Raw genomic sequence first — 55,979 nt, 5'->3', positions numbered from 1 at the left:
AAAGGCGATAGGCTGGTGGCAGCAAAACGGCAACTTCTTTTCAGCCCTCGCCCTTGAAAAGCGCGCTCTTTTTATCGTGCTGATGCTCATTATTTTGGTGGCGTCGCTAAACATCATAAGCTCGCTTCTCATGACCGTGATGAACCGCCGTCAAGAGATCGCATTGTTACTTGCACTAGGAGCCAGTAAAAACGAGATAAAACAAAGCTTTTTTTATCAAGGGCTCGTTATTGGCGGAAGCGGTATAGTTTTTGGCCTGATCCTGGGCTTTGTTGGTATGTGGCTACTTGGGAATTTTAATATCATAAATCTACCTGCCGATGTTTACGGCACGTCAAAGCTTCCTATGGAGCTAAGCCTGCTTGATTTTGCCATGATCGTTGCCGGAGCCGTGCTTATAGTGGCGGTATCGTCGTATTATCCGGCTAAAAAGGCAACGCAAATAGACGTACTTCAAACGCTTAGAAACGAATAGCTAAAATTTTACGACATTTCAGCGAAGCTAAATTTACGGGGTGCTCTATCGCCATTTTTTGTTTTAGCTGTGTTTGGCGCTATATAGGCAACCAAGCACCGCTTTAAGCCAAAAGATATAAAATTTCACCTACCGATGTCCTTATCTATCTTGCATTGTAGGGCTTCATGCACCAAAGACCTAGCGATAGAGCGCTCTTCGCTGATAAGGTGAAAGCTGCTGCCCAGGTCGCGGAAAAGCTCCTTCTCCTCGCGCCCGTTGAATCTTATGATCGTTTGGATATCTGCTCCGTAGTCTTTTATCTTTTTGGCAATCAGCTCAAGGCGTTGTTCGTTATCGACGGTTATTATGACCGCTGCAGCATTTTGCAAGCAAGCGTTTTCAAGAGTTTGGGTTTGCAGTGCGTTTCCTAAAAATACATTTTCGCCGCGGCTCCTGCCAAGCTCGACGAGGCTTATATCGTTTTCAAGCACGAGATATAAGATCTTTTGCTCTTTTAGGCGTAGCACGACCTCTTGTCCGAGCTGCCCGTAGCCAAAGACTACGATATGGTTTTTTATCTTTTGCGGTTTTATCATCTCGTTTGGCTCTATCGCGATCTCTTTTTCGATAAAATCTGCCAAGCGGTTTAAATTTTTAAGTATGAAAGGCGTTATGAACATTGACACTACCGATGTCGCGATGAAAATTTGAGCTATTTTGGGCTCTAGTAGGTCTCTTGTGCTCATTAGGCCAAAAACCGCGAGTGCGAATTCTCCGACCTGACAAATGCTAAGAGCCGTCTTTGCCGCTACTCTACGACTTAGATATACCTTCAATATACCAAAAACTACGAGGGCTTTTATCGCCATCACGGCGATCACTAATGCAGCGATGACTAGGATATTTTGCATGACGACGCCAAAATTTATCTGCATGCCGATCATGATGAAAAACATTCCGAGCAAAATATCTCTAAACGGGATGAGGTCGGCTTCGATTTGGTGTTTATACTGCGTCTCAGCCATCATCATGCCCGCCAAAAACGCCCCCAATGAGTATGAAAAGCCAAATTTGTGCGCCAGCTCGCTACCGCCCACGACTAGCAGCATTATCGTAGTGATGAAAACCTCTTGCGAATTGGTCTGCACGACCTTGTAAAATATCCAGTTGATGACGTATTTGCCTATGACGTAAAGCACGACGATCAAAATAAGCGCGCTCACCAAGGTTTTTAGCAAAAGCTCGTTTATAGAGCTTCCTTGTTGGCTAAAGATATCCACCATCAAAAGGATAGGGATGACCGCGATGTCTTGAAAAAGCAAAATTCCAAGCGCCTTGCGACCGAAATTTTGCGAGATGTCTCCGCTATCGTTTAGCGTCTTTAGCACTATGGCTGTCGATGAGAGCGCAAAGGCCAGACCTGCTATGAGCGAGGATCTATCGGGTATCTTCATCACGTAAAAAAGCAAAATTCCGATCGCAAAGCCGCTTATGCAAACCTGCAAAGTACCGTTTAAAAAGACTTCTTTTTTCATCGCCATCAGGTGTTTGAAGCTAAATTCAAGACCTATTGTAAACATCAAAAACACTATGCCAAATTCTGCTATATGTGCGACGTCATCGGTGCTTTTAAAGTCCAGCACCTCCGAGATCAAAACGCCTGTTACGATGTAGCCGATGATGGTCGGTACGGAAAATTTGTTAAATATTACGTTTAACGCGACGGATATGGCTATCGTGATCAAAAGCCCGAGCAAGAAGTCCATTTGTTTATTTTTTTCCTTCGTAGAATATCAGATCGAAACTATTTTTATGTTTGACGAGCGATTTTTTAGCAGGTATCGCACTTTGCTTGCTTTTGTTTAGCTGCTCTTTGAGCTCGTCTATCGTAGCTTCAAATTCGTCCATTTTTTCCTTTAGCTGAAGTATGACGTCTACGCCGGCTAAATTCACGCCAAGATCACGCGTTAGACGCAGTATCATCTTGACACGATCGACATCTTTTTGCGAGTAAAGCCGCATGCGCCCGTCCGTGCGAGAAGGCTCGATGAGGCCTTCGCGTTCGTATTGGCGCAGGGTTTGAGGGTGTATGCTAAGCACCTTTGCCACAACGCTGATGAGATATACTGGTTCTTCATAGTTTTGCATCGTTTCACTCCGGTAGTTTTTCTCTTAAAATTTCGACTAATTTCGGGTCTAGCTCGTGTATATCCGGTAGTTTTATGCGCGCTTTTAGATAAAGGTCTCCGTAAATTCCGCTCTTTCTGTTTTGCACGCCGTATCCTTTGAGCCTGATCTTTGTGCCGGTCTTAGAATTTTCAGCTATCTTTATCGTTACGTCTTTTTTAAACGTATGTATGGCTACCTTGCCGCCAAACATCATCGTTTTTAACGGGATCTCGACATCTTTGTAAAGATCGTCGCCATCACGTTCGTATTCGTCGCTAGGCTCGATACTGACGCTTAGGATGAGGTCTCCCGTCCTGCCGCCCGCGCTATTTCCTTTGCCTTTTATGCGAAGCTTTTCGCCGTCGTTTATACCGCTTGGGATCTTGATCTTCAGGCTCTCGCCGTTAAAATTTATCCTATGTTCGCCGCCTGTTATCGCTACGTCAAAAGGTATGCTGACTTTGGCGTTTATATCAAGATCCATCGCGCCAAACCCGCCAAATCCCGCACTGCTAAAGCCTTCGAACCCTCTGCCAAAGCCGCTGCTAAATTTCGCTCCGCCGCCGCCAAAGCCACCTGAAAATATATTACGTAAAATCTCGTTTAGATCACCCATGTCCGCCGAGCCTTGAGCAAAATCATGGAAATTTTGTCCGCCGAACATACTATCGCCGTATTGATCGTATTGCGCGCGCTTTTTTTCGTCGCTTAAGATTTCGTAGGCTGCGTTTATCTCTTTAAATTTATCTTCGGCGCCCGGGTCTTTGTTTATATCAGGGTGGTATTTTCTGGCTAGTCTTCTGTATGCTTTTTTTATTTCATCGCTTGTCGCGCCTTTTGAGACGCCCAAGGTCTCGTATAAGCTCTCACTCATATATTCTCCTTTTATCTATTTTTTGATGCGTATTGTAGCATAAAACTTTAGTCTAAGTCAATCAAGTTTATAGTCGTTTACTTAGCACGAAATTTATTAAAACTTTATTATGATGATGGTCTTATAATCACTGCGAAATTTTTAAACCAGAGGTTCCAAAAATGAAAAAAGTTATGCTTATTTCAGTTGTTGCCGCAAGCCTTCTTTTTGCGGCCGATATAAATTTTAACGAGGCGAATTCGGACATTACTCGCGTTTCACCCGCTCAAAATGATAAAAACGTGATACTTTCATATCATAGCTCGATCTCCGAGGCCAAAAAATCGGTAGTAAATATCTCCACCACAAAGACCATAAACACCCAAGGCGTGGATCAGATGTTTAACGATCCTTTTTTCAAAGAATTTTTTGGCTTTAACTTTGGAGTGCCAAAAGAGCGTGAAAAGAGCACATCGCTTGGCTCCGGCGTCATCGCCTCAAAGGACGGATACATCATCACAAATAACCACGTCATCGAGGATAGCGATCAGATATTAGTCACCTTGGCAAAGGGCGGCAAAGAGTATAAAGCCAAAGTCATCGGAAGCGATCCTAAAACCGATCTGGCCGTCATAAAAATAGAAGCGAACGATCTTGACGCGATAACTTTCGCCGACTCTTCAAAGCTGCTTGACGGCGATGTCGTATTTGCTATCGGCAACCCATTTGGCGTGGGCGAGAGTGTGACTCAAGGCATCGTCTCCGGGCTAAATAAAGACAACATCGGTCTAAATCAATACGAGAATTTCATCCAGACCGACGCCTCTATAAATCCCGGAAATTCAGGAGGTGCGCTGGTAGATAGCAGAGGATATTTGGTGGGTATAAATTCTGCCATACTTTCACGCAGTGGTGATAACAACGGCATCGGCTTTGCCATACCTTCAAGCATGGTAAAAGATATCGCTAAAAGGCTGATATCTGACGGCAAGATAGAGCGCGGATATATCGGCGTCACGATAGCAAATTTAACTGACGAGCAAAAAGAACTTTATACAAACAAAGAGGGTGCGCTCATCAGTAGCGTAGAGAAGGGCTTGCCTGCTGATGAAGCCGGGCTAAAACGCGGCGATTTGGTCATATCGGCAAACGACAAACCTATAAAAAATGCAAACGATCTTAAGAATTTCATAGGCTCCTTGTCACCAAACAGTAGCGTAGACCTCACTTACGAGCGCTCCGGCAAGATCATGAATGCTAAATTTAAACTCGCAAATATGGAAACGAGCGCAAAAGCCAGTAAAGAAAGCGCCATAATCGACGGGCTAAGTGTCACGACATTGACTGACGATACTCGCTTTAAATTTAAGCTAAATCCCGATACCGTAGGCGTCTTAGTCACTGATGTAAAGACCGGCTCAAAGGCCGAGGATTTTGGCTTTGAGCGTGGAGATATCATCGTCCAAGTAGGCGAAGAGATCGTCAAAGATGTGCAAAGCTTTTCAAAAATGATAAAACAATCAAACGGCAAAAAGACCCTAGTCTGGGTCAATCGCAGAGGCATAATGCAAGGTCTTGTCGTAAAATAAAATTTGACGGGCAGCTTCGCCCGTCTTTAAATCCTGCTTGGTTAGTTTTTTGAATAATCTTGGTGTTGATTTGCTACGTAGCCATAAAACAGAAGTGAAGCTTTTAAATTTTCATTAGCATTTTATCATTTAAATTTTGAGTGTTATTTCGATACGCTAAATTTAGCGTTCGTATTTCGTCTTTTTCTTGGCTAAATTTAAAAGAGATGATATAATTTTTCAAATAATTTTTTAGGACGAGCTATGATAAAAATTTTAATGATAGAAGACGATATGGAGCTAGCCGAAATTTTGACCGAATATCTCGAAAACTACGATATCAAAGTAACTACCGCAGAGGAGCCTTATATCGGGCTATCCACGCTAAATACAGGAGAATTTGACCTTGTGATACTTGATCTCACGCTACCGGGGATCGATGGGCTCGAGGTTTGCAAAGAGATAAGAAAAAATCACAACATCCCTATTATCATATCAAGCGCCAGACACGATATAACCGATAAAGTAAATGCACTTGACAACGGAGCGGACGACTATTTGCCAAAGCCTTATGACCCGCAGGAGCTCTTGGCCCGTATCAAAAGCCATTTGCGCCGTCAAAGCGTGAGCGCGAGCGATGAGAGCGTGCAAAATCAGCAAAAAGACATCGTCTTAAAAGACTACGAACATGAGATATATTTCAAGGGTGCACCGCTAAATTTAACGGCTGCCGAGTATGATATACTAAAATATCTCTTACAAAAAGAAAGTGGCGCCGTCACGCGCGAGGAGCTCATCTATAACTGCGAGAGCATAAACGAGGACAGCTCGAACAAAAGTATCGACGTCATTATCGGTAGGATCCGCTCAAAACTCGGGGAAAACCCAAAAGAGCCGCGTTACATCCACGCTATACGCGGCATCGGCTATAAGTTAGTATTATAATGCCGCGCTCATCAGTATTCATCACGATAACCTTTATCTTTGCTTTGGCGCTGGTTTCGATATTTTTGGCGTTTTTGTGGCTGATGGGATACGACAAACAAAACTACACCAGAGAGCTTAATACAAAGTATTCCAACGTCGCACGGACAAATCTTTTTTACATGGGTGGCATAATCGACAAAGACGAATACGACAGGCAGCTTAAAAATATCGATATGCCTGAAATTTCAAACGAAGCCAAAAAAGATGAAATTTTAGCCAAGGCCAGCGTCATAGAGGAGGTCTCGGACGACATAGGCTCGAGCGCGATACTGCTTTATAACAAGCATCATTATCTCAAGATCCAGCATCTTGACGAGATCAAGCTGCTTATGGATAAGGAATTCCAGCCTTATCGCTATGAGGTCATAAAGGCCGTATTTATCGTAGTTGCGATCATCTTACTGGGCGCGTATATATTTGTGATCTATAAGATAAAGCCGCTTCGCAGGCTAAAGCGCCAGATAGATAAATTTGCAAACGGAGAGCTTGATGCGGTGAGGAACGTGAGTCGAGGAAACGATGAAATTTCAGAGGTCTCGCAGGCATTTTATGACGCTGTTTCGCAGATAAAGGCGCTCAATGACTCGCGTCATCTTTTCTTGCGAAATATCATGCACGAGCTAAAAACGCCTATCACAAAGGGCCTCATCGCCGCGCAGATGATAGAGCGGGGCAAGAACCAGGAGCGGCTCATATCGGTATTTCACAAGCTAGAAAGCCTGATAAACGAGCTCGCGGCTATCGAGCAGACTACATCCAAGATCGCTCTTAACAACAAAACCTCTTGCCTGGTGCAAGACCTCATAGACGAAGCGCTTGATATAGCGATGATAGAAAAAGGTCAGGTAAATGTGAGTGAGATCGACGAGGTCAAGCTGATGGTTGATTTTAAACTTTTTGCTATCGCGATAAAAAATATGATAGATAACGGCATCAAATACTCTACCGACAAGCACGTAAATATCGTCGTTTCAAACGAGCATATAAAATTTATCACAAACGGTGAACGACTAAAAAACGACCTTAGCTTTTATATCCAGCCGTTCATCAAAGGCGAGAACGCTCAAAAGAGCTTTGGGCTTGGACTTTATATCGTCAGCAACATCCTCGAATCGCACGGACTAAAGCTAGGATACGAATACAAAAACGGGCTTAATATATTTATGTTTGAGAATTTAAAAGATATAATAGTTACACAAAATCACGATGCAAAAAGGGAACAAAATGGCGGCTAAAATTTTTTCACAGGCGGATATTTTGCCGCTTTTAGAGCTTGAAATTTCTATGATCGAGCGTTTTGGCGGCGATAAAAGCGGCGCGAAAAGCATCTCTTTAATATATTTTTGCCTCCCAAATAGCAACGAATACGGCGAAATTTTCGAGAAAATTTTAAGACAAACCGATGTCGTGATAAGAGAAGGCGAGCATTACATCGCCGTGCTTTACGGCACCGATAAAGAGGGTGCGTCGGTGCTTTTAGGCGGGATACAGGAGTTTTTGGGCGCCAAACCGATCGATCTTGTGGTGAGCTATCCGCAAGATGCAAAGGACGCTAGGGCGCTTCTTACGAGGTTTCAAGACGAGATCAAAGATAGCTACGAAATTTTACTCGACACCTTGCTTGCAAACGATAAATTCGAGGCGTTCGAGGACATTATTTGAAAATTTTAGACTCTGTTCTAACAAAGTATTGTTTTAACTTTCATAAAAGCGAAGTCAAACCTTGCTAGCGAGCTTATCGCCGCCGATTTTTACTTCGCGCTACGCACTCGTAACGAGACTTAGCTACGAGGACAGTGAAGCAGTAGCTGACCGCGTAAATCGTGCTATATGTTTGGCGCTTTGCGGAGTGAGCAGGGTTTTTGCTTCACTTCGTTTGCAACTGCATAGCAGAAGCGAAGCAGATATCAATACTTATAAGATGCTCTCAAAAGTTTAAGTCCTTTACTATAACAGAGCCAAATTTTATAGACACAAAAGGGAGGGCGGATGGAAAATTTTCTTTTATTCTTTGCGATCTTGCTGATAACTAGCATCTTGCTAAGTAAAATTTCCGATAAATTCGGTGTCCCTTCTCTCATAGTATTTCTCGGCGTTGGTATGCTGGCAGGCTCTGACGGGCTGCTTGGCGTAAATTTCGACAATCAATTCATCGCTCAAAACGTCGGTATGATAGCACTTATTTTTATCCTTTACGCGGGCGGATTGGATACTGACTTTGCCGCGATAAAGCCGATATTTGGGCGAGGACTCTTGCTGGCTACTGTGGGCGTGGTGCTCACTGCACTGGCTATCGCACCGATAGCTAAAATTTTACTCGGATTTAGCTGGCTGGAGGCGCTTTTGCTAGGTGCGATCATCTCGTCGACCGACGCAGCAGCGGTGTTTGCCATACTTCGTGCAAAGAAAATTTCGCTTAAAAACAATATCGCTCCGCTTTTGGAGCTGGAGTCCGGCTCGAACGACCCTATGGCGATCTTTTTAACGATGAGTATCATCCAAATGATCTCGCTAAGCACGGTCCCGTCGGCTTATGAGTGGTTTAGCTCGCTTATAATGCAGTTTGGGGTGGGTATCGCTATGGGTTATGTTTTTGGCGTGATGCTGCCGGCTATCTTTAACAGGCTCAGGCTAAAGAGCTGGGGTTTGTATCCGGTCTTTTCCATGGCTTGGATACTACTTTTATACACGCTTTGTTTCAAGATCGGCGGTAACGGCTACTTGGCCGTGTATATAGCGGGAATTTTCATCAATAAAAAAGAATTCGTGCATAAAAAGAATCTGATCGGCTTTCACGACGGTATAGCGTGGGCGATGCAAATAGTCGTATTTTTGACGCTTGGACTGCTGGTTTTCCCGTCGCAGCTGCCTAGTATAGCGCTCATGGCTTTCGTGCTCGCACTTTGGCTGATGTTTATAGCAAGGCCTCTTGGCGTGTTCGCATCCTTGATTTTTTCTAAATTTAGCCTAAGCGACAAGCTTTTCATCTCGTGGGTCGGGCTTCGAGGAGTCGTACCTATCGTGCTTGCGACCTATACTTATGTAGATCAGATCCCAAATGCAAACATTATTTTCAACATCGTGTTTTTCATGGTCATGATCTCTATTTTCACGCAGGGCATGTCGCTTATCTATGCGGCGGATAAATTTAAAGTCAAGGACGAGGAGGAGGCCCAGGAGCCGGCAAAGGTGGAAAATTCCCCGATACTCACGTATGCTTTACGTCAGCACACCATTCATTTTGGCTCGAAGCTCATAGGTAAAAACCTGGCCGAGCTGGAGCTACCGGCTGATTTTTTGATACTTCTTGTAAAACGCAAAAACGAATACATCAAGCCGACCGGCTCTACCGTGTTTGACGACGGAGATCTGCTGCTCGTGCAATGTGAAAATCACGCCTTGTATCAAGAGACGATAAAAAGCTTCATGGCGTAGGCGGAATGGGTGAAATTTAGGGAGCGTCGCCCCCTAAATTTCACTCCTTTAAGGCTTGAGCTAGATCGGCTATGAGATCCTCCGCGTCCTCGAGCCCGACGCTGATTCTGATCAGCTCCTTGCTGATACCGGCCTTTTTTAGCTCCTCGGCTGTGAGCTGATGGTGAGTAGTGCTGGCTGGATGCGTGATAAGCGACTTCGTATCGCCTATGTTCACGACGATCTTAAATAATTTCACCTTGCTTAGTAGCTTTTGGGCGCGCTCGAAGCTGTCGGTCTCAAAGCAAAACAGCCCGCTTGACATGGCGTTTTTGAAGTATTTTTGCGCCTTTTTATGATCTACGTTGCTTGGCAGTCCGGGATACGCCACGCTTTTTATAAATTTATGCGAATCTAAAAATTTAGCGACCTCAAGGGCGTTTTGCGAGTGCTTTTGCATGCGTATGCTAAGCGTCTCGAGCCCTTGTATGAGCTGCCATGAGTTAAAAGGCGATATCACCGCGCCGATGTCTCTGACGACTGCGAGCCTCATCCTTAGCGTGTAGATATCAAATTTATCCGCCATATCAGTGTAAAGGATATCGTGGTAGCTGGGATCGGGGACGTTAAAATGCTCATATCTGGCGTTGCCTTTTATCTTGTCGTTTAGGTGTTTGGCTGCGACCACGACGCCGCCTAGACTTAGTCCCTGACCGCTCATATACTTGCTCGCGCTATGCACTACGACGTCTACGCCGTGCTTAAAAGGCTGTATGAGTATCGGCGTTGGCACTGTGTTGTCGGCTATCGTTATGACACCGTGCTTGTCGGCTATGGAGACGATCTTTTCGATATTTGGGATGGAAATTTGCGGATTTGAGAGCGTCTCGAAAAATATCGCCCTCGTGTGCTCATTTATCAAATTTTCAAGATCGTCCGCCGTATCGCTGTCAAATATTTTAGCCTCTATGCCAAAGCGCTTTAGACTGTGAGTAAAAAGCACCGTCGTGCCGCCGTAAATTTTCTTTGCGATGATGATGTTATCGCCCGCACTGGCGATATTTACGATACTGTAAAAAAGTGCCGCCTGACCGCTGGCAGTAGCGATCGCCGCCGCCCCGTCCTCAAGGGCCGCCACGCGAGTTTCAAACACATCGGTCGTCGGATTGCCAAGCCTTGTGTAGATGTGACCGCTATCTGTTAGATTAAACCTCGCCGCGGCAGTCTGCGCGCTGCCAAAGTCGTAAGCCGTGCTCTGAAATATCGGCACGGCCATCGTGCCAAAGCCTGAATTCGTATCGTATCCCGCGTGGATCGCCAGCGTCTCTTGCTTCATTTTCGCTCCTTATGAAATTTGATAATGCGAATTATACATTTAAAATTTTGAAATTTGATATAATTTCACAAAAAATGGAGCTAAAATGAGCGTAGCGGACGATAAATTTAAGCGCGTGAGATATTTAAGGGCGCTTGAAAAATTTGCAAAATCAGCCATAAACGGCCTAAAGCGCGATGATTTTGACGAGGCGGCGTTTGCGGATAGGGTGGCTAAAAACGCCCTGATCATCGCAAAGATAGAGCCCGTGTATCTTGATCAGCCATATACCAAAGCGCTTGAAAATTTTATAAATTTACTGATCGCAAATACGCCGCGAGAGGAGCTTTTGCGCAGTGCAAACGCCCTTGACAAGCTTAAAAATTCTAAAAACTACAAAAAAGAAAAGCATAAAAATAAATGGCTCTGTTAAAATATTTCATTGATTTTCAGATTTCAAAGCGAAGTCAAACCTTGTGAAGCGACGCTATCACCGCCGATTTTCAGAGAAGCCATAGGCTGAACGCGAAAATCGTGCTATATGTTCGGTGCTTTGCGGAGTGAGCAAGGTTTGCGAAGCAAGCATAAATGATTTATTATAATAGAGCCAAATAAATTTAAGGACGAGCATTGAAAACGATAATCTTTGACATGGACGGCACGATCATAAATAGTGGCGTCGCGATAGAAAAAACGGTGAACGACATCAGGGCAAATATGGGCCTAGAGCCGCTACAGACGGACTTTATAGTAAAAGCGATAAACGAGCCCGGTAGGAATTTATCGCTTGATTTTTATAATATCGACAAGCCCTTTGCTGGGCTAAAAGAGGGCTTTGAGGAGAAATTTAAGGCTTATTACGATCTTTATGCCGTTTGCTACGATGGTGTGAGCGAGCTTTTGGGCCGATGTAAAGATGAAAATTTCATGGTCGTTCTAGCCAGCAACGCTCCACAAAATACGCTCGAAGCCATTTTAAGGAAAAATGAAATTTTGCATTTTTTCGATGAGGTCATCGGAGCCGGCAAAGATATCCCGCAAAAGCCCGATCCTACGATGCTTCATATCGCTTGTGAGCGCACGAACGCCAAAAAAGCGATATTCGTAGGCGATAGTATGAAAGATGAGCTTGCCGCAAAAAATGCCAAAATGGCGTATCTGCAGGTAAGCTGGGGCTTTGGAAAGCCAAGCCAGAGTGCGACTTTCAACGCGCAGGATATGAAGCGAGCGTGGGAGATAATCTCGAAATTTTAGCCCGTAGGGATTAAATTTTATTTAGCTTTATTTAGTTATAATTAAAAAATTTTGTATAAGGCGGCCGAATGGACGGGATTTTCGAGGGAAGCGCAAGGGATAAATTTTACGATATTTTATTTCATGCAAATAGAGCGGTCGTGTCAAACGAGCTTGATAAAATTTTTGAGATTTTCGTCGCTATGCGTGAGATTTGCGATGAAAACGGCTTTGATGAGGCTTATTTACAAAATTTTATGGCTAGAGAAGCGGATAAAATTTATAACGGACTAAATGACGTCTATATCGGGCTTAGCGGGGAAATTTTGAGCCAAAATGAGTAAAATTTTAGCTATTTTTTTTCTTTTTGCGGCTTTGGCTTTCGGGGCGGCGCCAAATTTCGATCCAAGCCAAACTCATACATTCGAGCTTAAAAAAGATGAGTGGGGCAGGGTCTTTATAACCGAAAGGGCTACGCAAAAAAGAGATGTTTTCGACTTTCGCTGGACGCTGTTTGACAGCACGAATATCACGGTACAAAGCTTTTTCAGGCGCTATCCAAGACAAATGGTGATGTCGTTAAGACATGGGCAAGATACCTATATGCAGCGCGTTTTGCCTGATTTTACGATGCCGCCTAATGAAAACGTGACGCTTTATCTCTCGTTTGTGAAATTTGAAAACCGTACGGCATTTTTTAGCGTGAATATCCTTGACGAAAGCAAGCGTATAGACGTGGAATTCGTAGATCCGAAAAAATAGATGAGGTAAGATATGGACAAGATAGATGAAATAATGATGGAATTTATAAAAGAGCTTGGCTATGAGCCGGCTTTAAAGATGTTTTTAAACGTAAATTCCGGTAAAAAGCTACGCTCGAAGTTGCTTTTAAAGATAGCCGGCACCAGTGACGAGACGCTCAGGCTTTGTGCGATCATCGAGCTCATACACCTTGCTAGTTTGCTGCATGATGACGTGATAGACGATGCTGACACGAGACGCGGCAAGCCTAGCATAAACGCGCTTTTTGGCACTAAAAATTCCATCATGCTAGGAGATATCTTTTACTCCAAGGGCTTTTTTGAGCTTGCAAAATTCCCGCCTAATATCGCGCGTCTAGTCTCTGAAGCCGTTAGTAAGCTAAGCATAGGCGAGCTGATGGATGTGAATCTAAGCGAAAATTTCAACGACGATAAACAAAAATATATGGATATGATCTACTATAAAACAGCCGTTTTGATCGAGGCGACCGCTGCTTGCGGCGCTGTTTTAGTAGGGCTAGACGAGATGAAATTTAGAATTTACGGTAAAAATTTAGGCCTTGCCTTTCAGATAATAGACGATGTGCTAGATATCACGCAAAGCGCCGATACGCTTGGAAAGCCCGCTATGAACGACTTTAAAGAGGGCAAGACCACGCTTCCTTATATCTATCTTTATGAAGCTTTGGACGAGAAGGGCAAAAAGTGTCTAAGATCGCTTCATGCAAGGGAGGTGAGTGAGGAGCAAAGCTCGTGGCTGACGCGAAATTTCGCTAAATTTAACTGCGTGCAAAGATCTATAAACGAGGCCAAAGCTCTTTGCGAGGATGCCCTCGTCGCGATAAAAGGATACAAAAACAAAGAGCTTGAAGAGATCATAAAAAGCATGATAGACAGGGAATTTTGATGCATTATTTAAATATCAGCTTTACTTATAAAAATACCGATATTTCCGTTCGTGAGAAGCTCGCCTTTGATAGCGACGAGAAAAAAGATCAGATATTAAGACTGCTAAAATCAAGTAAAAATATCATAGAGTGCATGGTGCTTAGCACTTGTAACCGTGTCGAGGTGCTGGCATATACGGACGATATAAAAAGCGCGATGACGCACATCATAAGGTGTCTGACGGTGTATTCTGGCGTTTTTGAGGACGAGCTTTTCGAGCGCGCGGACATCTACGAGGATAGCGGTGCGGTGCATCACCTTTTTGCGGTGGCTAGCTCGCTTGATAGCTTGGTCGTGGGCGAGACGCAGATCGTAGGACAGCTAAAGAACGCATTTAAATTTGCCTTTGACAACGCTTCAAGCGGCGAGCATATCAGCCGCTTGGTGCATTACGCTTGTAAATGCGCGGCCAGAGTGCGAAACGAAACGCAAATTTCAAAAAATCCTATCTCCGTTTCAAGCGTCGCGGTCGCGAAGGCAAAGGAAATTTTCGGCACTCTTGAAAACAAGACCGCCGTCGTCATAGGCGCTGGTGAGATGGGCGAGCTGGCTGCAAAGCACCTCATAGCAAGCGGCGCTAACGTCATCATCATCAATAGAAGTAGCGACCACGTCGAGGAGTTGGTCGAAAATTTAGGCGACAAGGCCAGCTGGGACAGTATCCTAAAACTAAAAGAATACATCAATAAATACGACCTCATATTTTCCAGCACCTCCGCGCCGCACGCGATCATCACGGGCGAGCTCATAGAGCCACAGGAATTTCGCCGTTATTTTTTTGACATCGCCGTGCCTAGGGACATAGATCTCGTAAACACCGATAAGATCAGTGTTTACTCGGTCGATAGCCTGGAAGAAATGGTGCGCAGGAACCTCGCCCTTAGAGAGGAGCAGGCGCAGACGGCATACTCGATCGTAGGGCAAAGCACGAATGAATTTTTAAAATTTTTAAAAGACAACATCAGCATACCGCTCATAAAAACGATACGCAAAAAGGCTGAAATTTGCGCCGAGGCGGAGCTAGAAAAGGCGCTTAAAAAGGGGTATTTGAAACACAGCGACAAAGAAGAAGCCGCAAAGCTCATACATCAAGTTTTCAAGGCGTTCTTGCACTCGCCGACGATAAATTTAAAGAGCCTCGCGAGCAAGAACGACGCTGAGCAGATCGCCGGCGGGATAAAATTTTTATTTGATATAAAAGAGGAAAATTTAGAAAATTTAACGAAGGATATAGATGAGATTTAGCAAATTTTACGCACCGACGACCAAGGAAGCTCCCAAAGACGCGAGCCTGCCAAGCCATATATTTTTAGTGCGCGGCGGCTTTGTGGAGCAGATCGGCTCGGGGCTTTACAACTTCTTGCCGCTTGGCAAGATGATGCTTGATAAGATAACAAAGGTCGTAAAAGAGGAGATGGACGCGGCCGGAGCGCTTGAGGTGAGCTTTAGTGTGGTGACTTCGGGCGAGCTTTGGAAGCAAAGCGGACGCTTTAACGTCTTTGGTAAGGAGCTTTTGCGTTTTAAAGACAGAAAAGAAAACGACTTTGTGCTAAGCCCGACGAACGAAGAGGCCGCAGTCGCGCTCGTGCGGGGCAAGGTCACTAGCTACAAGCAGCTTCCGCTAAATATCTATCAGATAAATACGAAATTTAGAGATGAGGCCAGGCCGCGCTTCGGGCTGCTTAGAGGGCGCGAATTTACGATGAAAGACGCATATAGCTTTCATGCGAACGAAGCTGATATGAAGCGAGAATTCGACCTGATGGAGGCGACGTATTCTAAAATTTTCACTCGTTTGGGGCTAAATTTTAGAGCCGTCGAGGCTGACAGTGGAGCGATCGGTGGCAGCGGGAGTAAGGAATTTATGGTGCTTGCCAAAAACGGCGAGGACGATATACTTTGCTGCGATAGCTGTAAATACGCCGCAAATGTCGAGGCTGCAAAACGTGCGAAAAAGACTAGCGACGCTCCTGCGCCTCAAGCCGACGCGGCTAAATTTTACACACCAAACGCCAAAACGATAAAGGCGGTGGCGGAATTTTTCAAGGTCGATGAGTTTTACACGATAAAGGCCGTCATCAAAAAGGCGATCTACGAGAATACGCAAAAGATCGTGGCATTTTTCGTTCGCGGCAACGACGAGCTGCAAGAGACCAAGGCGCAAAACGCTTGCGGGGCGCTCGAGCTTGTCGATGCGAGCGAGGACGAGGTCGCCGCAGCCGGGCTGGTAGCAGGCTTTTGCGGGCCTGTGGGGCTTAGCGGCGTTGATTTTTATATCGATAACGAGCTAAAAGGCCAGACGCAGATGATATGCGGCGCGAACGAAAAAGACTATCACTTCGTCGGTGTGAGCGTCTCGAGCTTTAATGATGAGCGCTTTAAGGATCTAGTCAGCGTCCAAGCAGGCGATATCTGCCCTAAATGCGGCGGCAAACTGGAGCTTAGCAAGGGTATAGAGGTCGGGCACATCTTTCAGCTGGGAAATAAGTACTCAAGTGCGATGGGCGCGACATTTTTAGACGAGAACGGCAAAGCCAGACCATTTTTGATGGGCTGCTACGGCATCGGTGTGAGCCGCCTCATAGCCGTGATGGTGGAGGCTAGCCACGATGATCGAGGCTGCGTGTGGAAAAAGGAGTGCACGCCATTTGACTGCGAGATCGTCATCTCAAATTTAAAAGATGAAGCGGGCGTGAAATTTGCGACCGAGCTTTATGAAAATTTACGAAATTTAGGGCTTTGCGTGCTGCTTGATGACAGGAACGAACGCTTTGGCGTGAAGATGAATGACTTCGAGCTGCTGGGCTTTCCGTATGCCATCATCGTCGGCAAAGGTCTGGAAAACGGCGAAGTAGAGCTGATCACGCGGGACGGACTCGTAAAAGAAGTCGTCAAAAAAGATGAAATTTTGAGCGTTTTAAAAGAAAAACTATGCTAAAGCTACTTTGGACACCTTACATCATCGCCGAGCTCGTTTGCCTTTACTTTTTCGTGCATCGATACGGCTTCTTAGGCTTTGTCTCAGAGGTCATCATAAGCGGGATATTAGGGCTATTTTTGATGTTTCGCGTGGGATTTTTCGAGATAACTTCGAGGATGGCTTTCATAAAGCCAAGCGATATTTTCGGTGCGCTCGGGATGGCGATAGGCGGGTTTTTCCTGTTTTTGCCGGGCATTTTGACGGACTTTATCGGAGCGATCGTCGTGCTTTTGGCTCTTTTTGCTAAATTTAGAGGCGGCGAGGATAGGGCTGGGGAGGATTTTAACTCGTATAGGTATTACCAAAGCGCAAACAGTAGCGAAAATAGCGATATCATCGACATTGAAGTCATCGAAGAGAAGCAGGATATAGAGGATAGAAGATGAAAATTTTAAAAATCGCAACGAGAAAAAGTGCGCTCGCACTCTGGCAGAGCGAGCATATCAAGGCGCGGCTGATGGCGCAACATGCTGGGCTACAAGTCGAGCTGGTCGGGATGAAGACCAAAGGCGACGTGATCCTTGACACACCGCTTGCAAAGATCGGCGGCAAGGGGCTTTTCACAAAGGAGCTCGAAGATAGCATGCTAAGCGGGCAAACGCACATCGCCGTGCATAGCCTAAAAGACGTGCCTGTCGCGTTTCCAAAGGGGCTCGTGCTCGCCGCGATCTGCTCGCGCGAAGACGTGCGAGACGCGATGATCAGCGAGCGTTACGCTAAATTTGACGATCTGCCGCAGGGTGCAAAGGTCGGCACGACGAGCTTGCGCCGTAAAATGCAGCTTCTAAGGATGCGCCCCGATCTAAACATCATCTCGCTTCGTGGTAACGTGCAAACAAGGCTACGCAAGCTAAAAGAGGGCGAATTTGATGCGATCATCCTTGCGATGGCGGGCATAAACCGCCTAAATTTAGCCACCGAAGTCGCGCATATTTATCCGTTTGACATCAAGCAGATGACGCCGGCGATGGGGCAGGGGGCGCTCGGAGTCGAGGCGGTAGATGACGCTCAAATCCTAGAAAAGATCAAATTTTTAAACGATGAAAGATCGGTTATCGAAACGCGTGTGGAGCGCGATTTCGTCACGCTTTTAGAGGGCGGATGTCAAGTGCCTATCGGCATAAACGCAAGGCTAGCGGGTGAAGAGATCGAGATAAATACGATCGTGGGGCTACCTGACGGGAGCGAAGTCATCACCGAGAATTTGACCGCCAAAAAGAGCGAGTTTGAGAGCGTTGGCAAGGAGCTTGCGCGCGAATTTATCGCTCGCGGGGCAAAAGAGCTTTTAAAACGCGCCGAGGAGATGGCGAATTTATGAAATTTTTGCTCGCGCTTTTTGCGGCGTTAAATTTTACTTTCGCCGGCTCAAACACTGGGCTTATTAAACAGCTTTTTACAGACCCAAATTTTGATAAAGCCGCTCATTTTGCAGGCGAGATGAAAGAGCGAAAATTTTCAGTTGGCAAGGATGTCACGCTTAAAGGCGTATCTTCGCTTGGCATCGGCGAGAGCCAAGACGAAAGCGGCGAATACGAAGTCATCCGCGCTAGCATCGAGCAGAAGGACGACTGGTTTGATCTTTATTTTTTCGTGAGAGACGAGAAAATTTACGCCGTTAGAGTGCTCGCGCTCATGCAAATCCCAAAACAAATCGCGCGTAGCTGCGATAAGGCAAGCGAGGCGGACAAGCGGCTCGTGGATATAGAGCAGATAAGGCTGATGATAGCAAGGGATAGCGAGCTGGTCGCGTTTGGCAAGCAAAATTTGGATAAATTTGAAGCCATTTTTCAGGCAAAAAGCGTAGGCAACGGGGCAAAAGCGGAGCAAATTTTAAGCGAACTGCATTTTACAAGTGCCCGGTTTCAAAATGAAAATTTTGTCCTGACGATCGGCGGCGTGACTGACAACACAGTGGGTTTCATGCGCGTGGACAAGCCATCCAAACTGCCTAAAATGAGCCCGCACGAATACATAATGATCGAGCAAATCGCCCCAAAGTGGTATCTTTTTAAGACGACTTAGGCTAGACGGCAAATTAAAATACGTGGAATTTCAAGGACAAAAATGGACTACATCAAGCTTTTAAAAGATAACGGGCTACTGCGCGAGGTAAAAGAGGAGATCGACATCGACCTTGAAATTGCGCATGCTAGCTACATCGAGGTCAAGCGCGAGAATTCGCAGGCGCTGCTTTTTACAAATGTCATTAGCCGCGAAACGGGGCGAAAATTCCCGCCCGTACTCACAAACATCTACGGCTCAAAGCGCGCGTTGGAGCTCATATTTGACACTACGCCGGATGCTGTAGCGAGCGAGATTTCAGCTCTTTTAAAGCCTAAAAAGCCAAAAAATTTCACCGAAAAGATAAATTTTCTAAGCTATCTTTTCTCGATGCGTAAAATTTTCGTCCGCCGCCTAAAAGAGTGCGGCGAGTGCCAGCAGGTCTCGCACTTTGGCGAAAACGTCGATCTGCGCGACCTTCCAGCGCTAAAAACGTGGGAAAAGGACGGGGGGGCGTTCATCACGATGGGGCAGGTCTATACGCAAAGCCTGGACGGCGAGCTTCAAAATTTAGGCATGTATCGCCTGCAAATTTACGGCAAAAACCGCCTTGGCATGCACTGGCAGATCCATAAGGACGGGGCGAATTTCTTCGGCGAATACAAGCGCGCCGGGCGCAAGATGCCCGTATCCGTCGCGATCGGCGGCGATCCGCTTTATATCTGGTGCGGTCAAGCACCGCTGCCAAAGGGCGTATTCGAGCTGCTGCTTTACGGCTTTGTGCGCAAAAGCCCCGCCCGCCTCGTGAAGTCGCTCACGAATGAAATTTACGTCCCGCACGACGCCGATTACGTGATAGAGGGCTTCGTGGATACCGAGTGGCTCGAGCTTGAAGGGCCTTTTGGCGATCACACGGGCTTTTACACGCCCATTGAGCCCTTCCCTGTGATGGAGGTGACGGCGATTACGCACAAGCAAAGCCCGATTTTTCACGCCACGGTCGTTGGCAAGCCGCCGCTTGAAGACAAATACATGGGCTGGGCGACCGAGCACATTTTCCTGCCGCTTTTGCAAACGACAGTGCCGGAACTCATAGACTACAACATGCCTGAAAACGGCGTCTTTCACAACCTCATCCTTGCTAAAATCAACACGCTTTACCCCGCGCACGCAAAGCAGGCTATGCACGCGTTTTGGGGCGTGGGGCAGATGAGCTTTGTCAAGCATGCCGTCTTTGTCGGGGCTGACGCGCCAAAGCTCACAGACTACGAGGCGCTCGCGAAATTTGTGCTTGATAGGCTGGGGGCGAGATCGCTTCTAATAAGCGAGGGCGTGTGCGACCAGCTCGATCACGCAAGCCCGAATGCCTGCTTTGGCGGCAAGCTTGGCGTGGATGCGACGCAGGATTTTAGTGCGGGCGAGATCGAAAGACTGGATGACGCCGCGCTGCTAGCTAAATTTAGAAGTGCAAATAGCGGCGTGAGCGAGCTGGCGCAGTTTGTGCGCGAGAGCAAATGTCCTATCTGCGTGGTTAAATTTGATAAAAATGTCGTAGCGCGCGAGCTTTTTGAGAGCTTGCTTAAATTTAGAGCGCACTTTAAACTGCTAGTCGTCCTTGGGCTGGAAAATCGCCTCGAAAACCCGTATATGCTGCTTTGGCGCGTGGTAAATAACATCGACGCGCTGCGCGATATTTACATCGACGGCGAGCAAATCTGCATCGACGCCACGAGCAAGGACGCGCGCGACGGCTATACGCGCGAGTGGCCGCAGCAAACAGACTGCACCCGCGAAGTCGTGGAGAGCCTCGTTAGGCGTGGCATCGTGGCGGACGAGCCTAGCGTTTTTGAGAAATTTGAGATTTTTGGATGAGCGAGCATGAAAGTAAATGCGAACAGCGTTTTCGATGCGAGCGAAAAATGGCGGACGCGAACAGCGTTTGATGTGCGAGTAAAAAGCGGTGAATATAAACGAAAAATGGATTGGCAGATGAGAAAGGTGCTTTTAGTTTTAGCGCTTATAAGTCTAAATTCTATCTCAAATTAGTTCACCAAGTAGCCAAATGTTGCAAACATAACAATAAAACAATAATATATTGCTCGGATTATAAATCTATAAAACCAGCCCGACTTTTAGCCTATGCTCGCTTAAGCTTTGAGGGATATCACCGTTTGCTAGCGCTATCAGCTCGCTTTGTCTAAGTATATAAAATCCATCCAAATCTCTACCGCAAAATTTCGATAGCTTCACGCCAAGAGTGTCGAACATATAAAACTGCGCCTCGTTTAGGGCCAGTAAAAAGTCCGCCCCGCTATCAAACGCCTCGAATAAAATTTTACTTGCCAGCTTATAAGCCAGCTCGTCATTTAGCCCCAGCATATCAAACCCGCACGGTAGATTCGCACTTTGCGGCTTTATAAATTTAGCTTTTAGCTTTTTTAGCTCGGGTGAGATCTCTCCTGTAAAGGCTATCTTAAACCCGTCAAAATCGTGTTCCATCTCTAAAATCCTGCCCGTATTGGGCTCTGGTGCTAGAGCTTTTCTCTCGCTCTTTGGCTGCTTTAAATTTGAGCTTGCAAACTCTACTGCCGTATCGTAAATTTCGCTACCATGCACTATAAAATCGCTCAAATTTCGCGCTATCCAGACGCCCGTCTTTTTATCCGCGACAAGCTGTAAAATTTCATCTTTTTTTTGCGGGTATTTTTCGCATAGGATTTTGTCCAACATTATCGCGCTAGCCCCCACAAATCCGCTCTCGTAGTCCTTGATAAAATCGGTGTAAAAATATGGTGCGAGCTGCGCGTATGCCGCCTTGTCGCTTGCATCGCAAAATTTGGCAAACGGCTTAAATTTAGCCCAAAAATCACCGTCATCTATCACTAGATCTTTGACAGCTCGCTTCGTGCTAAGCGGCTCGATCGTGAGCTTGTCGCCAAAATGTCTCAAAATATCATCAAAATCCCAATCTATCGGCACTACGACACCGTTTATTTTGATATGCGAACTCTTGCCACACTCAAAAAATGGATCTTGTTTTTTGACCTCCTTTAGCAAAGTTTCAGGCGTTTTAAAGCCCGGTTCATCAAAAAAATACGGTTTATAATATCTTAAAACATCGTGTTTCGCGTCAAATCTAAAAATCCTGACTTCAAGCATGAGCGCTCCTTTTTCGGCTAATTTTAGCGGTTTTTGCTTTAAATTTAAAACCAAATTTAATATAATCGTCAAATGGATAAAGAAAATTTCACGATCGGATGTTTTGAGAGTAAATTTATCGGCGATGACGCAGCGGTCGTCGGCACACAGGTGTTTAGCAAGGATTTGTTCGCGCAAAATTCACACTTTAAGCTTGGCTGGTTAAATTTAGAGCAGATCGGCTATAAGGCGATGATCGTAAATTTCTCCGACTGCATCGTGATGAACGCGAGACCAAAATTTGCGCTGCTTGGGCTATCTTTGCCGCGAAATTTCACGCGCGCGCAGATAACTGAGCTCACGCGCGGTATAAAAAAGGCTTGCGACGAGTTTGACGTGCAGATCATCGGCGGCGATACGATCAGCTCTGACGCGCTAAATTTAAGCGTCACTATCGTGGGCAAGCTTGCGGGCAAAGTTATGCGTCGAAGCGGCGCGAAAAAGGGCGACATAGTAGCTCACACGGGCAGGCTCGGAGGCAGTCTAAAAGGGCTTCGTACGCTGCAAAACGGCGGGCAGGTCGGGGCAAATTCGCGCTTTGTAAAACCCGTGCTAAGAGAGAGGTTTTTTTACGCGGCGGCAAAATTTATAAACGCCGCGATGGATGTCTCTGACGGGCTGGGAATGGATCTAGCCAAGCTTTGTGCGGCGAGCGGGTGCGGGGTGAAATTTAGCCGAAAATTAAGCCAAATGCAGCTAAAAAGCGGCGAAGAGTATGAAATTTTATTTACTTTTAGCCCGCGTCACGCCGCCCGTGTCAAAAACGAAGCCAAAAAAGCCCGCGTCAGGCTAAATTTGATAGGAAAAATCACAAAAGGAAGATACAAAAATCATGCAAGAGGACACCATTTTTAAGCCGCTTTACACGCTCACGCACGCGCCAATAAACGCGCATTTTAGCAAAAACGCCGATGACTTCGTCGTGCGCGAGCTGCCACTTTACAGTTTTAGCGGGCAGGGCGAGCACCTCATGATCGAAATCGCCAAAAAGGACATGACGACACAGGAGGCACTGCGCGCGCTAAGCGACGCTACCGGCGTGAAGCTACGTGAATTTGGCTACGCGGGGCTAAAAGACAAGCAGGGCATGACGACGCAGTTTGTCTCGATGCCGCGTAAATTTGAGGCGAATTTGGCAAATTTTAGCCACGAAAAGATGAAAATTCTAAGCACTGTCGCGCATGAAAATAAGCTTCGCGTCGGACATCTGCACGCAAACAACTTTTTCATCCGCTTAAAAAAGGTCATGCCAAGCGAGGCGGTAAAACTGGAAAATGCGATCAAAACGCTGGATGCGTCGGGCTTTGCGAACTATTTTGGCTATCAGCGCTTTGGTAAATTTGGCGATAACGCCGCGAGCGGGCAGGAGCTGCTAAAATCGGGCACGCTAAATGGCAAGCGGCTGAAAAATCCAAAAATGAGCGAGTTTTTGATCTCGGCGTATCAAAGCGAGCTTTTTAACCGCTGGCTTAGCAAACGTGTTGAAATTTCACGCTTTGCGCAGGATTTTAGTCTCGCTGAGCTTGGCGAAATTTACAAATTTATCCCGCGCGAGGAGTTAAAAAGCTTAAAGGCGCAAAGGCGGTTTTTCAAGCTGATCGCGGGCGAAGTTTTGGGACATTACCCGCATGGCAAGTGCTTTTTGTGCGAGGATTTGGACGCGGAGCTAGAAAGATTTGCTCGCCGCGACATCACAAGCTGCGGGCTCATCGTCGGTGCGAAGGCCTATGAGGCGACCCGCACCGCGCGTATGATCGAGGATGAAGTGTTTGGCGAGGCGCGCGAATTTAACGCCAAAATGAGTGGCTCGCGGCGCTTTGCGTGGAGCTATCTTGAAAATGTGGAATATAAATATATCCCGGAAAAGGCGCACTTTACGATGAGCTTTACGTTACAAAAGGGGTCGTATGCGACGGTGGTGCTGGAAGAAATTTTGCATAAAAATATTTTCGATTAGAGAAAACCCTCCCAAATTTTCGCTATAATTGCCTCGGCACGGCAAGTGATCGCTTGAAAAAGAGGAAAGTCCGAGCTGCGATAAGACGAAGTTCCATCTAACGGATGGCTAGGGCAACCTAAGGGAAAGTGTAACAGAAAGCAAACAGCCACTAAACGTGGCAAAGGTGAAACGGCGGGGTAAGAGCCCACCAGCGCGCTTGGCAACTCGCGCGGCTTTATAAACCCAACTTGCAGCAAGAAGGGACGGTTTTAGTCTTATATTTAAACCCTTCGCTAGAGCTAAATTGTAAAATTTAGAGTAGATAAATGATCACTCACGACAGAACTCGGCTTATCGCCGTGCCTTAATTTTTTATGTATTTTTGAGCTTTTTGTAGCTTTGAAAGCTCTGCTTGGATGTGAGAGGATTTGTTTTCAAAAAAAGATTTGGCTTGAGCTAACAGGGCTTGCGCCTCTTGCATATCCTCTAAATTTTTAAAATCGCTCTCGTTAAATTTATCCGAAAGGGTTATGATAGCGTCAAAGTCTTCGTTTAGCAAGGCTAGTTTTAGATCTTTGATCCACTCATTCATCTGCGGTCACCTCTCTCCAGGCCTCGGAGAGTTGTTTTACTACGTTTGTCACTTCATTTAGTGCGTTCATATCGTTGTTTATGTTTGCCATGGCTAGAAGCTGCATCTGCCTGGCGTAGAGTCCGCTTAGGTAGTGAGCTACATCCCCTTGGCTGTAATCAAGCGAATTTAAAAGCTCTACGAATATCGCATTGGCGCGGTTTATATAATAAACTTTTTTTTCTATATCTCCGACTTCCATGGCTTTTTTCGTGCGAAATATAAATTTTAAAATTCCGTCGTAAAGCATTTCGATGAGCTTGGTCGGGGACTCTATGCCCCCGAAGCTTGACTGAGCGTATGCATTATATGCTGCTGATTTCATCTGTCTCTTTCTTATTTTTTGCTATTCATTTCTTGCTCGATCATCTGCTTTAGCGTAGAAAATTGATTTTCTAAATTTGCGATGATGGAGTTATATTTGATAAATCTATCTTTCATCGTGTTATATTTTTCATCTAGCAGCTTTTGAGTATTTTCTTTGTCTGTAGTCAAAGACTCGCCTTCTTCTTTGAGCTGTTTGGCAAGAACGGTCAATGTGCCGTCTTTTCTGTTATCTATGCCGACGATTTCTTCTAGTTTCGAGTTTAAATTTGTAAAAAGTCCAGCCGTTTTAGTTGTCACCGCATTTACGGTAGCCGTGCTCATACCAAGCTGATTTAGAGCCGAGGCATCGCCTTTGATCTCGATATTTTGACCGTCACTTCGCTTTAGTACTATCCTCTCGCCGCTACTATCGAGGCTAGCGCTTACGCCCTCTATGCCGGCGCTATTTATGGCTTGTTGAAGCGCGAGAGCGTTTTGTGCGGCGGTCGATCCTGCTGCAGTTTGAAATTTCACGGCTTTGCCATTTATAGATAGATCGCCCGTTTTGATATCCAGTTGTCCGCTGGCAACTTTATTTACGCCTATATAGCTTATTGTCTCGATCTTGCTTGAGCCCATGAAAAACTTTTGCACCTCTTCGAGATTTGAGCTTAGAGCTTTGCTTAGTGTATTCTTATCATCAAGCATCAATTTACCGTCTTTGTCGGTAATTATGCCGAATCTACTTAAAGCTTTGCCTTCGTCGTTTTGTCCGGTGACTAGGCGACTGACGGTTGAGCGGATACTCGTTATCTCGCTTCTTCCCTGAAAAGAGCCCGAGCCCTTTTCCTCATCGTAGTTTGTCGCTATACCTAAATTTGTTACCATCAGGTTGTAGTCTTTGATAAATTCTTCCACAGCCTTTGCAACGTCGGTAGTGTCTTGACCGATGCTAAAAGATGACTTTCCGGCCTCTTTTAGGGTGATAGTGACGCCTGGGCGCAGATCGTCGATCGTATTTTTGGTGCGCGTTACATTTACGCCGTTGTAGTTAAAGATCGCATCTTGTGCCGACATAAGCTTGTTTTTTTCTAAATTCGACGTAAATTTTTGTGTGCCGTCGCTGTTATATACTGGGTTGCCGCTCTCGTCGGTGACTGGTATTTGGTTGCTGTCCCAGCCCAGCTTTTCTAAAACCCCAGCTGTATCGTTTGAAAATTTTATTGTTTGAGTAGCTCCCGTGTCAGCTGATTGAAGCATTATTTGATAAGGGTTGCTTCCGCCTACGTTTAGGATACGAGCTTGTAAATTCCCGCCGCTGACCTCGTTTATCTTATCCACGATATCTTGATATGTCGTTGATTTGGTGACGCCGATAGAGTATTTATTTCCGTTTATTTCAACATCGAAAGAGCCGTTTTGTGTGAGGCCGAGCAAGCTTGTAGAGCTATAAAATTTCGAGCTTTGGTATGTATCTCTTTGAGCTACTTGCTTGACATCAAGATCAAAGCTTTGTATGCTGACGCCGCTTGCAGCCGTTATGCTAGCGGCCGTTCCGGTGGAGCTTACTTGCCTTTTTAGATACAAAGTCTCGCTTGCTAGCGACTTTGCGCTGACATTGACATTGCTGACGAGAGTTTTTAACGCAGCTAGGTCTTTTTGTCTTATCTCGTTTTTCTCTATGCGGCTTGTTATAGGTTTTATTTGAGCCTCTTCATCGGCCTTTTTTAGCTTATTTACGAGCTCGTCATTTAGTGCGCTGTTGTTTGTACCAAATCCTAAATTCGTTATACTTCCGACTGCCATCTTAACTCTCCTTGTCAAAGAGTATGCCGATACTCTCTTTGAAATATTCGCTTATTTTTATCGCTTGTTTGCTTGGTAGCTGTGTCACCAAGTCGCCTGTTTTTGCGTCTTTTACCTGAACGACCATCAAATTTAGCGTATCGTTGTAGGCAAATCTCACGTTTGTATCGAGCTGCTCCATTTGGAAATTCAGCTTATCGGTCACTTCTTTAGTCCTTTTGGCGAGCTCTTCGTTACTAAGTCCGTCAAGCTCCTTGTCAAGTGCATCTTCAAGTTTTGATTTTTTATTGGCAGTGACGTTTTCTTCGATATCCGTGTGCTCGATTTGTCTAGTTTCGATTTGATTTTGCTGCGACGGATTTATGTTCGCGCTCATCGCTTGATTCGCAGCCGCCTTGAAAATTTCCATAGTTTTACTCCTTAAAACTTCTATTTGCCTCTACATCGGATTTTTTTAAAATTCCTTTAGCTATTTAATGCAAATTTCTATAAATTTTAGTTAGAATGATACCAAATTTTGAAGGAAAGATATGAAAATTTCATTTGAATGCGAGTGTATTTTGCTGCAAAAAACATTGCTTTTGTTTTGCAAAAACGAAGCCGCTCATCACAAGGACTGCGACTTTGTCGTTTCCGATAGGCATATCAATACGCAAAAGCCGCTGTTTCTCATCAGTGATGATTCGCCATATCTTAGCGTGCCGTTTAGTAGGCAAACGCTTTTAAACACGCTTGAGGAATTTTACTCGGCTATTCAGATAAAGCAGCCAAATTTTGACGACGCTAAAAGCGAAGTGAGCCTGGAAGGGCGTATCGGCGAGCTTGTGGATAGCTTTAAAAAAGAGCTCATCGAGCTCTTAAGGTCACGAGCTTGAGTAAAATTTTCACCGCTATTTCAAGCGGGAAATTTAAAGGTAAAAAGCTGGAGCTTCCAAGCCTTAGCACCACTAGAAGCACGAAAAATATCGTGAAGGGCTCGTTTTTTGATACGCTTAGAGATGAGCTCGCGGGTAAAATTTTCATCGAAGGCTTTGGCGGGAGTGCGGTGATGGCGTGTGAAGCGTTAAGTAACGGCGCAGATAGCGCGATAGCCATCGAAAAAGATAGGGTTGCCTTTAAGCTCACGGCAAAAAATATGGCGAGCGTAGATGAGCTAAATTTACGAGCGATAAATGGCGATAGCTTTGAAATTTTGGCTGACATCGTAAATTCTCAAACAAAACTGGTCTTGCTCTACCTGGATCCGCCATTTGATACGAGAGATGGTTTTAACGGCGTCTATGACGCACTTAGTAAGCTTATAGCGGACCTTAAGAAAGATAAAATTTTCATGATAGTGTTCGAGCATGCCAGTAGCTTTAAATTTAGCGATAAGATCGCAAATTTCACCCTTTTAAAATCAAAAAAATTCGGTGCCACTACGCTTTCTTATTTTATTTATAACGATAAGCTCGCTGATAAATTTTAGTTACGCTTGAGTGTTTAAAATTTTAAAATTAGCTCTGTTCTAACAAAGTATTGTTTTAACTTTCACAAAAGCGAAGCCAAACCTTGTTAGCGAGCTTATCGCCGCCGATTTTTACTTCGTGCTACGCACTCGTAACGTTCTGCTTGCAGTTGCGAGACGAAGTCGAAGCAAAACTTCGCTACGAGGACAGGGAAGCGGTAGCTGATCGCGGTCTGCTCGCAGTTGCGAGTGTAATGAAGCAAAAAATCGTGCTATATGTTCGGCTACTCGCTCCCGCACAAACGCTGTTCGCGTCTGTGCTAGGTCGCTCCTGGAGTGAACAGGGTTTTTGCTTCATTACACTCGCAACTGCAAAGCAGAAGCGAAGCAAGTATCAATACTTTACTATAACATTTAAATTTACTTTGGAACGTTTTTTGCTTTAGAAGCCATAAATAGCTAAATTTTAGGAAAAACGATGAATAAAATTTTATCTTTGGCTGTGGCTTCCTTGCTTTCAAGCGGTGCATTTGCCGCGCAGATAAAAGATATAGCCAGTGTCGTTGGTGTGCGTGACAATCAGCTCATCGGCTACGGCCTAGTCGTCGGACTAAACGGCACGGGAGACGGCTCTACATCTAAATTTACGATCCAGTCGATCTCAAATATGCTTCAAAGCGTGAACGTAAAGATAAATCCCGACGATATCAAATCAAAAAATACCGCAGCCGTCATGGTAACGGCGAAGCTGCCTGCATTTGCCAGACATGGCGATAAGATCGATGTCGTGATCTCATCTATCGGCGATGCTAAGAGCTTGCAGGGCGGCACGCTTTTGATGACACCGCTTAAAGGCGTGGACGGCGATATATACGCTCTCGCGCAAGGATCGCTCAGTATAGGCGGCAAGAGTGCCGGCAGGGCGGGCTCGGGGGGCAATCACGTGACCGCAGGCTCGATCCCGGGAGGCGCTTTAGTCGAGCGCGAGGTGATTTACGACATCTATAATCAAAACACTATAAATTTAAGCCTCAAAAATACGAATTTTAAAACCGCTATGGACGTTCAAAACGCCATCAATGCAAACATAGGCGATGATGTGGCAAGGGCGATAGACCCTAGAACGATCGTCGTTAAAAAGCCCGATGAAGTGGATATGATAGAGCTGGTGAGCGGTATCTTGGAGCTGCAAGTTGATTATAAAGCCGATGATAAAGTCGTGATAGACGAGCGCACCGGCACTATCGTAAGCGGCATCGATACGGTCGTAGACCCGGTCGTTTTGACTCACGGAAACATAACTCTTAAAATAGAACCTGACAGCTACCGCGAGCCAAACGATACCGACGTCGATATAGGCGGCGATACGGCTATCGCTCCAAATACGAATTTACTCAAAATTTCAGGCGAGAAAACGACGGTGGCAAACGTAGCTAGAGCTTTGAACAAGCTTGGAGCGACACCGACGGATATCATTTCCATACTTGAAAATTTAAAGCGTGTAGGCGCGATACATGTCGATCTGGAGATAATCTGATGCAAATAGATAATCAAATGGCGCTAAACTCATATAACGCCTTAGGTACGGACGCCATAACCAAAAAGCAAAATTTTAGCAAGACGCAGCAAGATAAGCTTTTAAAAGAGCAGACCGATGCGTTTGAAGCGTTTATGATAAAGGCGGTTTTAGACATCGCACTTAAAGAGGATGATAAAAATTCGCTCTTTCCAAAGGCTGCCGGCGAGGATATTTACCGCTCGATGTATAACGATACGATGAGCCGAGCGCTGAGTGGCGGGCTAGGATTTTCTCAGCTTTTATACGATTTTTTAAAGCGAGACTCTTAAGAAATTTCATTTTATGCCGATGTAATGGCATAGATATTTTATTTTAAGAGGTGTAAAATGATAAATTCACTAGGTTCAAGACCAAGTTTCGGGGCAAATACGCTGACAAAAAGCGCAGATGTCAAGAAAGAACAAGCTGTCCAAAACGCGCAATCAAAGCAAAGCGACAAAGTAAGTCAGATCGCCGCTGCGATAGCTGATGGAAGCTACAAGGTCGATATCTCAAAAACCGCAAAGGCTATTGCAGATACGATCGCATAAATTTAAGGAAGATGGATGCTAAAGAAGTATTTGGACGATGCGATAAAAGAGCTTGATGATCTGATAAATTTAACGATCCAAGATATCGCAAACATAAAAGAGGCTAAACACTCGACCGTAGATGAGAGCGTAAAAAAGAAAAACGCGCTCGTTCGCGAATTTGAAGCGACGAAAAAGGCTTTGGACAACGAGCTGGTGCGTGTTTCTAAAGAAAACGGTACGGCTACGCTTGCCGGAGTGCTCGACGAGGAGATAAAAGAGAGATTGGTCTTGATGCGTTCAAAGCTTGAAGAGCTGCATGAAAAAAACAAAGAGTATGCAAAGCATGTCGTCGTGGTGAAGGAATTTTTCGACTCTCTTAGCAAAAGAGTGTTTGGAACGCACGATAGCGAATACGGACAAGACGGCAATTCAAAAAATATTTATAAAACGAGGGTTTAAGTATGGCGAACATTTTTATGTCTTTAAATACGGGCGTTTCCGGGCTAAATGCCGCACAAACGCAAATCAGCACGACCGGTAACAACATAGCAAACGCCGATAGTGCTTATTACACAAGACAACGAGTCGTTCAGTCCGCTTCGCCAGCTATGAACACGGTCCCGGGAGGCGTAGGCACCGGCACGCAGGTAGATACCGTAAAGCGCATACATGACGAATTTACGTATTCAAGGCTCAAAACCGCCTCGTCAAATTTAGAAAACACAGCATACAAACAAAGAATTTTGCAAGAGGTCACGAAGTATTTTCCAGACCTTAACGACAAAGGCATGATAAAAGATATCCAAGAGTATTTTGGCGCTTGGAATGACTTTGCCTCAAACCCGGACGAAGGCTCTCAAAAGGTAAATTTGCTGAATAAAGCGAGCGTTTTGACATCAAATTTAAGCCAGTCCGCAAAGACGCTTTATGCGCTACAAACCAAAGTAGACGAAACCATAAAGATAAATATAAAAGAGATAAATTCCTTAGCAAAGCAGATCGCTAATCTAAACGCTCAGATCCAGCGCGTGGAGGCCGGTGCTGACGCAGGCATAAAGATAAATGCAAACGACCTTCGTGATAAACGTGATGAGCTTGAGCTTGCTATGTCAAAGCTAGTAAACGTCTCAAGCTTTAAAAGCGATCTAAAGAGCGACGCAACCGTGGATACAGGCATAACCGATCAGGGCAAATTTTACACCCTAAACATAGGTGGCGTAAATATAGTAGACGGTCCAAACTATCACGAACTATCGATGAGCTCTACCGATACGGGAGAATTTACTAAAATTTATTACGAGCGAGAAGACGGCAAGCGCATACCGATGGAAGATAAGATAACAAACGGCAAGATCGGTGCGTCGCTAGACCTTCGCGGTAGGAACTACGATGTTAAAGAGCAAAAATTTACCGATGGGGCTATACAAAAATATATCGACAATCTCGATACCTTTAGCAAGACGCTGATAAATAGCACTAATAACATCTACGCCGAGTCTGCCGTCGAGAGGTCGAATTCCGACGAGATAAGCTACCTTGAAGACGATAAAACGCTTATGAATTTTAGTAACAGCATAAGAGAAGGCAGCTTTGAAGCCGTAGTATACGACAACAAGGGCAATGTCGTCGCCAGAAAAACGATAAACATAAACGGCACTACAACGATGAACGACACTACTTACGGAAATTCTATCGTGAGCGACTTTAATTTGGACTCAGATGACAACAACGATAACAATATGCTAAACGATGTGAATGACTATTTTCAGGCATCATACGACTACGATAAGACGACGAACAAGGGCACGTTTTCTTTGATACCAAAACAAGCTCAAGGGCTATACAGCATCTCTCTTGTCGATAAGGGCACGAATTTCCCTGGTGTCGTTGGAGTGAATAGATTTTTCAAAGGCACGGACGCTAAAAGCATCGGCGTAAATAACGACTTTGCGCAAGATCACACCAAGATAAGGGCATACTCAAAACCGGTAGTGGGCAACAACGAAGTAGCTAACAAAATGGTGCAGCTACAATACACCAAACAAACATTTTACTCAAACGGCACCGCACTTGATAGAGACGAGACGATAGAGGGGTATTATCGCTACTTCACGACCGATATCGCAAGCGATACGGAGGCAAACAACACTACTCACGATACAAATACCGCGCTACAAAAGACTGCGGAAGAGGAATTTCAATCTATCAGCGGCGTAGATACGAACGAGGAGCTCACTAACCTCATACGCTTTCAAGCCAGCTACGGCGCCGCAGCAAAGATCATAACGACCGTGGATCAGATGCTAGATACGCTTTTGACACTTAAACAATAATGGATCTAAAAGCCCTACTTGAGGCCCATGTTTTAGTAAAAAATACCGACATCGGGCTTTTTACGGCTGCTGATCCACTGCAAGTAGCTACTAAATTTAAAGAGCCAAACATCGCTTTGATATGCGCATTGTTCGCTTACGGCAATGCAAAGCTCATCGTTAAATTTCTAAATTTGCTGAAATTTTCCTTACTTGATGAGAGCGAGAAAACGATAGCTTTAAATTTGCAAAATTTCAAATACCGCTTTCAAAACTGCGAAGACGTGAGGCAGATCTTCATCACTCTTTCGCGCCTCAAAAAAGACGGCGACATCGAGGCTTTGGTGAAAAAAGGCTTCGAGAGAAACGGCCTTATGCAAGAGGGCGTAAACGAGCTCATAAAATTTATCTATTCACTCAACCCATACCGCTCGGACGGATACGAATTTTTCTTTGGCAGAGCGTATGAGGATAGGCCAAATTCGCCCTATAAGCGCTACAATATGTTCCTGCGATGGATGGTCAGAGACACCGACATCGACCTTGGACTTTTTAAAAATTTACCAAAGAGCGAGCTACTTATGCCGCTTGACGTGCACACGCATAGAGTATCGCTAAATTTGGGACTCATAAAGCGAAAAAGCTATGACTTTGCGGCTGTTAGCGAGCTAACGCAAAAGCTACGCGAATTTGACGCTAATGATCCCATAAAATACGACTTTGCACTTTATCGCATAGGTCAAAGCGGCGAGCTGGAAAACATCATACGAAATTTTAAACGGTAGGTTTACAATCTTTTGATATAGTTACAAACAAGTAACTTTTTAAAAGGAGAAAGTATGAAAAAGATAGTTTTACTTAGTGCCGTGCTTTGCGGCTTGTTGTTTGCTCACGAGGGGCATCATTTCGATCCAAAAGCAGGAAAACATCTAGTCATAGAGATGAACGAGCTTGGCGAAAAAGGCGATAAGAAAGTCGGTGAAGTCGTAGCGGTCGAGACAAACTACGGTGTAGCGTTTTTTCCGGATCTTAAGGGCATTAAAAGCGGAATTCACGGATTTCACGTTCATCAAAACCCGGACTGCGGCGCGACTGAAAAAGGACTGGGCATGAAAGCCGGTGGACACTGGGATCCGATGGATACGAAGATGCACTCTTTTGCATGGGACGACAAGGGGCATAAAGGCGACTTGCCGGCACTTTACGTCGATAGCGAAGGAAGTGCCGGTTACCCAGTCTTGGCTCCAAAGATTAAAAGCCTTGACGAGCTAAAAGGTCACTCTTTGATGGTGCACGTCGGCGGAGATAACCACAGCGACAACCCTAAAGCCCTTGGCGGTGGCGGAGCCAGGATGGTCTGCGGGGTCATCAAATAAATTTTTTAGCCCGCTTAGGTGATGAGCGCTTTTGCGGGCGCTTAAATTTCATATCTGATTTAATTACTTCGTAAATTTTGCTTATTTTTGTAAATTTCTTTTATTTATCGGTCATAGTGCGAGTTAAAATTTATAAATTTTTTTGTAAAATCGTGCCTTAATTCAAAAAAAGAGCTTGAAATGGAATTTGACCTTCTTTCGTATCTCGTATTTTTTGTGGCTGCATTTTTAGGCGGCTTTATCGACTCTATCGCAGGCGGCGGAGGACTTATTACACTACCTGCCATTATGGCTATGGGTGTTCCGCCACATCTAGCGCTTGGTACGAACAAGCTTCAAGGCTCGTTTGGCAGCTTCACCGCGACTTTAAATTTTGCCAAAAAGGGGATGATAAATTTCAAAGAAGCCAGTCTTGGTATCGTTTTTACCTTTATCGGAGCCTGCGTCGGTGCGGTGCTTATTTTGTTTTTAAATCCCGATTTTCTAAGGCTTGTCATACCGTTTTTACTTATAGCTATTTTCGTATATACGATATTTATGCCAAAAGTTGGCGAGAGCGACCGCAGGGCTAGGATGGATAAAAGAATTTTCTACGTCGTTTTTGGTATGATTTTAGGCTTTTATGACGGATTTTTCGGGCCGGGAGCCGGGTCGTTTTGGACCTTTGCGATGATAGCGCTCATAGGAGTGAATATGAAAAAAGCGGTCGCTCACACGAAGCTTTTAAATTTCACGAGCAATGTAGTCTCGCTTGGCATTTTCATAATCGGCGGGCAAGTGCTTTGGCTAGTCGGTATCTTGATGGGAGCAGGGCAGATATTTGGCGCATATATCGGCTCAAATTTAGTCATCAAAAAAGAGGTGAAATTTATCCGAGCCATGTTTTTGGTAGTAGTCGCAGCGACGATTTTAAAGCTCATTTACGATTATTTTGCCAAATGATTTTGAAATTTCGATCAATGGGCGTAAAATTTAGCGACCTTAAAAAAGGATTAATTAAAATTTCGCTATCATCACGTCAAAATTTATAAATTTAAGGTTAATGCATGAAAGATTTGTTTCTTTTTTCTGATCTGATTTACCACAACCATTTATTCGTTTATGCTTTTCACTTTTGTCTTGTCGCTATCATCGTCGTTTTAGTAGCAAAGCTTGCTACTTCTAAGATGCAGCTGGTGCCAAGAGGGCTTCAAAATATCGTCGAGGCTTATCTCGAGGGCGTCATCTCTATGGGTCGCGATACACTTGGTAGCGAGGCTTTAGCGAGAAAATATCTACCTCTTGTAGCGACGATCGGCTTTGTCGTGTTTTTTTCAAACGCCATCGGCATAATACCCGGCTTCGAGTCCCCGACTTCTAGCTTAAATTTGACCCTTACGCTCGCTCTCATCGTGTTTTTTTATTATCATTTCGAGGGCATTAAAAAGAACGGATTTTTCAAATACTTCGGACATTTCATGGGCCCTAGCAAGGCGCTGGCTCCGCTGATGTTTCCAGTAGAGATCATCTCTCACCTTTCGCGCATTGTTTCGCTATCTTTCCGACTTTTTGGAAACATCAAAGGCGACGATTTGTTCTTACTAGTCATGCTGACTCTTGCGCCTTGGTTTGCGCCGCTACCTGCGTATGCGCTACTGACTCTTATGGCGGTTTTACAAACGTTTATCTTTATGATGCTGACTTACGTTTATCTAGCCGGTGCCGTAGCCATCGAAGAACACTGAAATTTAAAGCCACGATTTCGTGGCTTTTAGATAACTTAAAACAAATACCTGATAAAATACACCTTTAAATTCGCATTTTAAGCATTAAAGGTTATCTATGTTCGAAGTCGTTATAGGACTTGAGGTTCATACCCAATTAAACACAAAAACGAAAATTTTCTGCTCTTGCTCTACCAGCTTTGGCGACGAGGCCAATACTCACGTTTGTCCGACTTGCTTGGCATTGCCGGGAGCTTTGCCCGTACTAAATAAAGAAGCCGTAAAAAAGGCGATCAGCTTTGGCACGGCCATAAACGCTAAAATAAATAAAAAATCCGTTTTCAATAGAAAAAATTATTTTTATCCCGATTTGCCAAAGGCATATCAAATTTCGCAGTTTGAGATACCTATCGTCGAGGGCGGCGAGCTCATCATAGACGTAAACGGTGAGAAAAAACGCATCGGCATCACACGCGCTCATCTCGAAGAGGACGCCGGTAAAAACATCCACGAAAGCGATCATAGTCTAGTCGATCTAAACCGCGCTGGCACACCGCTACTTGAGATCGTGAGCGAACCTGATCTAAGAAGCTCCGATGAAGCGGTCGCGTATCTGAAAAAGCTGCACTCTATTTTGCGCTTTTTAAACATCAGCGACGCAAATATGCAAGAGGGTAGCTTTCGCTGCGACGCAAACGTCTCGATCCGTCCAAAGGGCGACAGCAAGCTCTACACGCGCGTCGAGATCAAGAATTTAAACTCGTTTAAATTTATCCAAAAGGCGATCGACTACGAGGTAGAGCGCCAAAGTGCTGCGTGGGAAGACGGCAAATACGACGAGGAAGTCTATCAAGAGACGCGCCTTTTTGATACGACAAATTTGGTCACTCGCTCGATGAGAGGTAAAGAGGATAGCGCCGAGTATAGATATTTCCCGGATCCCGATCTACTGCCGGTTTTGGTCGATGAAGCGATGTATGACGAGGCGATAAAGATCCCTGAGCTGGCCGATGATAAGGTGGTGCGCTATCAAAAGGAATTTGGCGTCAAAGAGGATGACGCGCTAAATTTAGTAAGCACTATCGAGATGTCGCGATATTTCGAGGATCTGGTAAATGCCAAAATTTCACCAAAGCTTTGCGTGACATGGCTGCTCGTGGAGCTAAACGGACGCCTTAAAAATGGCGTCACCATCGAGACCAGCCCGATAAATAGCGCTAAGATGATCGAGTTTTTAAGGCGCATAGAAGCCGGCACGATAAGCGGCAAAGCCGGCAAAGAGGTGCTTGACTATCTCATGGAGCATCCCAGTGAAGACGTCGATGCCGTCATAGAAAAGCTGGGGCTAAAGCAAGTCAGTGACGACTCGGCGATAGTAGCGATAATCGATCAAATTTTAGCCGCAAACGCCGATAAGGTCGCAGAATACAAAGCTGGTAAGGACAAGATGTTTGGCTTTTTCGTCGGTCAGGTGATGAAAGAGGGCAAGGGCGCGTTCAACCCTGCTAAAGTAAACGAGCTTTTAAAATCAAGGCTGGCTTGAGATTGAGATCGAAATTTAGGGCACGAAAATGAAAATAGCAGTGATCGGAGCGGGCAAATGGGGCAGTGCGTTATTTCACGCGCTCGGGCAAAACAACGACTGCGTGATCAGCTCCAGGACGCCGCGCGATATCCCAAATTTCGTCAGTCTTGAGGACGCTTTAGCCTGCGATTACTTAGTCTTTACGATCCCTACCCAGGCTACCGCCCAGTGGCTGGAGCGAAATTTCAAAAATAACGGGCAAAAAATTTTAGTGGCCTCTAAGGGCATAGAGACCAAAAGTTCGAGGTTTCTTAACGAAATTTACGAAGGTTACGTCAGCGCGCAAAATTTGGCGTTTCTTTCGGGTCCGACCTTTTCAAAGGAGGTCGAGAAAAAATTACCCTGCGCCCTTGTCATAAATTCTCTAAATTTAGACCTTGCGGCGCGATTTGCGAGCTTTTTTCCAAGCTATATCAAGGCCTACACCTCAGACGACGTCATCGGTGCAGAGGTGTGCGGTGCGTATAAAAACGTGATCGCTATCGCAGGCGGGATCTGCGACGGTTTAGGGCTTGGCAACAATGCTCGCGCCAGCCTCATATCGCGCGGGCTCGTCGAGATGGCTAGATTTGGCAAATATTTTGGTGCAAAGGATGAGACTTTCATAGGTCTTAGCGGTGCGGGAGATCTTTTTTTGACGGCTTCTAGCATACTTTCCAGGAACTACCGCGTAGGGCTTGGCATCGCTAGGAACGAGGAGCTCGAAAAAATTTTAAACGAGCTAGGAGAGGTCGCCGAGGGCGTGGACACCGCAAGGGCGATAAGCAAGCTCGCAAAAGAAAAAGGCATCTACGTGCCCATAGTCGATGAAGTAGTAAAGATGCTTGAGGGCAAAGACGTTTACGAGAGCCTAAAATCGCTTCTGGGGCGCAAATGAAATTTAAAATTTTAGCCACCTTATGCTTTTTGGTATTGAATTTATGTGCGGCGGACGTGAGCCTAAGGGCCAAGGCCTCGCAGATGGTGATGGTGGGCTTTAACGGCACCAGCACTAAAGATGCCAGCGTCAGAGCTATGCTCAGTGACGTAGGATACGAGCGCTTTGGCGGCGTGGTGCTGCTTGGCAGAAACGTAAAGGACAAGGCGCAGCTGCAAACCCTGACAAAGGCGATCAAAGATAAAAATCCTAAAATTTTCATCGCCATAGACGAGGAGGGCGGCAACGTCACGCGTATGAAAGATGCGAGCTTTGGTGGACCCTATCCTAGCGCGAAAGAGGTCGCAGCTACGCTTGACATAAAGCAGGCGGCTGAAATTTACGAGCAAATGGCCGATGAGCTAAAGCAAAGCGGCATAAATGTGGATCTAGCACCAGTGGTTGATCTGCACGATGAGGCCTCGCCGATCATCGGGGCTAAAGAGCGGGCTTTTAGCGAAAATGCAAGCAAAGTGATATTTTATGCAAACGCCTTTATGGACGCGTTCAAAAGAGACGGCATCATCACGACGCTAAAACATTTCCCGGGTCACGGCGACTCAAAAGAGGACTCACACAAAAGCAAAAGTGAGGTCGTGCTGACAAAAGAGGCGCTTTTGCCATATCGTGACGCTATAAGCACGAACCGAGCCAAGTTCATCATGGTCGGACATTTGTATGTAAAAGAGCTTGACGAGGCCAATCCTGCGACCTTGTCTAAAAAGATCATAGGCGATCTTTTGCGCGGGGAATTTAAATATGACGGCGTGGTCATTAGCGACGATATGCTGATGAAAGGCGCTGGAGACGGGCCTTTAAAAGAAAAGATCATAAAATTTATAAACGCTGGCGGTGACATCCTCCTTTTTAGCGAATTTAAGATAGGTGAACGCAGGACTGCCGAGCTCGTGGTGCAGTATATCCTTGATGCGATAAATGAAAATAAGATAAGTAAAGAGCGTATAGACGAGTCTTATAAGCGTATAATGGCGCTTAAAGCCGCTCTTTGAGATAATGCGTAAAATTTTATGTATTTTGATCGTGCAGGCAGGTAAAAAAGCACGGCGATAAGCCTATCGCAGCTTGGACTTTCCTCTTTTTCAAGCGATCACTTGCCGTATCGAGGCGATCATAGCGCAAATTTGAAGGATTTAAAGGGCATTTCGCGACGGCCGACTGCATAAGTGTAACGAAATTTCAAAGCCTTGTAAATTCCTCTTTCAGGCTCTCTCTGATTTTATCGTTCGTCTCTTTTGGCTCTTTGAAATTTTCATCTACCAGCCGCTCGATCCTGCTTAAAATTTCCATCAGCTCGCTCTCCCATTTGCCGCTGTCTTTGGTGTTTGCGTTCATCGTCTGCACAAAGGTCAGCTTCTTGCTGATATTGCTTAGCTCCTCTAGGAATCTCTCCTGCGTATCCTCGTTTTTTAGCGCTTTGTCGTAAAGGGCGTGTTGCTTTAGCTCTCTTAGCTGTGCGTCGATGCTGTCGCAAAATTTTTGATATTTTTCGCTACTGTTTTGTAGCGTCAAAGCACCTATTTGTGAGCGCGGAGCGCCAAATTCCGCTTCCTCTTCATCAAGCCTTTTTGTAAATTTTTGTATCTGCAAATAAAGCAAGACGCCAGCCACCACCGCGATGATTATGTAAATTTCCATTTGATTCATTGTGTTTTCCTTTTATAAGTGTAAATTCCTTACAAGCTCATGATACCAAGCGCTAGCCAGATCAGGCAAAACGACACGAGTTTATAAAATTCTACCTTTTCGCCGTATACGAATATCGCTAAAAGCATCGATATAGTCGGGTTTATGTATTGCAAATAGCCCATGAGGCTTAAATTTATGCGCGTCGCACCGGCTGTGAAAAATAATAGCGGCACGATGGTGACCGGACCGCAAAGTATCAGTAAGGCGCCGTTTAGATCGGCTAGAAAGTGATTTTGCCCCGAGACGACGACATAGAAAATATAAACCAGGACTATTGGCAAGATCAGTAAATTTTCTACGAACAAGCCCTCAAGCGCAGGCACTTTGACCTGTTTTCTTATTAGCCCGTAGGCTGCCACGATGAGTGCTAAAAGTATCGACAAAACGGGCAGCGAGCCGATGGCAAAGACCTGTACCATGATGGCTATAAAGACTATCGCGATCGAAATTTTAGCTCCGGTTGAAATTTTCTCTTTTAAGACGACAAATCCTAGCAAAATGGAGATCAAAGGGCTTATGAAATTTCCAAGACTAGCCTGCAGTACAAGGCTCGCATCTACGGCATAGACGAATATACACCAGCTTGAAGCCAGTAAAAATCCGCTCGCAAACAGCCAAAAGCTCACGCGCAGATCAAGCAAAATTTTGCACGCTTTTTTAAACCTTTTTAGCCATAGTAAAACGAAAAATAAAACGACTGCCGACCAGATGAGGCGGTGAGCGACTATCTCGTATGGATTTACGCCGTCAAACTGCTTGAAAAAGACGACTAAAAAACCCCATAGCGTAAATGCGCTGATACCGTAAATGAGCCCCTTTTTCTCTTCGCTCAACGCCTTATCCTTCCTAGTGCGACGACAAGCAGCGCAAACCATATCAGGCAAAACGAAGCGAGCCTGTAAATATCTAGCGTTTCGCCAAAGACAAACACCGCGCAGAGCATACCGATGCTGGGCGAGAGATACTGCAAGTATCCGATCGTGCTTAAATTTATGCGCACGGTCGCAGCGTTGAAGGCCATGAGAGGCACGACCGTGACAAAGCTGGAGAGCACAAAGAGTATGGAATTTTGATTTAGCCCGAAGTGGCTTTGCCCGCTTGCGGCGAGATATAAAACGTAGCATAAAGCAAAAGGCACTACGAGCATCGTTTCGATGAAAAGTCCGTCTAATGCGGCTATCTTGATGCTTTTCCTGACTGCTGCGTAAAAGGCGAACGACAAAGCCGAAAATATCGCCACTAGCGGCAGGTCGCCAAAATGAAGTACCTGGACAGATACGGCGAGCACGACCATGCAGACTCCAAAAATTTCCATTTTGCCTAGCTTTTCTTTAAAAATGATCACGCCAAGGAGCATATTTACCAAGGGGTTTATGAAAGAGCCAAGGCTGCTTTCTAAAATTTTGCCGTTATTTACGGCATAGACATACACACCCCAGTTTAGGCTGATTAGTGTGCCGCTTAGAAAGAGCATTTTTGCGGTTTTCGTATCTTGAAGCAAAATTTTGATATTTTTCGCCTTTTTAGACATCAGCAAGAAAGCAGCCATCAGCGCAAACGACCAGATGATCCTGTGAGCTAAAATTTCATACGCGCTCACGTCCTTACCAAAAAGGCCAAAAAACAGCGGCAAAAATCCCCACATCAAAAACGCCGATAATGCGTAGATGAAGCCCTTTGTTTGCTCGTTAGGCGTATTCATCGCGCCGCTCGTTTTGAAATTTTGATGTTGTTTAGGCTGTCTATCATCAGTAAAACGATAGCCGCGCTTAAGCAAAACATCAGAAAATAAGAGCTCTCATCAAGCTTTTCGCCTATCATGAACGAGACTGCGAACATAAAAATAGGCTCTAGATACGTAAGCAGTCCTAAAACGTTTATGGGCACCAGGATGCTGGAGATGATCTGAGAGATGAGTGCGGTGCCGCTGATTAGGCCCATCAGCACTAAAAGATAGTAAATTTTAGGGTTTTTAGAAAGGACGAAGTCCATATCGGCAAGCGTGATGAAATAAGATGAAAACAAAAACATGAAAAACATCTCGATCGTAAAGCTGGGGAAATTTGCTATACCGTAAAATTTCCTAAGTCCGAAATATACCGGATACAAACAAAAAACACCGGCACTTTCCCAGGATATCCCCGAGCTTGAGACCAGGCTACTACCTACGCCCAAAACGGCAAAGGATATCGATAAAAGCTTGATCTTTGAAAGATGCTCTTTAAAAACGAGGCGCCCGACGATGACCATCACGATAGGCAGTATCAAGTAGCCGATCGAGACTTTCAGCGCCGCGCCGTTGCTTGGTGCCCAAAGATATAGCCACATCTGAAACGACGAGATCGAGGAGGTGACTAGCAAAACGGCTATGAGCTTTGGCTTTTGTTTTAGCGTGAGTAAAAATTCTTTGAAATTTCGCTTTTGTTTTAGTAAAAATATCGCCGCCACGATTAAAGGTAGCGTGAAAAGCATACGATATCCAAATAACGCCTCTCCGCCAAGTGGCTGCATGAAAACGGAGAGATAGTATATGCAACCAAACAAAAATGAGGCCAAAACGGAACACAAAATGCCTTTTAACATTAAATTTGCTCTTAGAGTTAAATTTGAATTCAGGATTATATGCCTTTTATGTTTAAGGTGCGATTAATGATTTCTGCTTGACTTTTTCAATTTTTGTTTAGCGTAGTCAAAATCTTATGAAGCGACGCTATCGCCGCCGATTTTGAGGGAAGCGGCAGCTGACTGCCAAAATCGTGCTATATGTTCGGCGCTTTGCGGAGCAAATAAGATTTGTGAAGCTAATATGATAAGTGTCAGCAATGGTTTTTTGATTTAAGCTTGCCGTGATATAATCGGGATTTAAATTTCAAAAGAGGTGCGCTATGAGCTGGAGCCGTGAGAGCTGGAGAGAGTATAAAATTTTGCAACAACCCGTATATCCCGATGCTGCTGAGCTAAAGAGTGTCGAGACGAAGCTAAAAGGACTTCCGCCGCTTGTATTTGCCGGTGAGGCTAGGAATTTAAAGGCAGAGCTGGCCAAGGTCTGCGAGGGCAAGGCATTTTTACTTCAAGGCGGCGACTGCGCCGAGAGCTTTGCAAATTTTAACGCCAACAATATCCGCGATATGTTCAAGGTCCTGCTGCAAATGGCGATAGTGCTTACCTTTGCCGGAGGCTGCCCGGTCGTGAAGCTAGGACGCGTCGCAGGCCAGTTCGCGAAGCCAAGGAGCAGCGATTTTGAGGAAGTAGGCGGAGTAAAACTACCAAGCTACCGCGGCGATATAATAAACGGCTTTGAATTTAGTGCAAGCGCTCGCGTGCCCGATCCAAAGCGCATGATAGAGGCTTATTATCAAAGCGCATCGACGATGAACCTGCTTCGCGCATTTTCACGCGGCGGTTTGGCGGATCTTCATCAGGTGCATAAGTGGAATTTAGGCTTTGTCAAAAAGCCCGAGATCAGCGAAAAATACGCGAAACTAGCCGACGAGCTTACAAAAACATTATCTTTCATGGAGGCTTGCGGTATCACCTCGCAAAACACTCCTACGCTAAATCAAACCGCCGTTTATACCTCGCATGAGGCACTTTTGCTGCCGTATGAGGAGGCGATGACCAGGCAAGACAGCCTCACGAACGACTGGTATGACTGCTCGGCGCATATGCTTTGGATAGGCGAGCGCACACGCGGCGTAAATGATGCGCACGTGCATTTTTTAAGCGGTGTGAAAAACGCACTTGGCGTAAAGATCGGCCCTACCGCCACTGCCGAGGACGTGATCGCCCTTGCAAACAGGCTAAATCCCGCAAACGAAACGGGACGACTAAATGTCATCATACGCATGGGCGCTGAAAAGATAGAGAAAATTTTGCCTAAAATTTTACGCGAGCTAAAGCGTGAGGGGCTAAATATCCTTTATAGCATCGATCCTATGCACGGCAACACCGTAAAGACCTCAAATAACTACAAAACACGCGAATTTGACAAGATAATGAGCGAGGTCAGGAGCTTTTTTGAGATCCACCGCGCCGAGGGCACTCACGCAGGCGGCGTACACCTTGAGATGACGGGACAGGACGTTACGGAGTGCACGGGCGGAGCCTCAAAGATAACCGAGCAAAATTTAAAACAGCGCTACGAAACACAGTGCGACCCACGTCTAAATGCCGATCAAGCTTTGGAGCTTGCATTTTTGATGGCCGATCTCTTAAAAAAGGCCTAAATTTAGGAAATTTAGGCTTGCAGTAAAGCTTTGCCGTCTCAAAAAGGCTTGGCTTTTAAGAGGCTAAAATTCATCTTTTTGCTTGCTTTGAAGCTTGAATTTCACGCTAAATTTCTTAAATTTTAATCTAAATTTGGATAGATTTAAAACAAAATTAAAGAAAATTATTGATTGGAGATACGATGGCAAATGTTTATGATCTCATCGTCGTAGGCGGCGGACCTTGTGGCATAGCCGCGGTCGTCGAGGCTAAAAGAAGTGGGTTGCATAATGTTTTATTGCTCGAAAAGGGCGACAACCACAGCCAGACGATACGTAAATTTTACAAAGACAACAAACGCGTAGATAAAGAATACAAAGGCCAAGACAGCACGATCCACGGCGTAGTGTCATTTGAAGATGGCACGAAAGAGAGCACACTTGATTATTTTGACAAGCTTTTGGACGACGAGAGGATCGAAGCTTTTTTCAACTCCGAAGTAGAAAGCATCAAAAAAGAGAGCGATCTCTTTCATGTTAGGACGGTATCTGCGGACTATAAAGCCAAAAACGTGATGGTATCTATCGGCAAGATGGGACGCCCGAATAAGCCGGACTACAAGATCCCGCCGTCATTAAACAATGTCGTAAATTTCAATCTCGATAGCTGCACCAACGGCGAGAAGGTCGTCGTCGTAGGTGGCGGGAATTCCGCGGTCGAATACGCCATCGAGCTTTGCCAATATAACAAAACCACGCTTGCATACAGGAAAGATAAATTTAGCCGCGTGAATGATACGAATTTAAGCGCACTTTGGGAGCTTGAGAAGCTTGGCAAGATAAAAGTGCGTCTAAATCACGACATAAAAGAGATCGACAACGAATCAGGCCGCGTAAGGGTGCATTATGCAAACGATAAAATTCGCGTTTATGACCGCGTCGTCTACGCCATAGGAGGCTCAAGCCCGATAGATTTTTTACAAAAATGCGGCATTGCCACGGATGAAAAGGGCACGCCTTTAGTCAATGAAAATTTTGAAAGCAATATAAAAGGTCTTTACGTAGGCGGCGACATAGTGCTAAGAAACGGCGGCTCTATAGTGGTCGCGCTAAATCACGCGCACACCGTGCTAAAAGATATACTCGCCCAAGGCTAGGATTTGGATATTTCTAAAATTTTACTTGCCGTTTTTTGCGTTTTGCTCGGGTTTGGCGGAGCTTGGTTCGTACTTGAAAACCCGGCGATCCGTGCTGGCGGCGAGAGCAATCAGACGATCTTTAACATCACCTTTGACAACCTTCCTGAAGAAGAGAAGCAAAAATACATCAGCAAAGACGATCTTTACGAATACGGCGGATACATCACGCCCAAAAGCTACACTCAAAATTTCGTAGCAAAAGACGACAAGCCGCTGAGCTCAAATGTCGAGGAGCTTCAAAATTTAGTCCGCGAACTGGCTCAAAAAAATGAAATTTTAGCCGCTGACAATGTCGATATGAGCGAGAAAAATTTGGAGTTCATAAGCAAGATAAGCCAGATGAAAAAGGTGACGGACGAGGAGAAAAACGAGATCGTCGCGCATAACTCAAAGGTGCTAGGAGAGCTCGAGGCGCAGCATTTTGAAAATATCCAAGCCCTGACAAAACGCCTGAATGAAGCGCAAGCTGATATGATAGAAAGCTCCAAGGGCTATGAAAAAAAGATAGTCGATCTTGAAAATGCGATCAACGATGCAAAGGTACACGACGAGCAAAATTTAAAGGCTTTAAATGATGAATTTGCAAAATTTAAAGATACTGCCGAGGCGAATTTCACGGCTTTAGACAAACAAAATACCCAGCTAAAAGAGCAACTTGAGCAAAAAACGTCTGCGCTTGAGCAGCTTGAGCAAGGCAGCCAAAGCATGAATCAGCAAAAGCAAAAAGAGCTTGACACACTAAAAACGGAGCTTGCGGCCAGCAGTGAGGATATGAGGACGCTTAGATTTTCACACGAAAAAGAGCTGGCAACTCTAAATGATGGCTTTGAGATGCAAAAAAGGACGATGGAGGACGAGCTGTCTAAAAAGTCAAATAAAATTTTAGACCTTCAAAGTGCGCTTGAGGCGAGTCAGGATGCACTAAAAAACAGCACTTTCGAGCTTAATGAGATAAAGAAAAATTTAAACACTAAAGACCTCGCGGTGGAAAATTACAGCGGTAAAAATTTAGAGCTAAACGCGAGCTTAGCGACCCTGCACAAGAGCTTTGACGAGCTAAAACAAAAGAATTTAAAAACCGAGCGCGAGCTAAAGAGCGGACAAGAGACGATAGAAAATTTCAAAAAAGAGCTTGAAAAGAGCATGGATAAAACTAAAAAGCTTCTGGCTCAAAATGCCGACGCAAACGCCAGTATAAAGGAGCTTAGCCAAAAGCTAGCTACTAGCAACGAGGCGCTGAAAAACGCAAACAAGGAGCTGGCACTTTTAAATGACAAAAATATGAAAAATATCAAAATTTTAGGCGAGCAAAACGCGACCATAAGCACCCAAAATCAAAAGATAAGCAGTACGGACGAGAGCCTGAAAACGCTCACTCAAAAGCTTGGTAGCAAGGACGCTAGCATCAAAAATCTAGAAAACAACATCACCGAGCTAAACGCCAAACTGACTGCAAAGCAAAACGAGCTTGAGATGCAAAGACGAACGCTAAAGATCGACATGCAAAACTACGAAATTTTGCGCCAGCAGATAAATATGCTCGAAAAAAAGATCGTCGATACTTCGCTGATGTTTATGGATAGCAACAAAAGCGGTGTCAAAAACCTGATCGCCTTGCAAAACGAACTTGACGCTACAAGAAGCGCGCTAAACGAGAGTAACAAGACGATACAAAGGCTAAATTTAAAGATAAACCAGCTAAGCTCCGGCGGCTCTAAAGAGCAGGTAAATGCCCAGATCGTCGAGCTTCAAAAAGATATCGAGCAAAATTTGAACAGGCAAGACGAGCTTGAAAACGAAAATGTAAATTTAAAAACGATACTTCAAGCAACCACAAAGCCCGAGACTCCGACCAAGCTCGTGCTGATCTCCAGCCTGCAGTGCGACGATATGGACGCCAAGGACAAGATAAGCATAATGTGTAAAAATAGAGTGAGCGAATTTTTGCAGCGCTTTAATTCAAACTATATCTATGAGATAATCCCTATCGTCGATAAGCGAAATTTCGTAATACCTAGCAGCATCGCCCAAGGTATCAAAAAAGACGACCTTGGCAGGCTAAACAACTACGTGAACTACGGCGTTGGCAAGGAGCGTGCGATGGCTGCGGCGGAGCTTATTAAAGATGAATTTGGCGATTTCGCGCGTATCAGCTTTAGCTCCGAGGTCATCGTAAGAGACGTCACGCGCGGCTTTGTGATAAAGGTGTATAGATGAGGTTGGCGCAGCTTGAAAACGGATATCGCTACAACAGCGACACGCTCGTGCTTTATGCCTTCATCAAAGATCGGCTAAACGCATGGTTTAAAGGTGAAGTGCTCGATGTAGGCTGTGGATGCGGCGTGCTGGGGCTACTTTTAAAGCGCGATTTTGATGGTGTTAGCTTGAGTCTGCTTGACGTGCAGGATATAAATCTTGAAATTTCAAGGCAAAATGCAAGGGCTAACGGGCTGGAGGCTAAAATTTTAAATGCGGACTTTGCTGGATTTAAAAGCGAGACGAAATTTGATCTCATCGTCTCAAACCCGCCTTTTTATCACGACGGCGTAAAGCAAAGCGCAGTGGAGCATCTAAAGCTTAGTAGATACGCGAGCGCGCTTAGTCTGCGTGGATTTATAGCCGGTGTAAATGTAAATTTAAAGCCAAAAGGCGAGCTGTTTTTTTGTTACGATACGGCTGAGGTGGCTGAAATTTTTGCAGCGCTAAAAGAGTTTAGACTAGCGCCGGTTTCGCTGAGGTTCGTGCATGCCAAGGCACAAAAAGCGGCAAATTTGGTTTTAGTGCACGCCAAAAAGGGCTCCCGCTCAAAGGCTAAAATTTTACCGCCTCTTGTGATGATGGATGAAAACGGCTATACCAAAGAGGCTACGGAGATTTTCGCCAAGGCCGCCACGAAAAGCGAAATTTACAAAAAGGCGAGCGCATGAGAGCGGACGGGTTTTGCTATGAATTCGACCCCGGCTTTTGTGGTGAGTGCGGCGGGAAGTGCTGCATAGGAGAAAGCGGCTATATATGGATAAACGAGAGCGAGATAGCCAAATTTTGCGAGCATTTTGGGATAGACAAAAAGGCTTTCGAGCAAAAATTTTTGATCAAAGTCGGTACGAGATTTAGCCTCAAGGAGAAAATTTATGATGACGGATACGCCTGCATATTTTTTGACGAGCGAGACAAAAACTGCTCCGTCTACGAGCTGCGGCCGTCTCAGTGTGCCACTTTCCCGTTTTGGGATTATTTTAAGAAAAATTTAAAGGAACTTAAAAAAGAATGCATTGGCGTAAAATTTTTATAATAAATATCATATTTCTTGCCCTTTACGCGCAAAATTTATCGGCTCAGGCAAACGCTGACAACGAAAATATAAACCTGCGCTTGTTGCAGGCCTTGATGCAGCAAAACAACTCCGATGCAAGCGGTGCTATCGCGACTTACAGGTCGCTCTATAACGAAACCAAGCAAAACACCTATCTAAAAGAGGCGATCAAGCTCGCGTTCGTTTCGGCGGATCCTAGCCTGGATGAGCTCATGAAAGAGGGCGAAAACGTGTTTAAAAACGATGGCGAATTCATACGCATCAAGGTAGCTAGCCTCGTAAATAAAAACGATCTTTCTAGGGCTAGAGAGCTGATGAGAGAGCTGGTCAAAAAAGAGCCTAACGCCCAAAATATCTTGATACTAGGCACTATTTGCATGATGCAAAACGAGAGTCTGACGGCGTTAAAGTATTTTGAAGAGGCCTATGCGCTAAATAGTAACGAGGAAAATCTCTTGCGCGTGGTGGACGTGCTTTTAAACCGCATGGACAATCTCAAAGAGGCGGTAAGATACCTTGAAAATTTCCGTAGAGATTTTGGCTGCACGGTGAAAACTTGCGAGCTGCTAGCCGACATCTACTCGCAGGGTGCAAATTTCCCAAAGGTCATCGAGCTTTACGAGGAGCTTTATGACATAACCAGAGAGAGCTCATATCTTGATAAGGTTTTGCAAATTTTCGTATATGAGAAAAACTACAAAGGAGCGGCGGAATTTCTTAAAAAGCACAGCTACAACGACGCGATGCTGATGGAAATTTACGCTGCGATGGGAAATTTCGGCGATGCATACGTGCTTGCGGCAAAGCTGTATAACGACAGCCGCGATCTAAATTTCCTAGCCAAAATGGCGATGTATGAATACGAAATGAACGCAAAAGATATGACTAAGCAAAAGCTTGATGACATCATAGATAAATTTGAAGCCAGCGTGACAAAGCTTGATAATGAAATTTATCTAAACTACTACGGCTACTTGCTAATAGACCATGATATAGACGCGCAAAAGGGCGTGAAGCTAGTCAAGCGTGCGCTTGAAATTTCGCCAAATTCGCCTTATTATCAAGACTCGCTGGCGTGGGGATACTTCAAGCTTGGCGAGTGCAACAGAGCCAAAGAGTATATGGTGCAGGCGATGAAGGATGTGGATTTTAAAAACGCTCCCGAAGCCAAAGAGCATTTGCGCCTCATCGAGCGCTGCATCATAAATTTAAACAAAAGGCTTAAAAAATGATACTTGATGAGATCATAAAAAGGACGAAGGAGGATCTAAAAAAGCGCAAAAGCGACTATCCTGCACAGTGGCTAGGCAGATCGCTGGCGTATAATCCTTACGTCCCAAGAGACGTGGCAAGCGCGTTAAGCTCAAGCGCTAAAGAGCCGCTTCGTATCATCGCCGAAGTCAAAAAGGCAAGCCCCAGCAAAGGCGTGATACGTGAAAATTTTGAGCCTATAAGGATAGCAAAAGAGTATGAGGAGGCTGGAGCGAATGCGATCAGTGTGCTTACCGAGCCGCATTGGTTTAAAGGCGACATAGAGTATATCACGCAGATACGCCGCTACACGGCCACGCCGCTTTTAAGAAAAGACTTCATCATAGATGAGTATCAAATTTTAGAAGCTTTAGTTTATGGGGCCGACTTTATCCTGCTCATCGCAAAGGCACTTTCCGGCAAGGAGCTAAAAAGCCTGCTTGCTTATGCGCATCATCTGGGGCTTGAGGTCTTAGTCGAGACTCACGACGCACAGGATGTGAAAAAAGCGATCTTTGCGGGTGCGAATATAATCGGTATCAATCACAGGAATTTAGATGATTTTAGTATGGATATGAGCCTTTGCGAGAGGCTGATACCGCTTTTACCAAACGGCAAGATAATCGTCGCTGAAAGCGGTCTATACGAGCACGAGCAGCTTAAAGAGCTAAACAAGATCGGCGTCGATGCTTTCTTGATCGGGGAGCATTTCATGAGGCAAGAAGATATAAAAACTGCCGTCAAAAATATAAAGGAGGGCTAGTTATGCAACATCTTTGTGCACCTTGGAGAAGCGAATATTTCAGCGCGAAAAAAGAGGGTTGCGTCTTTTGCGGGGTCATAGCCAGTCCGCAAGATGACGATAAAAACGGAGTTTTGTTCCGCGCCAAGAGGTGCTTTGGGATAATGAATCTATATCCTTATTCACCGGGGCATTTCATGGTGATACCTCTGCAGCATACCGATAGGATCGAGGAGCTGGACGAGCAAACATGGCTGGAGATGAGCCGTTTCGTGCGCGAAGGGGTCAAAATTTTAAAGAGCGAGCTAAGGGCAGAGGGCGTGAATATCGGTATGAATTTAGGCGGTGCAGCCGGTGCTGGTATCGCCGAGCACGTGCATTATCACCTTGTGCCGCGCTGGAGCAGAGATACGAATTTTATCACCACTATAGCCGACGTGCGCGTAAATGGCGTGCCGTTTCATCCGCTATTTGAGAAGCTGAAAAAGGCCTTTAGTGCCGTTAAGTGAGCTTGGCGTCAAGGCATGGCTACAGCAGCGGGATAAATTTGAAATTCTGATCGACGCCAGATCTCCCGGCGAATTTTGCTACTCGCACATAAAAAACGCCAAAAATTTATACGCTCTAAACGACGAGCAATACAAACAAACAGGCATCATATATAGGCAAAACAGGCCGCTAGCAAAGGTAACTGGCGCTAAATACGTCTGCTCAAACCTGCAAAACGTCATCGACGAGGTTTATAGCGCGTGTAAGGTAGGCTCGCTGGTAGGCATCTACTGCGCTAAAGGCGGCATGAGGTCTTTATCGCTTGGCTCGGTGCTTAGTATGATAGGATACCGCGTGATGCGCCTTGAGGGTGGATACAAGAGCTTTCGCGCCCACGTTTTAAACGAGCTTTCTGCGCCCTTGCAGATGAAATTTATCACTCTTTTTGGAAATACGGGAAGCTATAAAACAAAGCTCGTCAGAGCGCTTGAGCCGTCTATCGACCTTGAAGCGATGGCAAATCATCTAGGCTCGGTATTTGGCGCTATAAACGGCGCTCAACCAAGTCAAAAGCACTTTGAGGACGAGCTTTTCGAGCAGCTTAGCGGCCTTAAAAACGAAGTTTGCTTCATCGAGGGCGAAAGTCGTAAGATAGGCTCGCTAAATTTACCAGCCAGCCTTTATGAGGCTATGCGCTGCGGTGTTTGCGTAGAGGTAAAAGCCAGCCTAAATAAGCGCATCGAGTGCATAATGAGCGACTACAAGGGCGTTAAAAGCGAGTTTTTCTATGAGTGTATGGATAAAATTTCGCCATTTATCTCACGCGAGGCCAAGAGCGAGGCGATAAGCGCTTACGAGCTTGGCGATATGGCAAAGGTGAGTGAAATTTTGCTCGTCAAATACTACGACAAGGTCTACAAAAAAAACCAAAAGATCGATATCACGATAAACTCCGATGACTTTGACGAGGCTTTAGCAAGACTAAGGCAGCTACGAGAAAGCATCAAGTCTTTTTAGTAGTTTTTGAGCCAAGTAGCCGCAAAATGCAAAACTTATCATCATAGCGATATGATCTGCGAAAAATAAAGCCAAATTTTTACCAAAGTCAAAAAACGCAAATTCATTTCTCAAAAACATATAAACGCCTATATCTCTTTTATAAAAAGCATACGCCCCGTATATCGCCGTTACGAAAAATAGGGCTTTAAGGCAAAATTTCATAAAAATGCCGTTTCTCTTAAGCGTGCTTGAAGTCATTTTTGTAAGCGTATCGATATGAAGCCCGATATGCAAACAAATAAACATAAAGCCTCAGTATGCCGCTAGCAAATGCACCGTCCTGGCCGTAGATGCGCCGTTATGAAGTCCTAAAAAGCTAAAAATGTATTTTGAGACTAATAGGGCGTTAAAAAGCAGCCTGAGCAGGCAAATAAGACTCGCTAAATTTATGCTAAGGCTTAAAATTTTGCTAGGTTTCGGGCGAGTTTTGAATGCTGATTTTAGCCACTATAAATTTAGCCTGCAATGAAAGCAGACGAGAGCTATCATCAAAACGCCTAAAATTTCATGAGTCGCCTCGCCGATGCGCTTATACGACATCAAGGCCGCAAGAGTGCACGTCATCATCAAGGCAAGAGCGCTTCTTGCGCGTGGCTTTTGGCTAAGGTTTTTAAATTTTAAGAGAGGATTTGGCATAAAATCAGTCTATAAAGCCTAATTTCTTTAGCCAGCTTTCCACCTCTTTTTGTGCTTCATCTTGTGAATTTTGCGCTATTTTACCCTGCATCACAAGAGGTGTCGATACCTTTGCGCCGGTTGCTTTAGCGATATTTCTATCCGTGCCTGAAAGTCCGCTACCTTCATGTGTGGCAAAGGGGATTATCGTCTTGCCCTTAAAATCATAACTTTGCAAAAATGTATATACTGCCATCGGCAGATCGCTCCACCATATAGGATAGCCAAGAAATATCACGTCGTATCCGTCCATGTTTTCGACCTTTGCGGTGAGCTCGGGACGAGCGTTCTCTCGCTGTTCTTGTTTTGCGATATCAGTCGTTGGCTTGTATTCTTTAGGGTAAGGCTTTATAGTCTGGATATGAAAGAGCGGGGCGTTTATCTTAGCGGCTATCATTTGGGCTAAAATTTGCGTATTGCCTTTGGTTACGTAGCCGACATCGTAGTTTTCGTCCGCTCTTGAGAAAAATGCCACGAGCGCCTTTTTGCCTCTTAAATTTTGATCAGTTTGAGCCGATGTATCGGCACAGCTAAATACCGCAAAAACGATAGCCAGGAGTAAAGCCAGGCTTATTCTTTTCATTTTAAACCTTTCTAAGTTTACGGCTCTGTTTTAAAAAGTGTTGATAGCTTAAACGAACGCTTCGCAAATCTTACTTGCTCCACAAAGCGCCGAACATATAGCACGATTTTTGCGGTCAGTCTTACGACTTCCCTAAAAATCGGCGGCGATAGTGTCGCTTCATAAGATTTGACTACGCTAGAACGTTTAAAATTTTAGAAATCAACACTTTTTAAAACAGAGCCAAATTTATTTGAAAAGATTATGCCTAAAATTTGATAGTCATGAGTAGAACGATCCTACAAAATCCTTGCCTAATCCTACAAAATTTTATATTTTGATATGAAAGCCGAGCTGAGCGCAGAGGCTAAAGTGCCAGGATATTTTTTAGTATCACATAAAATAGGCCTGATGATATAGCAGCGACTGGTAGCGTGATGAGCCAGGCGAGGATGATAGGTTTTACCATTTTCCAGTTTGCATTTTTATTTACGATACCGATGCCAAGCACCGCTCCTATCAAGATGTGAGTCGAGCTAACGGGTATACCAAGCTTGGTGGCAAAGAGTATGACGATGCTAGCCGCCAACTCCGCGCTAAATCCCGTCGTAGGTAAAATTTCAGCCAGCTTTGACCCGATAGTCGTGATGACCTCTTTGCCTAAGAACCAAAGCCCGATTATCAGTGCAATACCAAAGGTCACCATCGCTACGCTAGGTATCGGTGATGACTCGTTTATGGAGCCTGTCTTTAGCACGTCTAGTATCGCCGCAAACGGACCAACGGCGTTTGCTATATCGTTTGCGCCGTGTGAAAATGCAAAAGAGGAGGCGGTAAATATCTGAAACCATGAGAAAATTTTATTTATGCTCTTTTCGCTATCGTTTTTACTCATCACGTTTATGATAGCAAAGCTCGCGAGATAGGCTAGCGCGCCGATGACAAAGATGATCCAGATGGTTTGTATGGCGCTAAAGCTGAAATTTAGATGCTGAAGCCCTTTAAAGAGCATCATCCCCGAGATTATCATCGCGGCAAAGCCCGCTACGAACGGGATATGCTTTTTCATCGCGCTAAACGTATCCACACGCTTTTCGCTCTCTTTCATCGCCCTTATCCGGGAGCGATATTCGCTGTATTCGGCGTTTTCTATCTCGTCCTCGTCGATGAGTGCTATGCGTGAGAGGGTGGCTATCTGCTCCTCTGCAGGGCGGCTTCTAAGCGATTTTATGAAATTTTCTTTGTAGGCTTTGCGCTCCGATTTTAGCGCTTTTAGCGAGGTTTTTAGCTCGTGCGTCGGCTCTAAAATTTTCCTTTTTATGTATCCGTAAATGACAAACGACATCACCCCGCCAAGTAACGGCGAGATGACCCAGCTTATAGCTATGCCGCCTATCTCACTCCAAGAGACCATACTAAGGGCCTTTGAGCTGTCGTAAGTCGTATATCCCATCACCAGCCCCGCACCCACGATGCCGCCCACGATAGAGTGCGTCGTGGATACAGGTAGGCCCCTTTTGGTCGCGTAAAACAGCCAAAGTCCGGAGCTTAAAAGAGCCGAGATCATTATGGCCGCAAATATCATAGGATTTAGCGTGTCGATCGGGAAATTTATGATGCCGTTTCGTATAGTGTCCGTTACCTCCGAGCCCGCAAATATCGCGCCGCTAAGCTCGAAAATAGCCGCGATGACCAGCGCTTGTTTAAGCGTGAGCGTCTTAGCCCCCACGCTCGTGCCAAAGCTGTTTGCGACATCGTTACCGCCGATGTTAAACGCCATAAATAGGCCGAATATCCCGGCGATGAGGAACAAAACGAAGTTGTTTGTCGGGATATACTGGTATCCCCAAACGAAAAATCCGACGCTACAGACGATGAAAATAAATAGAGCTAGCAAGTTATCGCGCAACAAACGTGTCTCCTTTGGTAGGTTAGCGTAATTATAACTTGAAATTTATTAAAGTTTTTAGAATTTAACGGACGGAAATTTAGCCCTTTTGCTATATAATTGAATTTTATTTGACGATAGTATGTAAAATTTTATGTATTTTGTAAAATTTCGACTGGGAGCTTATGCTTAAATTTAAAGGATAAAAAATGGTGATCTCGATCGATCTTGGCTCAAATACCTTTCGCGTAGCCTTGATAAGACGCGCCGGTGAGGGCTTTGAAATTTTAAAGACCTTTGAACGCATAGTAGGCTCTGCGCGCGGGCTAAAACAAAGCGGACTGATCGGCGATGCGGCCAAACAAAGGATATTTGAGGCGATAAAAGAGGCCAAAGTGGAGTTTGATTTTAAAAATACGCCTTGTGTGGCGGTGGCTACGCAGGCCTTTAGGATGGCAAAAAATGCAAGCGAAATTTTTAGTCAGATAAAGCGAAATTTCGGCATAGATTTTAAGATAATAAGCGGCGAAGCGGAGGCGAAATTTACGGCCATCGGGGTAAAAAATGCGCTTGCCAGGCTGGGCTTTCGTGATAAAAAATACGCTATCATCGATCTTGGCGGAGCCAGTACCGAGATAGGTGACGGGCAAAATTTCAAAAGCTTCGAGTTTGGCATCATCACGTTTTTTGAAAGCTATATGAAGCTTGCTGCGATGAGAAAAAATGCCGCTGATGTCACGAACGAGGCGGCAAAATTTTTACACTCGCTTGAAAAGCAGATCATAGTGCTGACATCAGGAGTGCCCACGACGATGGCGGCGATGAAGATCGGGATGGATTATGCGGACTATGACGCTAAGGCGATAAACGGCAGTGAGCTTAAATTTCGTGAT

The 55,979-nt window shown here is 45.1% G+C and carries 60 protein-coding genes and 1 other RNA gene (2 of these 61 cut by a window edge); 45 read left to right on the top strand and 16 right to left on the bottom strand.

Annotated features, from left to right (window positions below; translation table 11 throughout):
• A protein-coding gene (locus tag CCVT_RS05575; protein WP_018136430.1) for an ABC transporter permease crosses the window boundary here: on the top strand, positions 1-475 show its 3' end. 725 nt of this gene lie to the left of the window's left edge; only the last 475 of its 1,200 coding nucleotides appear in the window; the start codon falls outside the window, past its left edge; its stop codon occupies positions 473-475.
• A gap of 125 nt (positions 476-600) precedes the next feature.
• On the opposite strand, the gene CCVT_RS05570 is transcribed toward CCVT_RS05575, so the two are convergent.
• From CCVT_RS05570 to CCVT_RS05560, 3 genes are read right to left on the bottom strand one after another with little or no spacing between them, the layout of a single operon-like run.
• Positions 601-2,223, bottom strand: a complete 1,623-nt coding sequence (locus tag CCVT_RS05570; protein WP_018136429.1) for a cation:proton antiporter — start codon at positions 2,221-2,223, stop codon at positions 601-603.
• A 4-nt stretch (positions 2,224-2,227) separates the two neighbouring features.
• Positions 2,228-2,605, bottom strand: a complete 378-nt coding sequence (locus CCVT_RS05565; RefSeq protein WP_009651322.1) for a heat shock protein transcriptional repressor HspR — start codon at positions 2,603-2,605, stop codon at positions 2,228-2,230.
• Between the two features lie 4 nt (positions 2,606-2,609).
• Positions 2,610-3,500 carry a DnaJ family protein gene (locus CCVT_RS05560; RefSeq protein ID WP_018136428.1) on the bottom strand — a complete coding sequence of 297 codons (891 nt, stop codon included), beginning with the start codon at positions 3,498-3,500 and terminating at the stop codon, positions 2,610-2,612.
• Between the two features lie 161 nt (positions 3,501-3,661).
• Between CCVT_RS05560 and CCVT_RS05555 the strand changes: the two genes are divergently transcribed.
• The 5 genes from CCVT_RS05555 (at position 3,662) to CCVT_RS05535 (ending at position 9,469) form a co-directional block, all read left to right on the top strand.
• Positions 3,662-5,068 (top strand): Do family serine endopeptidase, encoded by a 1,407-nt coding sequence (locus CCVT_RS05555; protein ID WP_018136427.1) that lies wholly within the window; start codon positions 3,662-3,664, stop codon positions 5,066-5,068.
• A gap of 243 nt (positions 5,069-5,311) precedes the next feature.
• Positions 5,312-5,992 carry a response regulator transcription factor gene (locus tag CCVT_RS05550; protein WP_009651419.1) on the top strand — a complete coding sequence of 227 codons (681 nt, stop codon included), beginning with the start codon at positions 5,312-5,314 and terminating at the stop codon, positions 5,990-5,992.
• Positions 5,992-7,269 carry an ArsS family sensor histidine kinase gene (locus tag CCVT_RS05545; RefSeq protein ID WP_018136426.1) on the top strand — a complete coding sequence of 426 codons (1,278 nt, stop codon included), beginning with the start codon at positions 5,992-5,994 and terminating at the stop codon, positions 7,267-7,269. Before CCVT_RS05550 ends, CCVT_RS05545 begins: the two co-directional genes overlap by 1 nt.
• Entirely contained in the window at positions 7,259-7,696 is a 438-nt protein-coding gene (locus CCVT_RS05540; protein WP_009651416.1) for a pyridoxal-5'-phosphate-dependent protein, read from the top strand. The genes CCVT_RS05545 and CCVT_RS05540 overlap by 11 nt, the downstream gene beginning before the upstream one ends.
• A gap of 327 nt (positions 7,697-8,023) precedes the next feature.
• Positions 8,024-9,469 carry a potassium/proton antiporter gene (locus CCVT_RS05535; RefSeq protein WP_018136425.1) on the top strand — a complete coding sequence of 482 codons (1,446 nt, stop codon included), beginning with the start codon at positions 8,024-8,026 and terminating at the stop codon, positions 9,467-9,469.
• Between the two features lie 40 nt (positions 9,470-9,509).
• On the opposite strand, the gene CCVT_RS05530 is transcribed toward CCVT_RS05535, so the two are convergent.
• The gene (locus CCVT_RS05530) at positions 9,510-10,784 is read right to left on the bottom strand and encodes an O-acetylhomoserine aminocarboxypropyltransferase/cysteine synthase family protein (protein ID WP_018136424.1); all 1,275 of its coding nucleotides are present in this window, start codon (positions 10,782-10,784) and stop codon (positions 9,510-9,512) included.
• 85 nt (positions 10,785-10,869) lie between these two features.
• On the opposite strand from CCVT_RS05530, the gene CCVT_RS05525 reads away from it, so the two are divergent.
• The 12 genes from CCVT_RS05525 (at position 10,870) to CCVT_RS05470 (ending at position 20,732) form a co-directional block, all read left to right on the top strand.
• Positions 10,870-11,196: a hypothetical protein gene (locus CCVT_RS05525; RefSeq protein WP_018136423.1), complete on the top strand. Its 327-nt coding sequence runs from the start codon at positions 10,870-10,872 to the stop codon at positions 11,194-11,196.
• Between the two features lie 197 nt (positions 11,197-11,393).
• The gene (locus tag CCVT_RS05520) at positions 11,394-12,017 is read left to right on the top strand and encodes an HAD family hydrolase (RefSeq protein ID WP_018136422.1); all 624 of its coding nucleotides are present in this window, start codon (positions 11,394-11,396) and stop codon (positions 12,015-12,017) included.
• A 68-nt stretch (positions 12,018-12,085) separates the two neighbouring features.
• Positions 12,086-12,340 (top strand): DUF2018 family protein, encoded by a 255-nt coding sequence (locus CCVT_RS05515; RefSeq protein ID WP_018136421.1) that lies wholly within the window; start codon positions 12,086-12,088, stop codon positions 12,338-12,340.
• Positions 12,333-12,758: a hypothetical protein gene (locus CCVT_RS05510; RefSeq protein WP_018136420.1), complete on the top strand. Its 426-nt coding sequence runs from the start codon at positions 12,333-12,335 to the stop codon at positions 12,756-12,758. Before CCVT_RS05515 ends, CCVT_RS05510 begins: the two co-directional genes overlap by 8 nt.
• Before the next feature lie 12 nt (positions 12,759-12,770).
• Entirely contained in the window at positions 12,771-13,664 is an 894-nt protein-coding gene (locus CCVT_RS05505; protein WP_018136419.1) for a polyprenyl synthetase family protein, read from the top strand.
• Entirely contained in the window at positions 13,664-14,950 is a 1,287-nt protein-coding gene (gene hemA / locus CCVT_RS05500; protein ID WP_018136418.1) for a glutamyl-tRNA reductase, read from the top strand. The genes CCVT_RS05505 and hemA overlap by 1 nt, the downstream gene beginning before the upstream one ends.
• A complete protein-coding gene (locus CCVT_RS05495; RefSeq protein WP_018136417.1) occupies positions 14,940-16,643 on the top strand; it encodes a proline--tRNA ligase in 1,704 nt (567 codons plus the stop codon). Before hemA ends, CCVT_RS05495 begins: the two co-directional genes overlap by 11 nt.
• Positions 16,637-17,071, top strand: a complete 435-nt coding sequence (locus tag CCVT_RS05490) for an FxsA family protein (protein ID WP_018136416.1) — start codon at positions 16,637-16,639, stop codon at positions 17,069-17,071. The genes CCVT_RS05495 and CCVT_RS05490 overlap by 7 nt, the downstream gene beginning before the upstream one ends.
• On the top strand, positions 17,068-18,003 hold the full coding sequence (hemC, locus tag CCVT_RS05485; protein WP_018136415.1) for a hydroxymethylbilane synthase: 936 nt from the start codon (positions 17,068-17,070) through the stop codon (positions 18,001-18,003). Before CCVT_RS05490 ends, hemC begins: the two co-directional genes overlap by 4 nt.
• A complete protein-coding gene (locus CCVT_RS05480) occupies positions 18,000-18,707 on the top strand; it encodes a hypothetical protein (protein ID WP_018136414.1) in 708 nt (235 codons plus the stop codon). The genes hemC and CCVT_RS05480 overlap by 4 nt, the downstream gene beginning before the upstream one ends.
• Positions 18,708-18,749: 42 nt before the next feature.
• Complete coding sequence (locus CCVT_RS05475) at positions 18,750-20,558, top strand: menaquinone biosynthesis decarboxylase (RefSeq protein WP_018136413.1); 1,809 nt, start codon at positions 18,750-18,752, stop codon at positions 20,556-20,558.
• Between the two features lie 6 nt (positions 20,559-20,564).
• Positions 20,565-20,732, top strand: coding sequence for a hypothetical protein (locus tag CCVT_RS05470; protein WP_018136412.1), 168 nt, complete (start codon positions 20,565-20,567; stop codon positions 20,730-20,732).
• Positions 20,733-20,798: 66 nt separating this feature from the next.
• Here the strand turns inward: CCVT_RS05470 and CCVT_RS05465 are convergent, their stop codons facing one another.
• Positions 20,799-21,845 carry an HdrB C-terminal domain-containing protein gene (locus CCVT_RS05465; RefSeq protein ID WP_035160842.1) on the bottom strand — a complete coding sequence of 349 codons (1,047 nt, stop codon included), beginning with the start codon at positions 21,843-21,845 and terminating at the stop codon, positions 20,799-20,801.
• Between the two features lie 72 nt (positions 21,846-21,917).
• On the opposite strand from CCVT_RS05465, the gene CCVT_RS05460 reads away from it, so the two are divergent.
• The 3 genes from CCVT_RS05460 to rnpB all read left to right on the top strand — a co-directional run bounded on the left by CCVT_RS05460 (position 21,918) and on the right by rnpB (position 24,193).
• Positions 21,918-22,739, top strand: a complete 822-nt coding sequence (locus CCVT_RS05460; protein WP_018136410.1) for a thiamine-phosphate kinase — start codon at positions 21,918-21,920, stop codon at positions 22,737-22,739.
• The gene (gene truD, locus CCVT_RS05455) at positions 22,717-23,841 is read left to right on the top strand and encodes a tRNA pseudouridine(13) synthase TruD (protein WP_018136409.1); all 1,125 of its coding nucleotides are present in this window, start codon (positions 22,717-22,719) and stop codon (positions 23,839-23,841) included. The genes CCVT_RS05460 and truD overlap by 23 nt, the downstream gene beginning before the upstream one ends.
• A gap of 33 nt (positions 23,842-23,874) precedes the next feature.
• An RNA gene (gene rnpB, locus CCVT_RS05450) (RNase P RNA component class A) lies at positions 23,875-24,193 on the top strand.
• Here the strand turns inward: rnpB and CCVT_RS05445 are convergent.
• Genes CCVT_RS05445 through CCVT_RS05430 form a run of 4 tightly spaced genes read right to left on the bottom strand, consistent with a single transcriptional unit; the run spans position 24,188 to position 26,975 of the window.
• Entirely contained in the window at positions 24,188-24,415 is a 228-nt protein-coding gene (locus CCVT_RS05445) for a hypothetical protein (RefSeq protein WP_018136408.1), read from the bottom strand. The genes rnpB and CCVT_RS05445 overlap by 6 nt on opposite strands.
• A complete protein-coding gene (gene fliS / locus CCVT_RS05440; protein ID WP_018136407.1) occupies positions 24,408-24,779 on the bottom strand; it encodes a flagellar export chaperone FliS in 372 nt (123 codons plus the stop codon). The genes CCVT_RS05445 and fliS overlap by 8 nt, the downstream gene beginning before the upstream one ends.
• Before the next feature lie 11 nt (positions 24,780-24,790).
• A complete protein-coding gene (fliD, locus tag CCVT_RS05435) occupies positions 24,791-26,566 on the bottom strand; it encodes a flagellar filament capping protein FliD (protein ID WP_018136406.1) in 1,776 nt (591 codons plus the stop codon).
• 1 nt (position 26,567) lies between these two features.
• Entirely contained in the window at positions 26,568-26,975 is a 408-nt protein-coding gene (locus CCVT_RS05430) for a FlaG family protein (protein ID WP_011992365.1), read from the bottom strand.
• Between the two features lie 121 nt (positions 26,976-27,096).
• Here CCVT_RS05430 and CCVT_RS05425 point away from each other — a divergent pair, with 121 nt between their 5' ends.
• The 14 genes from CCVT_RS05425 (at position 27,097) to CCVT_RS05360 (ending at position 39,006) form a co-directional block, all read left to right on the top strand.
• The gene (locus tag CCVT_RS05425) at positions 27,097-27,441 is read left to right on the top strand and encodes a hypothetical protein (RefSeq protein ID WP_018136405.1); all 345 of its coding nucleotides are present in this window, start codon (positions 27,097-27,099) and stop codon (positions 27,439-27,441) included.
• On the top strand, positions 27,438-28,034 hold the full coding sequence (gene rsmD / locus CCVT_RS05420; protein ID WP_018136404.1) for a 16S rRNA (guanine(966)-N(2))-methyltransferase RsmD: 597 nt from the start codon (positions 27,438-27,440) through the stop codon (positions 28,032-28,034). The genes CCVT_RS05425 and rsmD overlap by 4 nt, the downstream gene beginning before the upstream one ends.
• A 466-nt stretch (positions 28,035-28,500) precedes the next feature.
• Complete coding sequence (locus CCVT_RS05415) at positions 28,501-29,550, top strand: flagellar basal body P-ring protein FlgI (RefSeq protein ID WP_407644587.1); 1,050 nt, start codon at positions 28,501-28,503, stop codon at positions 29,548-29,550.
• Positions 29,550-29,861 carry a rod-binding protein gene (locus tag CCVT_RS05410; protein ID WP_018136401.1) on the top strand — a complete coding sequence of 104 codons (312 nt, stop codon included), beginning with the start codon at positions 29,550-29,552 and terminating at the stop codon, positions 29,859-29,861. Before CCVT_RS05415 ends, CCVT_RS05410 begins: the two co-directional genes overlap by 1 nt.
• A 57-nt stretch (positions 29,862-29,918) precedes the next feature.
• Positions 29,919-30,122, top strand: coding sequence for a flagellar biosynthesis anti-sigma factor FlgM (locus tag CCVT_RS05405; protein WP_018136400.1), 204 nt, complete (start codon positions 29,919-29,921; stop codon positions 30,120-30,122).
• A 15-nt stretch (positions 30,123-30,137) separates the two neighbouring features.
• Positions 30,138-30,563: a flagellar export chaperone FlgN gene (flgN, locus tag CCVT_RS05400; protein ID WP_018136399.1), complete on the top strand. Its 426-nt coding sequence runs from the start codon at positions 30,138-30,140 to the stop codon at positions 30,561-30,563.
• Between the two features lie 2 nt (positions 30,564-30,565).
• Positions 30,566-32,437, top strand: coding sequence for a flagellar hook-associated protein FlgK (flgK, locus tag CCVT_RS05395; RefSeq protein ID WP_018136398.1), 1,872 nt, complete (start codon positions 30,566-30,568; stop codon positions 32,435-32,437).
• Positions 32,437-33,201: a TIGR02757 family protein gene (locus CCVT_RS05390; RefSeq protein ID WP_018136397.1), complete on the top strand. Its 765-nt coding sequence runs from the start codon at positions 32,437-32,439 to the stop codon at positions 33,199-33,201. The genes flgK and CCVT_RS05390 overlap by 1 nt, the downstream gene beginning before the upstream one ends.
• A 54-nt stretch (positions 33,202-33,255) precedes the next feature.
• Complete coding sequence (locus CCVT_RS05385) at positions 33,256-33,792, top strand: superoxide dismutase family protein (protein ID WP_018136396.1); 537 nt, start codon at positions 33,256-33,258, stop codon at positions 33,790-33,792.
• A gap of 180 nt (positions 33,793-33,972) precedes the next feature.
• Positions 33,973-34,734, top strand: coding sequence for a TSUP family transporter (locus CCVT_RS05380; protein ID WP_018136395.1), 762 nt, complete (start codon positions 33,973-33,975; stop codon positions 34,732-34,734).
• 104 nt (positions 34,735-34,838) lie between these two features.
• Positions 34,839-35,516, top strand: coding sequence for a F0F1 ATP synthase subunit A (locus CCVT_RS05375; protein WP_009651173.1), 678 nt, complete (start codon positions 34,839-34,841; stop codon positions 35,514-35,516).
• A gap of 97 nt (positions 35,517-35,613) precedes the next feature.
• Positions 35,614-37,038, top strand: coding sequence for an Asp-tRNA(Asn)/Glu-tRNA(Gln) amidotransferase subunit GatB (gene gatB, locus CCVT_RS05370; RefSeq protein WP_018136394.1), 1,425 nt, complete (start codon positions 35,614-35,616; stop codon positions 37,036-37,038).
• Between the two features lie 28 nt (positions 37,039-37,066).
• A complete protein-coding gene (locus CCVT_RS05365; RefSeq protein ID WP_018136393.1) occupies positions 37,067-37,957 on the top strand; it encodes an NAD(P)H-dependent glycerol-3-phosphate dehydrogenase in 891 nt (296 codons plus the stop codon).
• A complete protein-coding gene (locus tag CCVT_RS05360; protein ID WP_018136392.1) occupies positions 37,954-39,006 on the top strand; it encodes a glycoside hydrolase family 3 N-terminal domain-containing protein in 1,053 nt (350 codons plus the stop codon). Before CCVT_RS05365 ends, CCVT_RS05360 begins: the two co-directional genes overlap by 4 nt.
• Positions 39,007-39,193: 187 nt before the next feature.
• Here the strand turns inward: CCVT_RS05360 and CCVT_RS05355 are convergent, their stop codons facing one another.
• Genes CCVT_RS05355 through rarD (CCVT_RS05340) form a run of 4 tightly spaced genes read right to left on the bottom strand, consistent with a single transcriptional unit; the run spans position 39,194 to position 42,286 of the window.
• Positions 39,194-39,661, bottom strand: a complete 468-nt coding sequence (locus CCVT_RS05355) for a hypothetical protein (protein ID WP_018136390.1) — start codon at positions 39,659-39,661, stop codon at positions 39,194-39,196.
• 29 nt (positions 39,662-39,690) lie between these two features.
• The gene (rarD, locus tag CCVT_RS05350; RefSeq protein ID WP_018136389.1) at positions 39,691-40,536 is read right to left on the bottom strand and encodes an EamA family transporter RarD; all 846 of its coding nucleotides are present in this window, start codon (positions 40,534-40,536) and stop codon (positions 39,691-39,693) included.
• On the bottom strand, positions 40,533-41,405 hold the full coding sequence (rarD, locus tag CCVT_RS05345) for an EamA family transporter RarD (RefSeq protein ID WP_018136388.1): 873 nt from the start codon (positions 41,403-41,405) through the stop codon (positions 40,533-40,535). Before rarD (CCVT_RS05345) ends, rarD (CCVT_RS05350) begins: the two co-directional genes overlap by 4 nt.
• Positions 41,402-42,286, bottom strand: coding sequence for an EamA family transporter RarD (gene rarD, locus CCVT_RS05340; protein ID WP_018136387.1), 885 nt, complete (start codon positions 42,284-42,286; stop codon positions 41,402-41,404). The genes rarD (CCVT_RS05345) and rarD (CCVT_RS05340) overlap by 4 nt, the downstream gene beginning before the upstream one ends.
• Before the next feature lie 302 nt (positions 42,287-42,588).
• On the opposite strand from rarD (CCVT_RS05340), the gene CCVT_RS05335 reads away from it, so the two are divergent.
• From CCVT_RS05335 to mnmH, 9 genes are all read left to right on the top strand, one after another.
• Complete coding sequence (locus CCVT_RS05335; RefSeq protein ID WP_018136386.1) at positions 42,589-43,929, top strand: class II 3-deoxy-7-phosphoheptulonate synthase; 1,341 nt, start codon at positions 42,589-42,591, stop codon at positions 43,927-43,929.
• Between the two features lie 182 nt (positions 43,930-44,111).
• Entirely contained in the window at positions 44,112-45,065 is a 954-nt protein-coding gene (locus CCVT_RS05330; protein ID WP_018136384.1) for an NAD(P)-binding domain-containing protein, read from the top strand.
• 3 nt (positions 45,066-45,068) lie between these two features.
• Complete coding sequence (locus CCVT_RS05325; protein WP_018136383.1) at positions 45,069-47,324, top strand: vesicular transport factor Uso1p; 2,256 nt, start codon at positions 45,069-45,071, stop codon at positions 47,322-47,324.
• Positions 47,321-48,034: a tRNA1(Val) (adenine(37)-N6)-methyltransferase gene (locus CCVT_RS05320; RefSeq protein WP_018136382.1), complete on the top strand. Its 714-nt coding sequence runs from the start codon at positions 47,321-47,323 to the stop codon at positions 48,032-48,034. The genes CCVT_RS05325 and CCVT_RS05320 overlap by 4 nt, the downstream gene beginning before the upstream one ends.
• Positions 48,031-48,399 carry a YkgJ family cysteine cluster protein gene (locus tag CCVT_RS05315; protein WP_018136381.1) on the top strand — a complete coding sequence of 123 codons (369 nt, stop codon included), beginning with the start codon at positions 48,031-48,033 and terminating at the stop codon, positions 48,397-48,399. The genes CCVT_RS05320 and CCVT_RS05315 overlap by 4 nt, the downstream gene beginning before the upstream one ends.
• Positions 48,375-49,652 (top strand): tetratricopeptide repeat protein, encoded by a 1,278-nt coding sequence (locus CCVT_RS05310; RefSeq protein WP_018136380.1) that lies wholly within the window; start codon positions 48,375-48,377, stop codon positions 49,650-49,652. The genes CCVT_RS05315 and CCVT_RS05310 overlap by 25 nt, the downstream gene beginning before the upstream one ends.
• Positions 49,649-50,434: an indole-3-glycerol phosphate synthase TrpC gene (gene trpC, locus CCVT_RS05305; RefSeq protein ID WP_018136379.1), complete on the top strand. Its 786-nt coding sequence runs from the start codon at positions 49,649-49,651 to the stop codon at positions 50,432-50,434. Before CCVT_RS05310 ends, trpC begins: the two co-directional genes overlap by 4 nt.
• A 2-nt stretch (positions 50,435-50,436) precedes the next feature.
• Positions 50,437-50,922 (top strand): HIT family protein, encoded by a 486-nt coding sequence (locus tag CCVT_RS05300; protein WP_018136378.1) that lies wholly within the window; start codon positions 50,437-50,439, stop codon positions 50,920-50,922.
• Positions 50,909-51,919, top strand: coding sequence for a tRNA 2-selenouridine(34) synthase MnmH (mnmH, locus tag CCVT_RS05295; protein ID WP_018136377.1), 1,011 nt, complete (start codon positions 50,909-50,911; stop codon positions 51,917-51,919). Before CCVT_RS05300 ends, mnmH begins: the two co-directional genes overlap by 14 nt.
• On the opposite strand, the gene CCVT_RS09945 is transcribed toward mnmH, so the two are convergent.
• The 3 genes from CCVT_RS09945 to CCVT_RS05280 all read right to left on the bottom strand — a co-directional run bounded on the left by CCVT_RS09945 (position 51,893) and on the right by CCVT_RS05280 (position 55,110).
• A complete protein-coding gene (locus tag CCVT_RS09945; protein ID WP_018136376.1) occupies positions 51,893-52,207 on the bottom strand; it encodes a hypothetical protein in 315 nt (104 codons plus the stop codon). The genes mnmH and CCVT_RS09945 overlap by 27 nt on opposite strands.
• Before the next feature lie 394 nt (positions 52,208-52,601).
• On the bottom strand, positions 52,602-53,219 hold the full coding sequence (locus CCVT_RS05285) for a flavodoxin (RefSeq protein WP_018136373.1): 618 nt from the start codon (positions 53,217-53,219) through the stop codon (positions 52,602-52,604).
• Between the two features lie 346 nt (positions 53,220-53,565).
• On the bottom strand, positions 53,566-55,110 hold the full coding sequence (locus CCVT_RS05280; RefSeq protein ID WP_018136372.1) for an inorganic phosphate transporter: 1,545 nt from the start codon (positions 55,108-55,110) through the stop codon (positions 53,566-53,568).
• A gap of 185 nt (positions 55,111-55,295) precedes the next feature.
• Here CCVT_RS05280 and CCVT_RS05275 point away from each other — a divergent pair, with 185 nt between their 5' ends.
• Positions 55,296-55,979, top strand: the 5' portion of a protein-coding gene (locus CCVT_RS05275) for a Ppx/GppA phosphatase family protein (protein WP_018136371.1). 216 nt of this gene lie beyond the right edge of the window; 684 of the gene's 900 nt are visible here — the first part of the coding sequence; it begins with the start codon at positions 55,296-55,298; its stop codon lies off the right edge, out of view.

This window comes from Campylobacter curvus (genome assembly GCF_013372125.1).
Classification (GTDB): domain Bacteria; phylum Campylobacterota; class Campylobacteria; order Campylobacterales; family Campylobacteraceae; genus Campylobacter_A; species Campylobacter_A curvus.
This window is presented reverse-complemented; position numbering and strand designations above follow the sequence as displayed.

Excerpts from the sequence above, each read along its gene's own strand:
- CCVT_RS05570 (WP_018136429.1), bottom strand. The coding sequence starts at position 2,223 with ATGGACTTCTTGCTCGGGCTTTTGATCACGATAGCCATATCCGTCGCG.
- CCVT_RS05565 (WP_009651322.1), bottom strand. The coding sequence starts at position 2,605 with ATGCAAAACTATGAAGAACCAGTATATCTCATCAGCGTTGTGGCAAAG.
- CCVT_RS05560 (WP_018136428.1), bottom strand. The coding sequence starts at position 3,500 with ATGAGTGAGAGCTTATACGAGACCTTGGGCGTCTCAAAAGGCGCGACA.
- CCVT_RS05555 (WP_018136427.1), top strand. The coding sequence starts at position 3,662 with ATGAAAAAAGTTATGCTTATTTCAGTTGTTGCCGCAAGCCTTCTTTTT.
- CCVT_RS05550 (WP_009651419.1), top strand. The coding sequence starts at position 5,312 with ATGATAAAAATTTTAATGATAGAAGACGATATGGAGCTAGCCGAAATT.
- CCVT_RS05545 (WP_018136426.1), top strand. The coding sequence starts at position 5,992 with ATGCCGCGCTCATCAGTATTCATCACGATAACCTTTATCTTTGCTTTG.
- CCVT_RS05540 (WP_009651416.1), top strand. The coding sequence starts at position 7,259 with ATGGCGGCTAAAATTTTTTCACAGGCGGATATTTTGCCGCTTTTAGAG.
- CCVT_RS05535 (WP_018136425.1), top strand. The coding sequence starts at position 8,024 with ATGGAAAATTTTCTTTTATTCTTTGCGATCTTGCTGATAACTAGCATC.
- CCVT_RS05530 (WP_018136424.1), bottom strand. The coding sequence starts at position 10,784 with ATGAAGCAAGAGACGCTGGCGATCCACGCGGGATACGATACGAATTCA.
- CCVT_RS05525 (WP_018136423.1), top strand. The coding sequence starts at position 10,870 with ATGAGCGTAGCGGACGATAAATTTAAGCGCGTGAGATATTTAAGGGCG.
- CCVT_RS05515 (WP_018136421.1), top strand. The coding sequence starts at position 12,086 with ATGGACGGGATTTTCGAGGGAAGCGCAAGGGATAAATTTTACGATATT.
- CCVT_RS05510 (WP_018136420.1), top strand. The coding sequence starts at position 12,333 with ATGAGTAAAATTTTAGCTATTTTTTTTCTTTTTGCGGCTTTGGCTTTC.
- CCVT_RS05505 (WP_018136419.1), top strand. The coding sequence starts at position 12,771 with ATGGACAAGATAGATGAAATAATGATGGAATTTATAAAAGAGCTTGGC.
- hemA (WP_018136418.1), top strand. The coding sequence starts at position 13,664 with ATGCATTATTTAAATATCAGCTTTACTTATAAAAATACCGATATTTCC.
- CCVT_RS05495 (WP_018136417.1), top strand. The coding sequence starts at position 14,940 with ATGAGATTTAGCAAATTTTACGCACCGACGACCAAGGAAGCTCCCAAA.
- CCVT_RS05490 (WP_018136416.1), top strand. The coding sequence starts at position 16,637 with ATGCTAAAGCTACTTTGGACACCTTACATCATCGCCGAGCTCGTTTGC.
- hemC (WP_018136415.1), top strand. The coding sequence starts at position 17,068 with ATGAAAATTTTAAAAATCGCAACGAGAAAAAGTGCGCTCGCACTCTGG.
- CCVT_RS05480 (WP_018136414.1), top strand. The coding sequence starts at position 18,000 with ATGAAATTTTTGCTCGCGCTTTTTGCGGCGTTAAATTTTACTTTCGCC.
- CCVT_RS05475 (WP_018136413.1), top strand. The coding sequence starts at position 18,750 with ATGGACTACATCAAGCTTTTAAAAGATAACGGGCTACTGCGCGAGGTA.
- CCVT_RS05470 (WP_018136412.1), top strand. The coding sequence starts at position 20,565 with ATGAAAGTAAATGCGAACAGCGTTTTCGATGCGAGCGAAAAATGGCGG.
- CCVT_RS05465 (WP_035160842.1), bottom strand. The coding sequence starts at position 21,845 with ATGCTTGAAGTCAGGATTTTTAGATTTGACGCGAAACACGATGTTTTA.
- CCVT_RS05460 (WP_018136410.1), top strand. The coding sequence starts at position 21,918 with ATGGATAAAGAAAATTTCACGATCGGATGTTTTGAGAGTAAATTTATC.
- truD (WP_018136409.1), top strand. The coding sequence starts at position 22,717 with ATGCAAGAGGACACCATTTTTAAGCCGCTTTACACGCTCACGCACGCG.
- CCVT_RS05445 (WP_018136408.1), bottom strand. The coding sequence starts at position 24,415 with ATGAATGAGTGGATCAAAGATCTAAAACTAGCCTTGCTAAACGAAGAC.
- fliS (WP_018136407.1), bottom strand. The coding sequence starts at position 24,779 with ATGAAATCAGCAGCATATAATGCATACGCTCAGTCAAGCTTCGGGGGC.
- fliD (WP_018136406.1), bottom strand. The coding sequence starts at position 26,566 with ATGGCAGTCGGAAGTATAACGAATTTAGGATTTGGTACAAACAACAGC.
- CCVT_RS05430 (WP_011992365.1), bottom strand. The coding sequence starts at position 26,975 with ATGGAAATTTTCAAGGCGGCTGCGAATCAAGCGATGAGCGCGAACATA.
- CCVT_RS05425 (WP_018136405.1), top strand. The coding sequence starts at position 27,097 with ATGAAAATTTCATTTGAATGCGAGTGTATTTTGCTGCAAAAAACATTG.
- CCVT_RS05410 (WP_018136401.1), top strand. The coding sequence starts at position 29,550 with ATGCAAATAGATAATCAAATGGCGCTAAACTCATATAACGCCTTAGGT.
- CCVT_RS05405 (WP_018136400.1), top strand. The coding sequence starts at position 29,919 with ATGATAAATTCACTAGGTTCAAGACCAAGTTTCGGGGCAAATACGCTG.
- flgN (WP_018136399.1), top strand. The coding sequence starts at position 30,138 with ATGCTAAAGAAGTATTTGGACGATGCGATAAAAGAGCTTGATGATCTG.
- flgK (WP_018136398.1), top strand. The coding sequence starts at position 30,566 with ATGGCGAACATTTTTATGTCTTTAAATACGGGCGTTTCCGGGCTAAAT.
- CCVT_RS05390 (WP_018136397.1), top strand. The coding sequence starts at position 32,437 with ATGGATCTAAAAGCCCTACTTGAGGCCCATGTTTTAGTAAAAAATACC.
- CCVT_RS05385 (WP_018136396.1), top strand. The coding sequence starts at position 33,256 with ATGAAAAAGATAGTTTTACTTAGTGCCGTGCTTTGCGGCTTGTTGTTT.
- CCVT_RS05380 (WP_018136395.1), top strand. The coding sequence starts at position 33,973 with ATGGAATTTGACCTTCTTTCGTATCTCGTATTTTTTGTGGCTGCATTT.
- CCVT_RS05375 (WP_009651173.1), top strand. The coding sequence starts at position 34,839 with ATGAAAGATTTGTTTCTTTTTTCTGATCTGATTTACCACAACCATTTA.
- gatB (WP_018136394.1), top strand. The coding sequence starts at position 35,614 with ATGTTCGAAGTCGTTATAGGACTTGAGGTTCATACCCAATTAAACACA.
- CCVT_RS05365 (WP_018136393.1), top strand. The coding sequence starts at position 37,067 with ATGAAAATAGCAGTGATCGGAGCGGGCAAATGGGGCAGTGCGTTATTT.
- CCVT_RS05360 (WP_018136392.1), top strand. The coding sequence starts at position 37,954 with ATGAAATTTAAAATTTTAGCCACCTTATGCTTTTTGGTATTGAATTTA.
- CCVT_RS05355 (WP_018136390.1), bottom strand. The coding sequence starts at position 39,661 with ATGAATCAAATGGAAATTTACATAATCATCGCGGTGGTGGCTGGCGTC.
- rarD (WP_018136388.1), bottom strand. The coding sequence starts at position 41,405 with ATGAATACGCCTAACGAGCAAACAAAGGGCTTCATCTACGCATTATCG.
- rarD (WP_018136387.1), bottom strand. The coding sequence starts at position 42,286 with ATGTTAAAAGGCATTTTGTGTTCCGTTTTGGCCTCATTTTTGTTTGGT.
- CCVT_RS05335 (WP_018136386.1), top strand. The coding sequence starts at position 42,589 with ATGAGCTGGAGCCGTGAGAGCTGGAGAGAGTATAAAATTTTGCAACAA.
- CCVT_RS05330 (WP_018136384.1), top strand. The coding sequence starts at position 44,112 with ATGGCAAATGTTTATGATCTCATCGTCGTAGGCGGCGGACCTTGTGGC.
- CCVT_RS05320 (WP_018136382.1), top strand. The coding sequence starts at position 47,321 with ATGAGGTTGGCGCAGCTTGAAAACGGATATCGCTACAACAGCGACACG.
- CCVT_RS05315 (WP_018136381.1), top strand. The coding sequence starts at position 48,031 with ATGAGAGCGGACGGGTTTTGCTATGAATTCGACCCCGGCTTTTGTGGT.
- CCVT_RS05310 (WP_018136380.1), top strand. The coding sequence starts at position 48,375 with ATGCATTGGCGTAAAATTTTTATAATAAATATCATATTTCTTGCCCTT.
- trpC (WP_018136379.1), top strand. The coding sequence starts at position 49,649 with ATGATACTTGATGAGATCATAAAAAGGACGAAGGAGGATCTAAAAAAG.
- CCVT_RS05300 (WP_018136378.1), top strand. The coding sequence starts at position 50,437 with ATGCAACATCTTTGTGCACCTTGGAGAAGCGAATATTTCAGCGCGAAA.
- CCVT_RS09945 (WP_018136376.1), bottom strand. The coding sequence starts at position 52,207 with ATGTTTATTTGTTTGCATATCGGGCTTCATATCGATACGCTTACAAAA.
- CCVT_RS05285 (WP_018136373.1), bottom strand. The coding sequence starts at position 53,219 with ATGAAAAGAATAAGCCTGGCTTTACTCCTGGCTATCGTTTTTGCGGTA.